This window comes from Bradyrhizobium symbiodeficiens, from assembly GCF_002266465.3.
Classification (GTDB): Bacteria; Pseudomonadota; Alphaproteobacteria; order Rhizobiales; family Xanthobacteraceae; genus Bradyrhizobium; species Bradyrhizobium symbiodeficiens.
This window is the reverse complement of the sequence record NZ_CP029427.2, coordinates 799,552-854,831: the sequence shown is the minus strand read 5'-3', so window position 1 is coordinate 854,831 and position 55,280 is coordinate 799,552. Positions and strand designations below refer to the sequence as shown.

General features: G+C 64.5%; 56 protein-coding genes (1 of these 56 running past the window's edge). 26 read left to right on the top strand and 30 right to left on the bottom strand.

The features are described from left to right. Positions 1-118 precede the first annotated feature (118 nt). Entirely contained in the window at positions 119-343 is a 225-nt protein-coding gene (locus CIT39_RS03940) for a hypothetical protein (protein ID WP_036020653.1), read from the top strand. Between the two features lie 225 nt (positions 344-568). Here CIT39_RS03940 and CIT39_RS03935 read toward each other — a convergent pair whose 3' ends face one another. Further along, entirely contained in the window at positions 569-991 is a 423-nt protein-coding gene (locus tag CIT39_RS03935) for a GFA family protein (protein WP_094973306.1), read from the bottom strand. Between the two features lie 215 nt (positions 992-1,206). After that, positions 1,207-1,995: a methanethiol S-methyltransferase gene (mddA, locus tag CIT39_RS03930; RefSeq protein WP_162308333.1), complete on the bottom strand. Its 789-nt coding sequence runs from the start codon at positions 1,993-1,995 to the stop codon at positions 1,207-1,209. A gap of 133 nt (positions 1,996-2,128) precedes the next feature. Between mddA and CIT39_RS03925 the strand changes: the two genes are divergently transcribed. After that, positions 2,129-3,676: a winged helix-turn-helix domain-containing tetratricopeptide repeat protein gene (locus CIT39_RS03925; protein ID WP_094973307.1), complete on the top strand. Its 1,548-nt coding sequence runs from the start codon at positions 2,129-2,131 to the stop codon at positions 3,674-3,676. A gap of 145 nt (positions 3,677-3,821) precedes the next feature. Here the strand turns inward: CIT39_RS03925 and CIT39_RS03920 are convergent, their stop codons facing one another. Then, a complete protein-coding gene (locus CIT39_RS03920; RefSeq protein WP_479686305.1) occupies positions 3,822-4,724 on the bottom strand; it encodes a TetR/AcrR family transcriptional regulator in 903 nt (300 codons plus the stop codon). Between CIT39_RS03920 and CIT39_RS03915 the strand changes: the two genes are divergently transcribed. After that, complete coding sequence (locus CIT39_RS03915; RefSeq protein ID WP_094973517.1) at positions 4,705-5,694, top strand: alpha/beta fold hydrolase; 990 nt, start codon at positions 4,705-4,707, stop codon at positions 5,692-5,694. The genes CIT39_RS03920 and CIT39_RS03915 overlap by 20 nt on opposite strands. Before the next feature lie 88 nt (positions 5,695-5,782). Here CIT39_RS03915 and irr read toward each other — a convergent pair whose 3' ends face one another. After that, on the bottom strand, positions 5,783-6,271 hold the full coding sequence (gene irr, locus CIT39_RS03910; RefSeq protein WP_094973308.1) for a Fur family transcriptional regulator Irr: 489 nt from the start codon (positions 6,269-6,271) through the stop codon (positions 5,783-5,785). Between the two features lie 186 nt (positions 6,272-6,457). Here irr and CIT39_RS03905 point away from each other — a divergent pair, with 186 nt between their 5' ends. From CIT39_RS03905 to CIT39_RS03885, 5 genes are all read left to right on the top strand, one after another. Further along, the gene (locus CIT39_RS03905) at positions 6,458-6,769 is read left to right on the top strand and encodes a hypothetical protein (RefSeq protein ID WP_094973309.1); all 312 of its coding nucleotides are present in this window, start codon (positions 6,458-6,460) and stop codon (positions 6,767-6,769) included. 296 nt (positions 6,770-7,065) lie between these two features. Then, on the top strand, positions 7,066-8,616 hold the full coding sequence (locus CIT39_RS03900; protein WP_094973310.1) for an ABC transporter substrate-binding protein: 1,551 nt from the start codon (positions 7,066-7,068) through the stop codon (positions 8,614-8,616). Positions 8,617-8,715: 99 nt separating this feature from the next. Beyond that, entirely contained in the window at positions 8,716-9,687 is a 972-nt protein-coding gene (locus CIT39_RS03895; RefSeq protein ID WP_094973311.1) for an ABC transporter permease, read from the top strand. After that, positions 9,684-10,523: an ABC transporter permease gene (locus CIT39_RS03890; RefSeq protein WP_094973312.1), complete on the top strand. Its 840-nt coding sequence runs from the start codon at positions 9,684-9,686 to the stop codon at positions 10,521-10,523. The genes CIT39_RS03895 and CIT39_RS03890 overlap by 4 nt, the downstream gene beginning before the upstream one ends. A 2-nt stretch (positions 10,524-10,525) precedes the next feature. Next, the gene (locus tag CIT39_RS03885; RefSeq protein WP_094973313.1) at positions 10,526-12,145 is read left to right on the top strand and encodes an ABC transporter ATP-binding protein; all 1,620 of its coding nucleotides are present in this window, start codon (positions 10,526-10,528) and stop codon (positions 12,143-12,145) included. 18 nt (positions 12,146-12,163) lie between these two features. On the opposite strand, the gene CIT39_RS03880 is transcribed toward CIT39_RS03885, so the two are convergent. The 3 genes from CIT39_RS03880 to CIT39_RS03870 all read right to left on the bottom strand — a co-directional run bounded on the left by CIT39_RS03880 (position 12,164) and on the right by CIT39_RS03870 (position 13,270). Continuing rightward, positions 12,164-12,430, bottom strand: a complete 267-nt coding sequence (locus tag CIT39_RS03880; RefSeq protein ID WP_094973314.1) for a hypothetical protein — start codon at positions 12,428-12,430, stop codon at positions 12,164-12,166. Positions 12,431-12,529: 99 nt separating this feature from the next. Further along, complete coding sequence (locus tag CIT39_RS03875) at positions 12,530-12,814, bottom strand: hypothetical protein (protein ID WP_094973518.1); 285 nt, start codon at positions 12,812-12,814, stop codon at positions 12,530-12,532. Between the two features lie 114 nt (positions 12,815-12,928). After that, positions 12,929-13,270, bottom strand: a complete 342-nt coding sequence (locus CIT39_RS03870; protein WP_094973315.1) for a hypothetical protein — start codon at positions 13,268-13,270, stop codon at positions 12,929-12,931. A 118-nt stretch (positions 13,271-13,388) separates the two neighbouring features. On the opposite strand from CIT39_RS03870, the gene CIT39_RS03865 reads away from it, so the two are divergent. The 4 genes from CIT39_RS03865 to CIT39_RS03850 all read left to right on the top strand — a co-directional run bounded on the left by CIT39_RS03865 (position 13,389) and on the right by CIT39_RS03850 (position 18,169). Beyond that, positions 13,389-13,709: a hypothetical protein gene (locus CIT39_RS03865; RefSeq protein ID WP_094973316.1), complete on the top strand. Its 321-nt coding sequence runs from the start codon at positions 13,389-13,391 to the stop codon at positions 13,707-13,709. Positions 13,710-13,935: 226 nt separating this feature from the next. Continuing rightward, on the top strand, positions 13,936-14,661 hold the full coding sequence (locus CIT39_RS03860) for an outer membrane protein (protein WP_094973519.1): 726 nt from the start codon (positions 13,936-13,938) through the stop codon (positions 14,659-14,661). A gap of 164 nt (positions 14,662-14,825) precedes the next feature. Next, complete coding sequence (locus tag CIT39_RS03855; RefSeq protein WP_094973317.1) at positions 14,826-16,976, top strand: methyl-accepting chemotaxis protein; 2,151 nt, start codon at positions 14,826-14,828, stop codon at positions 16,974-16,976. A 131-nt stretch (positions 16,977-17,107) separates the two neighbouring features. Further along, positions 17,108-18,169 (top strand): MBL fold metallo-hydrolase, encoded by a 1,062-nt coding sequence (locus CIT39_RS03850; protein ID WP_094973318.1) that lies wholly within the window; start codon positions 17,108-17,110, stop codon positions 18,167-18,169. 39 nt (positions 18,170-18,208) lie between these two features. Here CIT39_RS03850 and aroQ read toward each other — a convergent pair whose 3' ends face one another. Then, positions 18,209-18,640 (bottom strand): type II 3-dehydroquinate dehydratase, encoded by a 432-nt coding sequence (gene aroQ, locus CIT39_RS03845; protein WP_094973319.1) that lies wholly within the window; start codon positions 18,638-18,640, stop codon positions 18,209-18,211. A gap of 338 nt (positions 18,641-18,978) precedes the next feature. On the opposite strand from aroQ, the gene hemA reads away from it, so the two are divergent. Together hemA and CIT39_RS03835 are read left to right on the top strand one after the other, a co-directional pair. Then, positions 18,979-20,208 (top strand): 5-aminolevulinate synthase, encoded by a 1,230-nt coding sequence (gene hemA, locus CIT39_RS03840; protein WP_094973320.1) that lies wholly within the window; start codon positions 18,979-18,981, stop codon positions 20,206-20,208. 405 nt (positions 20,209-20,613) lie between these two features. Next, a complete protein-coding gene (locus CIT39_RS03835; RefSeq protein ID WP_094973520.1) occupies positions 20,614-24,123 on the top strand; it encodes a PAS domain-containing hybrid sensor histidine kinase/response regulator in 3,510 nt (1,169 codons plus the stop codon). A 6-nt stretch (positions 24,124-24,129) separates the two neighbouring features. Here CIT39_RS03835 and CIT39_RS03830 read toward each other — a convergent pair whose 3' ends face one another. The 4 genes from CIT39_RS03830 to CIT39_RS03815 form a co-directional block, all read right to left on the bottom strand. Continuing rightward, the gene (locus CIT39_RS03830; RefSeq protein WP_094973321.1) at positions 24,130-24,960 is read right to left on the bottom strand and encodes an SDR family NAD(P)-dependent oxidoreductase; all 831 of its coding nucleotides are present in this window, start codon (positions 24,958-24,960) and stop codon (positions 24,130-24,132) included. Between the two features lie 11 nt (positions 24,961-24,971). Then, entirely contained in the window at positions 24,972-25,529 is a 558-nt protein-coding gene (locus CIT39_RS03825) for a cytochrome P460 family protein (RefSeq protein WP_094973322.1), read from the bottom strand. Between the two features lie 71 nt (positions 25,530-25,600). Then, the gene (locus CIT39_RS03820; protein ID WP_094973323.1) at positions 25,601-26,629 is read right to left on the bottom strand and encodes an alpha/beta fold hydrolase; all 1,029 of its coding nucleotides are present in this window, start codon (positions 26,627-26,629) and stop codon (positions 25,601-25,603) included. Positions 26,630-26,661: 32 nt separating this feature from the next. Beyond that, on the bottom strand, positions 26,662-27,081 hold the full coding sequence (locus tag CIT39_RS03815; protein WP_094973324.1) for an organic hydroperoxide resistance protein: 420 nt from the start codon (positions 27,079-27,081) through the stop codon (positions 26,662-26,664). A 196-nt stretch (positions 27,082-27,277) separates the two neighbouring features. Here CIT39_RS03815 and CIT39_RS03810 point away from each other — a divergent pair, with 196 nt between their 5' ends. Continuing rightward, positions 27,278-30,127, top strand: a complete 2,850-nt coding sequence (locus CIT39_RS03810; RefSeq protein ID WP_094973325.1) for an ATP-binding protein — start codon at positions 27,278-27,280, stop codon at positions 30,125-30,127. Between the two features lie 78 nt (positions 30,128-30,205). Here the strand turns inward: CIT39_RS03810 and CIT39_RS03805 are convergent, their stop codons facing one another. Beyond that, positions 30,206-30,877: a response regulator gene (locus tag CIT39_RS03805; RefSeq protein ID WP_094973521.1), complete on the bottom strand. Its 672-nt coding sequence runs from the start codon at positions 30,875-30,877 to the stop codon at positions 30,206-30,208. Positions 30,878-31,219: 342 nt separating this feature from the next. On the opposite strand from CIT39_RS03805, the gene CIT39_RS03800 reads away from it, so the two are divergent. Further along, entirely contained in the window at positions 31,220-32,845 is a 1,626-nt protein-coding gene (locus CIT39_RS03800) for an MFS transporter (protein WP_181955135.1), read from the top strand. 122 nt (positions 32,846-32,967) lie between these two features. Here the strand turns inward: CIT39_RS03800 and CIT39_RS03795 are convergent, their stop codons facing one another. Together CIT39_RS03795 and CIT39_RS03790 are read right to left on the bottom strand one after the other, a co-directional pair. Further along, the gene (locus CIT39_RS03795; protein WP_094973327.1) at positions 32,968-33,441 is read right to left on the bottom strand and encodes a secondary thiamine-phosphate synthase enzyme YjbQ; all 474 of its coding nucleotides are present in this window, start codon (positions 33,439-33,441) and stop codon (positions 32,968-32,970) included. An 8-nt stretch (positions 33,442-33,449) separates the two neighbouring features. Next, positions 33,450-33,971 (bottom strand): hypothetical protein, encoded by a 522-nt coding sequence (locus tag CIT39_RS03790; protein ID WP_094973328.1) that lies wholly within the window; start codon positions 33,969-33,971, stop codon positions 33,450-33,452. Positions 33,972-34,331: 360 nt separating this feature from the next. Here CIT39_RS03790 and CIT39_RS03785 point away from each other — a divergent pair, with 360 nt between their 5' ends. The 5 genes from CIT39_RS03785 to CIT39_RS03765 all read left to right on the top strand — a co-directional run bounded on the left by CIT39_RS03785 (position 34,332) and on the right by CIT39_RS03765 (position 36,966). Beyond that, positions 34,332-34,706 carry an AtpZ/AtpI family protein gene (locus CIT39_RS03785; RefSeq protein ID WP_094973329.1) on the top strand — a complete coding sequence of 125 codons (375 nt, stop codon included), beginning with the start codon at positions 34,332-34,334 and terminating at the stop codon, positions 34,704-34,706. 111 nt (positions 34,707-34,817) lie between these two features. Beyond that, entirely contained in the window at positions 34,818-35,567 is a 750-nt protein-coding gene (locus CIT39_RS03780; RefSeq protein ID WP_094973330.1) for a F0F1 ATP synthase subunit A, read from the top strand. 53 nt (positions 35,568-35,620) lie between these two features. Further along, the gene (locus CIT39_RS03775) at positions 35,621-35,851 is read left to right on the top strand and encodes a F0F1 ATP synthase subunit C (RefSeq protein WP_007599451.1); all 231 of its coding nucleotides are present in this window, start codon (positions 35,621-35,623) and stop codon (positions 35,849-35,851) included. A gap of 60 nt (positions 35,852-35,911) precedes the next feature. Next, positions 35,912-36,475, top strand: coding sequence for a F0F1 ATP synthase subunit B (locus CIT39_RS03770; protein ID WP_094973331.1), 564 nt, complete (start codon positions 35,912-35,914; stop codon positions 36,473-36,475). 5 nt (positions 36,476-36,480) lie between these two features. Continuing rightward, entirely contained in the window at positions 36,481-36,966 is a 486-nt protein-coding gene (locus CIT39_RS03765) for a F0F1 ATP synthase subunit B family protein (protein ID WP_094973332.1), read from the top strand. A gap of 212 nt (positions 36,967-37,178) precedes the next feature. Here the strand turns inward: CIT39_RS03765 and CIT39_RS03760 are convergent, their stop codons facing one another. The 5 genes from CIT39_RS03760 to CIT39_RS03740 form a co-directional block, all read right to left on the bottom strand. Further along, positions 37,179-37,829 carry a hypothetical protein gene (locus CIT39_RS03760; RefSeq protein WP_094973333.1) on the bottom strand — a complete coding sequence of 217 codons (651 nt, stop codon included), beginning with the start codon at positions 37,827-37,829 and terminating at the stop codon, positions 37,179-37,181. A gap of 122 nt (positions 37,830-37,951) precedes the next feature. Beyond that, complete coding sequence (locus CIT39_RS03755; RefSeq protein WP_094973334.1) at positions 37,952-38,539, bottom strand: GNAT family N-acetyltransferase; 588 nt, start codon at positions 38,537-38,539, stop codon at positions 37,952-37,954. 39 nt (positions 38,540-38,578) lie between these two features. Beyond that, positions 38,579-39,868, bottom strand: a complete 1,290-nt coding sequence (locus CIT39_RS03750) for a M16 family metallopeptidase (RefSeq protein ID WP_094973335.1) — start codon at positions 39,866-39,868, stop codon at positions 38,579-38,581. Further along, a complete protein-coding gene (gene thrC / locus CIT39_RS03745) occupies positions 39,865-41,283 on the bottom strand; it encodes a threonine synthase (protein ID WP_162308332.1) in 1,419 nt (472 codons plus the stop codon). Before thrC ends, CIT39_RS03750 begins: the two co-directional genes overlap by 4 nt. Positions 41,284-41,868: 585 nt before the next feature. Then, the gene (locus tag CIT39_RS03740) at positions 41,869-42,513 is read right to left on the bottom strand and encodes a response regulator transcription factor (RefSeq protein WP_094890791.1); all 645 of its coding nucleotides are present in this window, start codon (positions 42,511-42,513) and stop codon (positions 41,869-41,871) included. A gap of 86 nt (positions 42,514-42,599) precedes the next feature. Here CIT39_RS03740 and CIT39_RS03735 point away from each other — a divergent pair, with 86 nt between their 5' ends. Next, a complete protein-coding gene (locus CIT39_RS03735; protein WP_094973337.1) occupies positions 42,600-43,982 on the top strand; it encodes a histidine kinase in 1,383 nt (460 codons plus the stop codon). On the opposite strand, the gene CIT39_RS03730 is transcribed toward CIT39_RS03735, so the two are convergent. From CIT39_RS03730 to coxB, 9 genes are all read right to left on the bottom strand, one after another. Next, positions 43,979-44,344 carry a nuclear transport factor 2 family protein gene (locus tag CIT39_RS03730; RefSeq protein ID WP_094973338.1) on the bottom strand — a complete coding sequence of 122 codons (366 nt, stop codon included), beginning with the start codon at positions 44,342-44,344 and terminating at the stop codon, positions 43,979-43,981. The genes CIT39_RS03735 and CIT39_RS03730 overlap by 4 nt on opposite strands. Before the next feature lie 117 nt (positions 44,345-44,461). Further along, entirely contained in the window at positions 44,462-45,214 is a 753-nt protein-coding gene (locus tag CIT39_RS03725) for an SURF1 family protein (protein WP_094973339.1), read from the bottom strand. Then, positions 45,211-45,612 (bottom strand): DUF983 domain-containing protein, encoded by a 402-nt coding sequence (locus CIT39_RS03720; protein WP_094890795.1) that lies wholly within the window; start codon positions 45,610-45,612, stop codon positions 45,211-45,213. Before CIT39_RS03720 ends, CIT39_RS03725 begins: the two co-directional genes overlap by 4 nt. A gap of 99 nt (positions 45,613-45,711) precedes the next feature. Continuing rightward, the gene (locus CIT39_RS03715) at positions 45,712-46,608 is read right to left on the bottom strand and encodes a cytochrome c oxidase subunit 3 (protein WP_094890796.1); all 897 of its coding nucleotides are present in this window, start codon (positions 46,606-46,608) and stop codon (positions 45,712-45,714) included. A gap of 79 nt (positions 46,609-46,687) precedes the next feature. Continuing rightward, positions 46,688-47,341: a cytochrome c oxidase assembly protein gene (locus tag CIT39_RS03710; protein ID WP_094973340.1), complete on the bottom strand. Its 654-nt coding sequence runs from the start codon at positions 47,339-47,341 to the stop codon at positions 46,688-46,690. A gap of 6 nt (positions 47,342-47,347) precedes the next feature. Then, on the bottom strand, positions 47,348-47,524 hold the full coding sequence (locus tag CIT39_RS03705; RefSeq protein ID WP_035700697.1) for a hypothetical protein: 177 nt from the start codon (positions 47,522-47,524) through the stop codon (positions 47,348-47,350). Beyond that, entirely contained in the window at positions 47,521-48,465 is a 945-nt protein-coding gene (locus tag CIT39_RS03700; protein ID WP_094973341.1) for a heme o synthase, read from the bottom strand. The genes CIT39_RS03705 and CIT39_RS03700 overlap by 4 nt, the downstream gene beginning before the upstream one ends. 61 nt (positions 48,466-48,526) lie before the next feature. Further along, entirely contained in the window at positions 48,527-50,152 is a 1,626-nt protein-coding gene (gene ctaD / locus CIT39_RS03695) for a cytochrome c oxidase subunit I (protein ID WP_091959991.1), read from the bottom strand. 87 nt (positions 50,153-50,239) lie between these two features. Further along, positions 50,240-51,079: a cytochrome c oxidase subunit II gene (gene coxB, locus CIT39_RS03690; RefSeq protein ID WP_094973342.1), complete on the bottom strand. Its 840-nt coding sequence runs from the start codon at positions 51,077-51,079 to the stop codon at positions 50,240-50,242. Positions 51,080-51,526: 447 nt separating this feature from the next. Between coxB and CIT39_RS03685 the strand changes: the two genes are divergently transcribed. The 4 genes from CIT39_RS03685 (at position 51,527) to CIT39_RS03670 (ending at position 55,046) form a co-directional block, all read left to right on the top strand. After that, complete coding sequence (locus CIT39_RS03685) at positions 51,527-52,072, top strand: invasion associated locus B family protein (RefSeq protein ID WP_162308331.1); 546 nt, start codon at positions 51,527-51,529, stop codon at positions 52,070-52,072. Positions 52,073-52,188: 116 nt separating this feature from the next. Continuing rightward, the gene (gene tldD / locus CIT39_RS03680; protein WP_094973522.1) at positions 52,189-53,616 is read left to right on the top strand and encodes a metalloprotease TldD; all 1,428 of its coding nucleotides are present in this window, start codon (positions 52,189-52,191) and stop codon (positions 53,614-53,616) included. Continuing rightward, positions 53,613-54,392, top strand: coding sequence for a signal peptidase I (lepB, locus tag CIT39_RS03675; RefSeq protein WP_094973344.1), 780 nt, complete (start codon positions 53,613-53,615; stop codon positions 54,390-54,392). Before tldD ends, lepB begins: the two co-directional genes overlap by 4 nt. Before the next feature lie 84 nt (positions 54,393-54,476). Further along, the gene (locus CIT39_RS03670; protein WP_094973345.1) at positions 54,477-55,046 is read left to right on the top strand and encodes a nucleotidyltransferase family protein; all 570 of its coding nucleotides are present in this window, start codon (positions 54,477-54,479) and stop codon (positions 55,044-55,046) included. A gap of 72 nt (positions 55,047-55,118) precedes the next feature. Here the strand turns inward: CIT39_RS03670 and CIT39_RS03665 are convergent, their stop codons facing one another. Continuing rightward, positions 55,119-55,280 carry the 3' end of a PAN domain-containing protein gene (locus CIT39_RS03665; protein ID WP_094973346.1) on the bottom strand. Its footprint extends 417 nt past the window's final position, so the window shows 162 of its 579 coding nt (coding positions 418-579); its start codon lies beyond the right edge, outside the window; it ends in the stop codon at positions 55,119-55,121.

The following is a 55,280-nucleotide window of genomic DNA, read 5'->3' as shown; positions in this document are numbered from 1 at the left end:
CGGCCGTGAGGGCTTGCCGGTGCCATGAACATGGCATGGACCGGCGCGCAGGCTTTGCGGGATGGTCCGGCCCGATTGATCCCGGTCGGGACCAACGAGGATTCACAAGAGGTGCTTCATGAAGATTTCCGTTCTTGCCGCGCTGCTGCTCGCTGCAGCCGCCCTGCCCGCTGCCGCGCAATCCGGTCCATCGGTCCAGGAGCAAATGGCCTGCCGCGGCGATGCCAGCAAATTCTGCGCCGAACATATCGGCAAGCCGCCGCAGATGAACGCCTGCCTGCGCGAGAACAAGTCGAAGCTCTCAGACAGCTGCCGCAAGGTCGTCGAGTCGCGCGGCGGCTGATCCGCCGTCCTCTTCCTTAGGAAGGCAGAGAGGGCGGCGCTGAGCCGCCCTCTCGAGAGATTTGAGCGCACGCCTCGTTCTTCGAGACGGCGCTGACGCGCCTCCTCAGGATGAGGCTAAGCAGCATTGGTGCTCGCTACAACTGACGCACCACACGCGGTCCTCATCCTGAGGGTCCGCCAACGGCGGACGGCTCGAAGGATGGCGCAGGCGACGGCCTTGCCGCTACTCCTGCATCATCTCGCCGCTGCCGCCGAACTCGGCCGGGAAATCCTTCAGCTTGGGCAGGCCGTCGCGCATCGGCAGCACCGTCTCGGCATAGTTGACGTGAACGCCGGGCGCGAAGGCGAGCGTCGGGATGGTGGCGGTGAAGACGTCGACCAGGCCGAGCGGCGGATGGTTGGTCATGAGGTGGCCGCCGCACTGCTTGCAATATTTGCGCTGGCTGAGCGGCGTCTTTGCAAACGTCTCGACATTCTGCGCGCCTTCGGTGACGCGCACCGCCTCAGGCTTCCACAGGCTGAAGGCGTTGACCGGGCCGCCCGACCAGGAGCGGCAGGAGCGGCAATGGCAATAGCCCATCGCCTCCGGCGCGCCCGTGACCTCGATCGTGACCGCGCCACAGAAGCAGCTTCCGACATGTTTCATTGGGTCGTCTCCGTTTGATGAAGGGTGAAAAATCCTCTCCCCGCTCCTCGTCCACAATATGTCGGGACCGATGGGATGCGGGGAGAGGTGTCGGGGTGAAGGGGGACATCACCCCGGGGGACGTTGGGGGGACGGGCGTGTGAGATGCTCGGGTAGCCGACTTCAAGCGGCCGCGCGTCCTCCGTTCGGCGGACGCGCGCGATGGAGTGCAAAGGCTAGAGTGACCGGCGCCAGGGAATAAGCATCGAGACCCGTTGTTTGTACTGCCGGTACTCGTCGCCGAAGAGAGCGACGAGGTCGTGCTCCTCCAGCGCGATGCCGACGAAGATGTAGAGCGTGGTGACGACCGCGAACAGCAGATGGCCCGCGGTCATGGTCGGCGCCGCCCAGAACGCAACGATGAAACCGAGATAAATCGGATGGCGCACGAAATTGTAGAGCAGCGGCGTCTTGAAGCGCGGCGGCGTCATCTCCTTGCCGACCAGATGGTTGGTCACCTGATGCAATCCGAACAATTCGAAATGATTGATCATGTAGGTGCTGGCGAACACCAGGACCCAGCCCGCGAAGGACAGCGTGACCAGAGTCACGGCGAGATCCGGATTCTCGACGTTCCATATGACCGCAGGCAACGGGCGCCACTGCCAGAACAGGAGCAGCAATGACAGGCTCGCCAACAGCACATAGGTCGAGCGCTCGACCGGCTTGGGGACGAATTGCGTCCACCACGCCTTGAACCGCTTCCGCGCCATCACGCTGTGCTGAACGGCGAACAGCGTCATCAGGAGTAGATTGACGATGATCGCCTCGACCGTCGGCGTGTCGGTTCCGGTGTCGATGGTCTTCGGCACCATCACCCCCATGACGAAGCCGATGGCGTAGAGAATGGTGACGAAGAATACGAGATAGGCCGTAATTCCGTAAAGAAAGGCGACGAGCTTGAAAATGCGTGAGCCCGCAACCTCCGGGCCGGTGGAATGAATCTGGTGATCAAGTTGGGTCATGAAACGCTCCGTTGTGCCGAGACATCGACACTGTTTGGTCTTCGCAGCATGCCGGATCGGACATCCGCAGACTTTGGCAGACGGTTGATTTTCGCCTGAGACGACTTTGATTTTTGCTTGAGACGACGGAAGCGTGCGATTTCGCTTTGAAAACAACGTGCTCGACGGCGACCTGCGGGAACTCACCTGCGGCGGGGCAGCCGTGCCGTTGCAGCCGCAGGTGTTCGATCTCCTGCTTTATCTCGTCGCGCAACGCGCGCGTGTGGTCAGCAAGGATGACCTGATCAGCGAGATCTGGAGTGACCGGATCGTCTCGGATTCCGCGCTGAACAGCCGGATCAACGCCGCGCGCAAGGCGATCAGTGACGACGGCGCAACGCAGCGGCTGATCAAGACCATTCCGCGCAAGGGCTTCCGCTTCGTCGGCGAGGTCCGGGAAGAAGTGGCAGCATCGATCGTGCCGGCCGAAGCCAGGCCCGCGCCCTCGCGCGTGGCGGACCGCCCGGCCATCGCGGTGCTCGCCTTCGAGAACATGAGCGGCGATCCCGCGCAGGACTATTTCGGCGACGGCATCAGCGAAGACATCCTCACCGCGCTGTCGAAGCAGCGCTGGTTCATGGTGATCGCCCGCAACTCGTCCTTCACCTACAAGGGACGCGCGGTCAACATCAGGCAGATCGCCGAGGAGCTCGGCGTCCGCTACGTCGTCGAAGGCAGCGTGCGCAAGGCAGGCAGCCGGGTGCGCATCACCGCACAGCTGAACGATGCCAATTCGGGCAGCCATTTGTGGGCCGAGCGCTACGACCGCGAGCTGGTCGACGTCTTCGCCGTCCAGGACGAGATCACCAACGCGATTGCCGCTGCGATCGAACCGCGGATTCACGCAGCCGAGAGTTTTCGCGCCCACCGCAAGGGACCTGCGAGCCTGGACGCATGGGATCTGCTGATGCGGGCGTTGTCGCATTTCTGGCGGGTGACCCGGGGCGATCACGAGACCGCACGGATGCTGCTCGAACGCGCGATCGGGATCGATCCGAATTACGGCCAGGCGCTGTCGGTGCTGGCGGCAAACCACATGTTCGGCGTGCATCTCGGCTGGACCGAGCTCGCCGCGGTGGCGCCGGCGGCGGAAGCCGCGGCGCTGGCTGCAGTGCGCTGCGATCATGAGGATGCCTGGGCGCATGTCGCGCTGGGCAGCGTCTGCTTCTCGACACGCAGGCTTGCGAACGCGCTGGCCGCGTTCGAGCAGGCGCTCGCGCTCAATCAGAACTTCTCGCTGGCGCAGGGCTTTTACGCGCTGGCGCTATCCTATGCCGGACGTTCGAAGGATTCGTTCGAGGCCGCGCAACGGGCGATCCGGCTGTCACCGCGCGATCCGTCGCTGGCGATCTATCACGGCATCGCCGGCTATGCGCGCTTCACCGAACGCCGCTATGACGAGGCCATCGCACTCGCGCGCGAGGCGATCCGCCATCGCGGCGATCTCACCGGCGCCTACCGCGTGCTCGCGGTCTCCGCCGGCATGACCGGCGACGCAATGCTTGCGGAGACGGCGCTGAGCGAGCTCCGCCGCACCCAGCCCGACATCTCGCTGCACTGGATCGCGACGCAACTGCCGTGGGCCGATGACGGCGATCGCGAGCACTATCTCGAAGGCTTCCGGCGCGCGGGGCTGCGCTAGGCGATCGCCTTGCGGGGGTCTCGCCAGGCGCTGGCGCGTCGGGCGCAGGCCGGCGTCAACAGGCAGACCATGCTGCACGCCCGCATCGCGAGATAGCGTGACGACGGCCGGCCAATTGCAGCGGCAAGGAAGTCCGGAGTTGGAGCTATCGTCTGCGCCGCCGGGAGCTGAGCTCGAAAGCGGGTTTCCCCTCGGGGGCCGCCCACCCCTGGACGCTGACATCCGCCAGGGCCTCGAATATGGCCGCTGTGCGTTCCAGGCGGGCAATCGTTCGTGCGCCTTCGACGGCAGCGACCAAGGCGGCTGCGGTAGACGATGCGCGCGCGGACGTGAAACCGCAGCCCCTGAAGTGCTCCGCAACGATCTCGGTTGAATCAACAAATCCGCGCGCTACCCGTTTGGTCAGATCGGCGTCGAGTGCAGGAAGCTCATTCGCCAGATTTTGCATGAGACATCCGTACTGGAAATCAGAGGCGACCATTTCGGCCGCGAACGCGCCGAAAATCCGATGAACAAAACTCAGGGCATCACCCGTCGTGTTCGCCGAGATGTCGCGCAATACGGCAATCCTGGTCGCAACGTAATGATCGATTGCCTCTTCTGCGAGCTGTGCCTTGCCGCGCGGAAAATGAAAATAGAACGACCCTTTAGGCGAGCCGCTTTCTTCAATGATCTGGTTCAGTCCCGTCGCAGTGTAGCCCTGGATGCGAAACAGTCGCTCGGCAGTGGCAATCGCGCGATCACGGGCGTCAGTTTTACGAGGCATTTTGTGAGCATACCACGCCCAGCTTGACACCGCTATGGTGATCGCCATACTATGGCGATCACCATAGTTACTGTGCCCCGCCATATCCCCGTTATCAAATGACCATCCAGAAGTTGCACACAGGGATATCTCCCTCTCAAAGATTGCTGCGCAGGAGAACCTCGAATGGGCTTGAGCAACTTCGATTTCGGCGACTGTTCCGGCAAACGGGATCACTGAGATGGCCTTCAGAACCTGCTCGATGATGCTTTTAGGAGCTGCCATGTTCACTGCGATGTTCACTCGCGTTGTCTCCGGAGAGACTGCAAGCGATGCCATCTGGCACAATAAGATCCCGGCCGCTTCGAGCGAACCTGCCGTTGATATCGATCGGGATCCGAACCTTCTGCACAAGTATGCGGAAAATGCGGGAACGAAGATCCACTACGTCACGATGGGATCCGGTCAAAAACCGCTTATGGTGTTCGTGCACGGATTTCCCGACTTTTGGTATTCCTGGCGAAATCAGATCCAGGCCTTTTCAGCAAATTATCAGGTGGTCGCTCTCGATCTGCGCGGGTACGATTTGAGCGATCAGCCAGAAGGCGTCGAGAACTACAAGTTTCCGGTTCTCCTTGATGACATCCGTGCCGTGATCAATGCAGAGGGAAACGGTCGCAAGGCCATCCTGATCGGGCACGACTGGGGCGCCGCTTTGTCGTGGCTGTTCGCCGGGCAAAATCCGGATCTGATCGAAAGACTTGTCGTCCTCAGCGTTCCTCATCCTGCCGCCATCACGAGGGAATTGCTGCCCTGGAACCATCCTATCGCGCAGGCCAGGGCCAGCGCCTACGCCACACGGTTCTTCGCTCAAGGCAAAGGCGACCATTTGACTGCGCAAGATTTGGCATACTGGGTTGTAGATCCACAGGTTAAGGGTCGATACATCCAGGCTTTCGCGAAATCTTCCATCTCGTCCATGATGAGTTATTACAAAGCCAACTACGCGTTTTCTCAGCTTGCGCTCAATCTTTTCGATCCGGCCATGAAGAAACTCTACGGTGCCGTGATCAAATGCCCGGTCTTGCACGTGCACGGACTCGAGGAGAGCCACGCTTTGCTGAGCACTATTGAATTGGAAAAGTCGTGGATTGAAAATCCCGAAAATCTCACGGTCAAAATCATGCCTGGAGTTGGCCACTTCATTCAGCATGAAGTGCCGGACGACCTCAATCAGATGATTGCCTCCTGGTTGAAAGATTTGGGAAGCTGACCCAACTGCCGTGGGCCAATGACGGCGATCGCGAGCACTATCTCGAAGGCTTCCTGAGGGAGCGCGCTGGTCGACCGCCTTGCCGGGCCTACGGCGCCCGCTTGCGGCGCAGGTGGACGATGACGTCGAGCCGTGCGATCTCGTGGCCGGGAAGCGCCTCGGGAATCCTGGTGAAGGCGAGGCCTTCGGCGACGTCGACCAGCATATCCTCGCCTTCGAGATAGAAATGCGGATGCACCGACGTGTCAGTGTCGAAGAACGACTTGATGCCATCGGCTGCGATGCGGCGCAGCAGGCCAGCCTCCGTGAACTGGTTCAGCGTGTTGTAGACGGTCGCGAGCGACAGATAGGCGCTCGTCGCCATCGCTTCTTCGAACAGGCTCTCGGCGGTGACATGACGATGGCCGCGCAGGAACAGCAATCGGCCGAGCGCCATGCGCTGGCGCGTCGGGCGCAGGCCGGCGTCAACAAGCAATTTCAGACAATGCTGCACGCCCGCATCGGGCGGCAGCTCAAGGCCGGCGACGTCAGATCCGCTATCGTCAACCGCAGGGATATTCGTGGCCTGGATGTCCATCAACGGTCTCACGCGTCTCACAGCTCAAGGGCGCGGGACGCGCAGTGCCGCGTCGCCAGTTGCCATTCGATCGCAAAAGCGGCGGCCCGGCTTTGATCCGGATCAAATCCGAAAGCCGCCTCTGACTTATCGCAAGGCGATCCGCTTTATTCCCAACCAGAATGGGTTGAGATCAACGAGGTTCAGATGTCCCGCCCGGTTCCCGACAAGGCAGAGATCGCGCTCGAATACCCCGACAAGTTCTATGTCGGCACCTTCGAGCATTCGTCGCGGTTCGAGGCGCGGCTCGACGGCAGCGGCGTTGCGCTGGTGCTGCAACATCCGGGCGCTGCCGACGAACGCAAATCGGTGCACCTGCACCTCAATTTCGGCCTGCTCGCCGGCATCCTGCGTGAGCTCGCCGGCAGCGTTGCTGGCCTCCCCAAGGACGACATCGCACATCGCGAGCAGCTTGCGGAGGCGCTTGCCGAGCTGCAACGGGCGCTCGGCGCGAAATGATGACCTGACGCTTTTGGTCGCAGGCGCAGCCTTGTGCATCACCTCTACCAAATCCCGACATGACTGAGGTCGCCTGATCAGCGGGAGCGGCCGATCCGCCATGGCGGAGAGCATGTGGGATAACAGGACGCGCTGTACATTTTTTGTGCGAACACTGTCGCGACTTTCATCTTGCGGCGCCGAACGGGACTGTGTGAGCCTCGCTCCCGGATGGGGACTGGGATGGGCCGGCCGTAGCTTTGCGCGCCATGACGTGCGAAGCGCTAACGGCTGGTCACGCTTGAGAAAGATACGATATGCCAAAACGAGTGTTGCTTGGTCTTCTGCTGGCTTGCGGCCTTGCGGCCCCGTCACTGGCGCAGGAGCCGAAAACGGGCGGTGTGATCAATGCGGTGATCCAGCCCGAGCCGCCCGGCCTGATGCTTGCGATGGTCCAGAACGGTCCGACCCAAATGGTGTCGGGCAACATCTTCGAGGGCCTGCTGCGCTACAGCCCCAAGCTCGAGCCGCAGCCGGAGCTCGCCGAGAGCTGGAGCGTCAGCGAGGACGCCAAGACCTACACCTTCAAGCTCCGGAAGGGCGTCACCTGGCATGACGGCAAGCCCTTCACCGCCGCGGACGTCTTGTTCTCGATCGAGATGCTGAAGCAGACCCACGCCCGCGCCCGCACCAACCTGGCGCAGGTCGACAAGGTCGAGGCGCCCGACGATTACACGGTGGTGTTCACGCTGAAGCAGCCGTTCGGCCCGTTCCTCGGCATCTTCGAGGTCGGCTCGATGCCGATGGTGCCGAAGCATCTCTATGAAGGCACCGACTGGAAGACCAATCCCTACAACAACGCCCCCATCGGCACCGGCCCCTTCATGTTCAAGGAGTGGCAGAAGGGCTCGTTCATCCGGCTGGTCAAGAACCCGAACTATTACGAGAAGGGCAAGCCCTATCTCGACGAGATCTACTGGCAGATCATTCCCGACGCCGCGGCGCGCTCGGTGGCGTACGAGACCGGCAAAGTCGACGTGCTGCCCGGCGGCTCGGTCGAGAATTTCGACGTGCCGCGGCTGACCAAGCTGAAGGACACCTGCGTCACCGGCGCCGGCTGGGAGTTCTTCTCGCCGCTGGCCTGGCTGTGGCTGAACAACCGACAGGGCCCGCTCGCCGACAAGCGGGTGCGGCAGGCGGTCATGTATGCGATCGACCGCGACTTCGCCAAGGACGTGATCTGGAACGGGCTCGGCAAGGTTGCGACCGGCCCCTCGGCCTCGACCATCAAGTACTACACCGACGACGTGAAGAAATACCCTTACGATCCGGCCAAGGCCAAGGCGCTGCTGAAGGAAGCCGGCTACAAGGGCGAGAAGATCCGCCTGCTGCCGCTCGCCTATGGCGAGACCTGGCAGCGCTGGGGTGAAGCGGTGAAGCAGAACCTCATGGACGTCGGCATCAACATCGAGACCATCGCGACCGACGTCGCCGGCGGCAACCAGAAGATCGGCGACTGGGATTACGACATCGCCTTCACCTATCTCTATCAGTACGGCGATCCCGCGCTCGGCGTCGGCCGTAACTACATCTCCAGCAACATCGCCAAGGGCCAGGTGTTCAACAACGTCGAAGGCTACTCCAACCCGGAGATCGACAAGCTGTTCGCCGACGGCGCGGTCGCGACCCCGGACTCCAAGCGCAAGGAGATCTACGAGAAGGCGCAGAAGATCCTGGTCGAGGACGTGCCGGTGGCCTGGATGCTCGAGCTGCAATTCCCGACCATCATGCGCTGCAAGGTCAAGAACCTGATCACCACGGGGATCGGGGTCAATGACGGCTTCAAGGACGCATGGCTCGACAAGTGAGCCCTGCTCTTTCACCTCTCCCCGCTCGCGGGGGGAGGTGCTCTAAGAGCACCCTCGCCTCCGCGGCCGCAGGTCACCCCACCGGTATGACTCTCTAATATGCTCTCCTTCGTCGCTCAACGTGTCGTGAAGGGCGTGATCGTCCTGCTCGCGATCGTCGTCCTCAACTTCTTCCTGATCCGCCTTGCGCCGGGCGACCCGGCGGTCGTCATGGCCGGCGAGGCCGGCGCCAGCGACCAGGTCTTCGTCAAGCAGCTCCGGGAAAAGTTCGGTCTCGACAAGCCGCTGCCCGAGCAGCTCTTCATCTACGTCAAGGGTGTCGTCACCCTCGACCTGGGCTTCTCCTTCCGCCAGCAGGCGCCGGTCGCAAAGCTGATCGGCGAGCGGCTCCCGGCGACGTTGCTGTTGACGCTGACGGCATTCGCGATCTCGCTGATGCTGGGCGTTCTCTTTGGCACCTTCGCCGCGCGCTTCGCCGGAACCTTTCTCGACACCGCCATCACCATCTTTGCACTGATCTTCTACGCCATGCCCCTCTTCTGGGTGGCGTTGATGGGCATCCTGCTATTTTCGGTCACCATGGATTGGCTGCCGAGCTTCGGCTACGAGACAGTCGGCGCCAATCTGACCGGCCTTGCCCACGCGGTCGACGTCGCAAAACACCTGATCATGCCGGCGATGACGCTCGGCCTGTTCTTCATGGCGACCTATACCCGCATGACGCGCGCCTCGATGCTGGAGGTGAAGCGGCTCGACTTCGTCAAGACAGCGCGCGCCAAGGGCCTATCCGACGCCGTGATCCAGCGCCGCCATGTGCTGCGCAACGCGCTGCTGCCCGTCGTGACGCTGGCCGGCGTGCATTCGGGAACGCTGATCGGCGGCGCCGTTATCACCGAGACCGTGTTCGCCTGGCCCGGCATCGGGCGGCTGATGTACGACGCGCTGTTGCAGCGCGACTACAATCTGCTGCTCGGCGTCTTCGTGATCTGCTCGGCCATGGTCCTGATCTTCAACCTCATCACCGACCTCGTCTATCGCCTGGTCGATCCGCGCATCGAATTCGCCTCATGAAACAGTTCTGGAAATCGATGCTGCGTAGCCCGAGCGGCGTCATCGGGCTCATCATCCTGCTGCTCGCGATCTCGGTCGCATTGTTCGGACCGATGCTGTTCCCGAACTCGCCCTGGCGTATGGTGCAGCGGCCGTTCCTGCCGCCGTTCACGCTCTCGACCGTGCCGCTCGGCACCGACGCGCTCGGCCGCGACGTGTTCGCCGGCATGATTTTTGGCGCACGCGTGTCGCTGCTGGTTGGCCTCGTCTCCACGCTGGTCGCGCTGATCGTCGGCGTTCCCATCGGTGCCATGGCCGGGTATTTCGGCGGCAGGGTCGACGACGCCCTGATGCGCTTCACCGAGTTCTTCCAGACCATCCCGAGCTTTGCGCTCGCGATCGTGCTGGTCGCGATCCTGCAGCCCTCGATCTATTCGATCGTGACCTCGATCGCGCTGGTGAGCTGGCCGCCGGTCGCCCGCCTCGTGCGCGGCGAGGTGCTGTCGCTGCGGACGCGCGAATATGTCCAGGCCGCCGTGGTCACCGGCCAGAGCAACACCTGGATCATCATGCGCGAGATCCTGCCCAACGCGCTGTCGCCGGTGATCGTGCTGGCCTCGCTGATGGTGGCGACCGCGATCCTGCTGGAATCCTCGCTGTCGTTCCTCGGCCTCGGCGATCCCAATCTGATTTCCTGGGGCTACATGGTCGGCGCCGGCCGCACCGTGATCCGCCAGGCCTGGTGGATCACGGTGTTTCCCGGCGTCGCCATCCTGATCTCGGTGCTCGGGCTGAACCTGATCGGCGAAGGCCTCAATGACGCGCTCAATCCGCGCCTGTCGCGGGAGGGACGCTGACGATGACCGCTCCGCCCGCCGTCTCCATCAAGAACCTGCGGATCGCGCTGCCTGAGGGCGCCGAGCGTCCATTTGCCGTCGACGGCGTCTCGCTCGATTTGCGGCCCGGCAAGATCGTCTGCGTCGTCGGCGAGTCCGGCTCCGGCAAGTCGATGTGCGCGCATGCGCTGATGGGCCTGCTGCCCGACACGGTGTCCATCGCCTCCGGCGAGATCCAGTTCGAGGGCCGCGACCTGCTCAAGCTCGACGACGACGGCTGGCGCGATCTGCGCGGCCGCCGTTTCGCGATGATCTTCCAGGAGCCGATGACCGCGCTCAATCCGTTGATGCGGATCGGCGACCAGATGGCGGAGATGTTCGAGGCCCATGGCCTGCTGACCCCGAGGGAGCGGCGCGCCAAGGCGCTGGCGCTGGCGCGGGAGGTCGGGCTGCCCGACCCCGAAAGAATCGTGCGCGCCTATCCGCACCAGCTCTCCGGCGGCCAGCGCCAGCGCGCCATGATCGCGATGGCGCTCGCGCTCGAGCCGGCCGTGCTGGTCGCGGACGAGCCGACCACCGCGCTCGACGTCACCACGCAGGCGCAGATCCTCAAGCTGATCCGCAATCTCCAGCAGAGCCGCAACATGGCGGTGATGTTCATCACCCACGATTTCGGCGTGGTCGCCGACATCGCCGACCAGGTCGTGGTGCTCCGCCACGGCAAGGTTGTGGAGGAAGGCCCGGCCGCAACGGTGTTCAACGCGCCACAGCACGACTACACCAAGGCGCTGCTCGCTGCCGTGCCGTCGATGGACCCGCCGGCGCGCGCGCCGCTCGACGACAGGGCCAGGGCGGTCGAGGTGATCGGGCTCGACAAGACCTATGTCACCTCGGGCGGCTGGTTTCGCGAGGATCGCCGCGTCGATGCCGCGCGCGCGGTCAATTTCAACATCCTCAAGGGCGAGACGCTCGGCCTGGTCGGCGAATCCGGCTCGGGCAAATCGTCGGTGGCGCGGCTGGTGATGCGGCTGATCGAGGCCGACCGCGGCACGGTGTGGATCGGCGACACCGAACTCACCTCGCTCTCGGGCAAGGCGCTGCGCGCCGAGCGCCATCGCATCCAGATGATCTTTCAGGATCCGTTCGCCTCGCTCAATCCGCGCCGCAAGGTCGGTCACATCATCGCCGACGGTCCGATCGCGGCCGGCACCGACCCGAAGGTCGCCTTCGACCGCGCCCGCGATCTGCTCAAGATGGTCGGCCTCGATGCCGGCGCGCTCGAGCGCTATCCGCACGAGTTCTCCGGCGGCCAGCGTCAGCGCATCGGCATTGCGCGCGCGCTCGCGCTCGAGCCCGAGATCATCGTCGCGGACGAAGCCGTCTCCGCCCTCGACGTCTCCGTGCAGGCGCAGGTCTTGCGGTTGCTCGAAGATCTCAAGGCGCGACTCGGCCTCTCGATGCTGTTCATCACTCACGACCTTCGCGTCGCCGCCCAGATCTGCGACCGTATCGCGGTGATGCAGCGCGGCGCCGTCGTCGAGCTGAAGCCGACCGCACAGCTGTTCGCATCGCCCGAGCATGCCTATACGCGCGAACTGCTGGCGGCGGTGCCGGGACGGAAAGAGCGCGCGCTGGCCGACTGAAAACCGAGCGGCCGGATCCTACTTGGCGGGAGGATTGGTGTTTCGCCAGGTTGGGACCGAGTTGGTCACGCCGACCGAGGGCCGGTTGTAACTTCCCACCGACGGTGCCGTCGACGTCCCGACGGTCTGTCCCGAGCTTCCGTAAGGCGCGCCCTGCGTTGCCGGCACTCCCGGACTTCCGGTCGTGTTGCTCTGGGTACCCGTGGTTTGCGCACCGGCGGCGAATGGCAATGCCACGGCTCCGGCTGCGGCGAGTATGGCAAGGAAGCGTTTCGTTCTCGTCATGTTTGATCCTTTCGGATGCGCTGCGATCTCTCGTCCGACAACGCCTCGCGGACGAAAATGTGCCCCGGCGGGCCCGGGAGGCGATCCCGGATCACACCTTTATCTCGTCGTGTTGCTCCAGGTGGGCACCGAGTTGGTCACGCCGACCGACGGCCAATTATACGATCCGACCGACGGCGCCGTGACCGTTCCGACCGTCTGTCCTGACGAGCCGTAAGACGCCCTCGGTTGCACCGCGGGCGCTCCGGCACCTCTATAGGTCGGAGCCACCACGCCCGTGCTGTAATGTCGGCTCGACCGTGCCTTCTTCGCTTCAGCCGCGAAGGGCGCTGCAAGCAGCCCGGTCGTGATGAGCGCGGCAATCGCGAATTTGATGCTCGTCATGGCTGATCCCTCGGTCGCTGGGGCCCTCTTGTGCCATGTGTTCATGGATCGGACGATGTCCATAGGCACGAGTTCATATCTCCGTGCGCGGGCGAATGCCGACATTGCCGTTCGTCACCTCCGCTTCGGACGGCAGGCATGACGGCCATGCCGGTCCTTCACGGTTGCGACCGAATGCATCAATTCCCTGAAAGCGGTGATCGCCTTGTCCTCATCGAGCGCGCCGCCGTGATTGGCCTCCAGATGCTCGATCACGGCCAAAAGCGCATCGGCGACCTGCCCGATCTGCTTGCCGTAGCTGCCGACATCCGACAGCACGTCCTTCTCGACATCAGGCGCCGAGGATTGCCCGACCGTGATGTTGACCAGGCCGAACTGGCCGCCGGTTGGGCTGAAGAACGATGGGTAGATGGACTGGACGACATCTCCCGACAGGGGCAGCTTGAACACGGGCATGCAATTTCCCTCGCTGACTTCGACCGGCGAAAAAACACTATCACGATCATGCCGGCCTTCGGATGGACCCGAATCAGCGCTAGGGCATAGCCTCATCGACTTCGCGTCTTGAGGCGACATGACCGGGCCCGAACTGAAGCAACTCCGCGCCGACCTCTCCGATGCCCTGGAGCGGAAGCTCACCGCGGCCGACATGGCAAAGCTCTGCGGATTACCGGAGAAGGGCGGCGGCGACACCATCCGACGCTGGGAGGTGAGCGGCCCGATGCCGGAGGCCACGAAACTGCTGCGCGTGCTTGCGATGGCGAGCGAGCGCTATCCCATCCTGGAGAAGTTCGACATCTTCGATCGCCATGACGTGCGCGAGGAGGATCGCCCTGCAAAGCGCGCGGCGTTCCGCGAGCAGATGCGGGATGAGGCGCGACGGCGTCTTGGTTAACGAAAGACGCGAGATCGTTGCCGGCAGGCTGCGAAGTTAAGCCTTCCTTCACCACTTCTTAAGCCGGCATTAAGCACGAAAATCATTTGCAGCCCAATAAGTTAGGTTGGATGCCGCTGTGCCACGCATGTGACAGCATTTTCGTCAAAAGAGAGCTATCTGCAAAACCAACGAAGGCCGCGGAAAGCGCGCCTGCCGGGGACCTATAGTGTCGGAGTTCAAGACGATGAAGAAGATTCTGTTTGCGACCGTTGCGCTGCTCGTGGTGGGCGCGGCTGCGCCGGCCGTCGGTGCCGATCTCGGCAACCGCAACTATTACAAGTCGCCCGCGCCGGCCTATGCCGCGCCGATCTACAACTGGACCGGCTTCTATGTCGGCGGTCATATCGGCGGCGCGTTCTCCAGCGACAACAATTTCAGCGGCCTCTCCACCGGCAACAACGGCAACGGCCGTTTCCTCGGCGGCGTGCAGGTCGGTGCGGACTGGCAGTTCCACCCGAACTTCCTGGTCGGCGTCGAAGGCCAGTATTCCTGGCTCTCCGGCAGCGTCGGCGCCGTGTTTCCGGGCGGCATCGCCTATACCAACGACCAGCGTGGCCTCGGCTCGATCACCGGCCGCGTCGGCTATACCTGGGGCCCCGGCCTCGTCTACGTGAAGGGCGGCTACGCCTATTCGGACAACAACGAGAAGGTGACCGTCGGCGGCGTGCCGGCCGCCTTCGTCATCACCGGCGATCACCGCAACGGTTACACCGTCGGCGCCGGTCTCGAATACATGTTCGCCCCGAACTGGTCGGCCAAGGCCGAGTACCAGTACTACAATTTCGGCGACGCGAGCTTCACCGGCGGCCCGCTCACGGGCACCGGCAGCTTCACCACCGACGACCACACCATCAAGGCGGGCCTCAACTACCGCTTCAACTGGGCAAGCCCGGCCGTCGCGCGTTACTGATCGGTTACCACGACCTTACCGTGACCGGGGGCCGGCGATTTCGCCGGCCCTTTCTTTTTCGCTCTGCGGAATTGGTGCAACCGTTTGCGGAGATTGCGAATTCTTAACCCGCGGTGCGGATACTGCCGGCCACAACCAGAAGCAAGAATGTTGGGGGAATTTCGATGGCGATCCGTCTGGGACTTGGCCGCTTGGGCCGTTTTCTGCCTCGCTTCAAGCTGCCGGCCTGGGGCGTGCGTGGCAGCCTGTTCGCGGCCTTTGCGGTGGTCGCGGGCATGGGCCTCGTGATCGCGGCTGGCGCCGGCCTGGCGCTGCAGAATCTCGGCGGACGGATGACCGAACTGAGCGGACGGGACATTCCGCGCCTTGCCGCCAGCCTGCAATTGTCGGCACTGAGTGCGAGCCTTGCGGCACAGGGACCGGCCCTGCTCGCGGCGCAAAACGAGGAAGCCCTGAACGAGCGTACCAAGAAGCTCAAGGAATTGCAGGAGCAGACCCAGCAGAAGTTGACCGAGATCATCCAGCTCGGCGGTGATAAGACCGTCGTCGCCGGCCTCAGCGAAACGATGAAGAGCATCAACGAAGCGGCCCAGAGCCTGGCCAAGGCCGCCCGCGAACGGCTGGACATTGCCGCCCTTCACGACAAGCAATATGACGCGCTCCGCAACGCGCAAGGCGCCTTCGTCGGCGCGGCCAGCCCGGCCATGCTGGACGCCCAGACCCGGGTCAATGCCATTCTCGGCTCGGCCGACCTGTCCGCCGCGGATGCCAACGACGCCGCGCAGACCGTCGGCCAGCTCGGCAACGTCGTCGCCAGCGGCAATCTCGCCGCCGCCGACATGAGCGCGGCGCTGTCGGCCAACACCAGCGACAAGCTCGACGACATCCAGAAGGAATTCAAGACGGCCCAGGGCCGCCTGCGCTCCAACCTCGATCTGCTGCCCGACAACCAGGGCAACAAGATGCTGCGCGAGACGGCGGAGAAACTGCTCGCGCTCGGCACCGGCAAGACCGGCGTGTTCAACCTGCGTGAGAAGGAGCTCGACTCGGTCGACTACGGCCAGACCATCCTGGACGAGACCCGCAAGCTCAATGTCGGCCTCGGCATCAGCGTGCAGCAGCTCGTCGACGGCGTGCAGAAGGAGACCAACGCCTCGACCTCTCAGGCGCAGCAGGAGACCTCGCTCGCGACGACCGTGATGCTGGCGCTGGGGGCCTTGATGCTGGTCGGCTCGGCGCTGTTCGTCTGGCTCTATGTGGGCCGCAACATCCTGCGCCGCATCCGTGAGCTTCAGCACGCCATGCAGCTGCTCTCGGCCGGCGACCTCGACACCGAGATCGTCCGCTCCCGGCAGAACGACGAGATCGGCGTGATGAAGGAAACGCTGACCGTGTTCCGCGACAGCATGATCGAAGCCCGGGCGCTCGCCGGCGAGCAGGAGAAGGACCGGATCGCCAAGGCGGAGCGGGCCGCGCGCATGGAAGCCAGGATCGCCGAATTCGAAAACACGGTGCGCTCGGCGCTCGAGAATCTGGCGCAGTCGGCCAATTCGATGCAGTCGACCGCGCAGAGCATGTCGACCACCGCCGACCAGTCCAACGCGCTGGTCAACGCGGTCGCCTCCGCCGCCGAGGAGACCTCGGTCAACGTGCAGACCGTATCGTCGGGCACCGAGCAGCTGTCGTCCTCGATCGAGGAAATCAGCAAGCAGGTCGTGACCTCTGCCGCGATCGCCAAGAAGGCGGTCGACGAGGCGGGGGCGACCGACGCCACGGTGCAGAGCCTCGCAGACAGCGCGAGCCGCATCAGCGTCGTGGTCGACCTGATCCAGACCATCGCCTCGCAGACCAACCTGCTCGCGCTCAACGCCACCATCGAGGCGGCGCGTGCGGGCGAAGCCGGCCGCGGCTTCGCGGTGGTCGCCTCCGAGGTGAAGAGCCTCGCCAGCCAGACCGCCAAGGCGACGGAAGAGATCCGCGCCCAGATCGCCAGCATGCAGAACATCACGACCTCGGCTGTCGGCGCCATCCAGGGCATCGGCCGGATCATCGGCGAGATCGACGACGTGACCACGACCATCGCGGCCGCGGTCGAGGAGCAGGGCGCGGCCACCCGCGAAATCGCCCGCAACATCCAGCACGCGGCCGGCGGCACCAGCGAAGTCTCCAGCAACATCGTCGGCGTCTCCACCGCATCCGCCGAAGCCGGTGCCGCGGCGAACGAAGTGCTGGGCGCCTCCGACGCACTCCGGCGCGAAGCCGACATGCTGCGCGGAGAGATCGACGCGTTCCTCAACAACATGCGGGCGGCGTAAGCCGTTCGTCGGTAGCCCGGATGGCAGCGTAATCCGGGCTACGGAAAACTGCCCGGAATGACCGCCATGCGGGCGGGCCGCCTAGCCTTTTTCGGCTGGCGCCCCGGTCGCACTGGGTTTAAGCCGATAGCATGAACGCGAAAACCGACACCGCGCAGTCCTCGGCCGAGGCCCTGCGCTATCCCTGGGAACAGCATCCCGGCCACGACGAGGTCGTCGAGGTCAGGCCCGGCGTGTTGTGGGCGCGGCTGAAGCTGCCGTTCCGCCTCAACCACGTGAACATCTACCTGGTCGCCGACGGCGACGGCTATGCGATGGTGGATACCGGCTTCGGCAACGAGGAGACGATCGAGGCCTGGACCAAGCTGTTCGACGGACCGCTGAAGGGCGTCCACATCACGCGCCTGATCGTCACCCACTCCCATCCCGACCATGTCGGCCTTGCAGGCTGGGTGGTCGAGCGGTTCAGCTGCCCGCTGGTGATGTCGCAGGTCGAGTATCTGCAATCGGTCTATCACCAGAACCGCGGCACCGCGGAGCGGCAGGAAGCGCAGCGGCTGTTCTTCCGCCGCCACGGCATGGACGAGTCGCTCACCGAAAAGCTGCTGGGCCGCGGCCAGGATTATCTCAAGCGCGTTTCGGTGCTGCCGCCCTCCTACCGCCGCATCTCGCACGGCGAGGACGTCGTGATCGGAACGCGCCGCTTCAAGGTGATCACGGGCGGCGGCCACGCGCTCGACCAGGTGATGCTGTATTGCGCCGACGACAAGCTGTTCCTCGCCGCCGACCAGGTGCTGAGCAAGATCTCGCCCAATGTCAGCGTCTGGGCGGTCGAGCCCGACCAGAACTCGCTCGGCGAATATTTGGCCTCGCTCGCCAGCCTCACCACGACGCTGCCCTATGACGTGCTGGTGCTGCCCGGCCACGGCGTGCCGTTCTACGGATTGAAGACCCGCATCAAGCAGCTCGCCGACCACCATGAAGAGCGCTGCCGCCTGATCGCGGAAGCCTGCCGCGAGGTGCCGCAGACCTCGCGCGCCCTGGTGCCCGTCGTGTTCAACAAGCACGTGCTCGACGAGCACCAGATGGGCTTTGCCGCCGGCGAACTGGTCGCCCACGTCAACTACATGATCGTCGAGGGCCGGCTGACGGCGGAGACGAAGGACGGCGTGCTGCAGTTCAAGACGACGTGATGTCTCCTCCTCTCGCGCAAGCGGGGCGAGGGAGCAGACTCACTTCATGTTCGCAATCGCGTGCAGCGCCGCGATGTAGCCGAACGGGCCCAGCCCACAAATCACCCCGGTCGCCACGAACGAGATCTTCGAGTGCCGATGATATTCGTCGCGGGCGTGGATGTTGGAGATGTGGACTTCCAGCACCGGACCTTCGAACGTCTTGATCGCGTCCATGATCGAGACCGAGGTGAAGGAGAGGCCCGCCGGATTGATGACGATCGCATCGGCGTCCTGCCGCGCCGACTGGATCAGGTCGACCAGCACGCCTTCATGGTTGGATTGGTGGAAGGCGAGCTGGAGCCCGAGCGGTGCGGCAGCCGCCTCGCAGCCCGCGTTGACCTCGGCGAGTGTCGTGGTGCCGTAGATGTGCGGCTCGCGGATGCCGAGCATGTTGAGATTGGGACCGTTGAGGATCATCACGCGCTTCATGGAAGGGTCCTTTCGAAGACCTGGTTGAGCATGCTCTCCGGGCAAATGGCGCATGCGCTGCGAAATTCGGATCGATCGGGCCGGCAGCAGCGTCAAGGAAAGCGCGTGCCGGGCCGCCAAGGAAGACCGAGCTGGCCAGAATCCGCCCCCCCGCGGATGCTGCAGAGCAACATCATATGTTGCGCAAACTTGATCGGGATCAAATTTCAAATCGCACGATAGGGCATTTTGCCCAAATGCTCCTCACGGCCAAATGTGGGATAGCGCATAGACATTGGAGCTGGAAAAGCTCTAAGAAGATGCGGCCCTCTTGGTCAGTTCCGTCTTAGGTTTCGCCGATGGATTACAACCAGTTCTTCGATTCCGCCCTCGATCGTCTCCACGCCGAGCGCCGCTACCGGGTGTTCGCCGACCTCGAGCGCACGGCCGGCCGATTCCCGCACGCGGTCTGGCACTCGCCCAGGGGCAAGAGCGACGTCGTGATCTGGTGCTCCAACGATTATCTCGGCATGGGCCAGCACCCGAAAGTGGTTGGCGCCATGGTCGAGACCGCGACGCGCGTCGGCACCGGTGCCGGCGGCACCCGCAACATCGCCGGCACGCATCATCCGCTGGTCCAGCTCGAAGCCGAACTCGCCGACCTCCACGGCAAGGAAGCCGCGCTGCTGTTCACCTCGGGCTATGTCTCGAACCAGACCGGCATCCCGACCATCGCAAAACTCCTTCCGAACTGCCTCATCCTCTCGGACGAGCTCAACCACAATTCGATGATCGAAGGCATCCGCCAGTCCGGCTGCGAGCGGGTCGTGTTCCGCCACAACGATGTTGCGCATCTGGAGGAGCTGTTGAAAGCGGCCGACCCGAAGCGGCCGAAGCTGATCGTCTGCGAAAGCCTCTATTCCATGGACGGTGACGTCGCTCCGCTCGCCAGGATCTGCGATCTCGCCGAGAAGTACGACGCGATGACCTATGTCGACGAGGTCCACGCGGTCGGCATGTACGGCCCGCGCGGTGGCGGCATCGCCGAGCGTGACGGCGTCATGCATCGCATCGACATCCTCGAAGGCACGCTGGCGAAAGCGTTCGGCTGCCTCGGCGGCTACATCGCCGCCAACGGCCAGATCATCGACGCCGTGCGTTCCTATGCGCCGGGCTTCATCTTCACCACCGCGCTGCCGCCGGCGATCTGTTCGGCCGCGACCGCCGCGATCAAGCATCTGAAGACCTCAAGCTGGGAGCGCGAGCGCCACCAGGACCGTGCCGCCCGCGTCAAGGCGATCCTCAACGCCGCCGGCCTGCCTGTGATGTCGAGCGACACCCACATCGTACCGCTGTTCATCGGCGATGCCGAGAAGTGTAAACAGGCGTCCGACCTGCTGCTCGAGCAGCACGGCATCTACATCCAGCCGATCAACTATCCGACGGTCGCCAAGGGCAGCGAGCGGCTGCGCATCACGCCCTCGCCCTATCACGACGACGGCCTGATCGATCAGCTCGCCGAAGCCCTGCTGCAAGTGTGGGACCGTCTCGGCCTGCCGCTGCGCGCAAAGTCGATGGCGGCGGAATAGGCTTTCGCCTCTCCGAACTCACTTCTAGCGTCCCACACCAGGGCTATGGCAGATGGCGCTTGGCACGACCTGAGCGCGCGCCTCGTCCTTCGAGACGACCGCTTCGCGGTCTCCTCAAGATGAGGCAAAGCAGCATAGGTGCTCGCGGAAACTCGCGCCGCGCACCCGGTCCTCATCCTGAGGGCCCGCCAACGGCGGGCGTCTCGAAGGATGGCCACCGGCGAAATGGCTCCCATAAGCGATAGCCCTGCGTCCCGCACAGGGACTCTCTCCGAACTTAACGACAACCCCGGATCCCGCCCCTTTCCCGGCATTTCGCTGTCGCCTCGCCCAGCCCAACGCGCTAGATTTGCAGCGAAAATGAACTCGGGCGCGGTCGGCGCCCAGGGAGAAGCGCACCTCGCCATGCTGCACGACTGGGGCGTGATCGCCGCCGCCTTCGGCTATATCGGCTTCCTGTTCCTGGTGGCGAGCCATGGCGACCGCCGCTCGCCGGCCGGGCGCGGCCGTGCCTCCGGGCTGATCTATCCGCTCTCGCTGGCGATCTACTGCACCTCCTGGACCTTCTTCGGCTCGGTCGGCTTCGCCACCCGCACCTCGACCGACTTCCTCGCCATCTATGTCGGCCCGATCCTGATGATCGGCCTCGGCGCCGGCGTGCTCCGCCGCGTGATCGAGCTGGCGAAAGCCAACAACATCACCTCGATCGCCGACTTCATAGGGGCCCGCTACGGCAAGAGCCAGGCGGTGGCGGCGACCGTGGCGCTGATCGCGATCATCGGCTCGGTGCCCTACATCGCGCTGCAGCTCAAGGCGGTCGCCTCGTCGCTCGAAACGATCCTGAGCGAAGACCAGGCCTTCTCCCACATCCCGATCGTCGGCGACGTCGCGCTGATGGTGACGCTGGCGATGGCGGCCTTCGCCGTGCTGTTCGGCACCCGGCAGACCGACGCCACCGAGCACCAGCACGGATTGATGCTGGCGGTGGCGACCGAATCCATCATCAAGCTGGTCGCTTTCCTCGCCGCCGGCATCTTCGTCACCTTCTGGATGTTCTCGCCGCACGAACTGATCGAGCGCGCCATGAAGACGCCGGAGGCGGTGCGCGCCATCAATTATTCGCCGTCGATCGGCAACTTCCTCACCATGACGTTACTGTCGCTCTGCGCGATCATGCTGCTGCCGCGCCAGTTCCACGTCAGTGTGGTCGAGAACTCCTCGGATGCCGAGGTCGGCCGCGCGCGCTGGCTGTTCCCACTCTACCTCGTCGCCATCAACCTGTTCGTGATCCCGATCGCGCTCGCCGGCCTCGTGACCTTCCCGTTCGGCGCCGCCGACCCCGACATGTACGTGCTGGCGCTGCCGATGGAGGGCGGTGCGGGGCTTCTCAGCGTCGCCATTTTCGTCGGCGGCCTCTCGGCGGCGACCGCGATGGTGATCGTCGAATGCGTCGCGCTCTCCATCATGGTCTCGAACGATCTCGTGGTGCCGCTGGTGCTGAAGCGGCGGCCGGAAGGGCGCACCGGCGGCGCCGATTTCAGCGACTTCCTGCTGCGCTCGCGGCGGCTCGCGATCTTCGCGATCATGGTGATGGCCTATTTCTACTACCGCGCGCTCGGCAATACCCAGCTCGCGGCGATCGGCCTGCTCTCCTTTGCTGCGATCGCCCAGCTTGCACCGAGCTTCTTCGGCGGACTGCTGTGGCGGCGCGCGACGGCGCGCGGCGCGATCGGCGGCATGCTGGTCGGCTTCGTCGTGTGGCTCTACACGCTGTTCATCCCGAGCTTCATGGACACCTCGACATCGGGCATCCTGCTGCTGCAGCACGGCCCGTTCGGGATCGAGGCGCTGCGGCCGCAGGCGCTGTTCGGCGCCGATCTGCCGCCGCTGATGCACGGCGTGATCTGGTCGCTGTCGCTCAACATCCTGACCTATGTACTGCTGTCGCTGGCACGCAGGCCGTCGTCCATCGAGCTGTTGCAGGCAGATCTGTTCGTGCCCAATACGCTCGCACCGATCTCGCCGAGTTTCCGCCGCTGGCGCACCACCGTCACCGTGCAGGACATCCAGACCACGGTGGCGCAATATCTCGGGCCCGACCGCGCCCGGCATTCCTTCGAGGCATTCTCCGCGCGGCGCAACGTTCGTCTGGAGGCGGGAGCGCCCGCGGATTTCGAGCTGTTGCAGCATGCCGAGCATTTGATCGCTTCCTCGATCGGCGCTGCCTCCTCGCGCCTCGTGATGTCGCTGTTGCTGCGCAAGCGCACGGTCTCGGCGAAGGCCGCGCTCAAACTGCTCGACGACTCGCACGCGGCCCTGCATTTCAACCGCGAGATCCTGCAGACCGCGCTCAACCACGTGCGCCAGGGCATCGCCGTGTTCGATGCCGACCTGCAGCTGATCTGCTCCAACCGGCAGTTCGGCGATCTCCTCAACGTGCCCCCGCACATCGTCCAGTTCGGCACGCCCTTGCGCGAGATACTGGAATTCATCGGCGTGAGCGATCCGGACGACCCGGTCGAGCGCGAGGCCATGCTGGAGCGGCGTCTCGCCGCCTACACCACCGACAGCGAGCCATATCTGGAACGCCTGCCGGAACGCCACATGGTGATCGAGGTGCTCACCAACCGCATGCCCGGTAGCGGCTTCGTCATCACCTTTACCGATGTCACGCCGACCTTCGAGGCGGCGGAAGCGCTGGAGCGCGCCAACGCGACGCTGGAAAAGCGGGTGCGCGACCGCACCGAGGAACTGACGCGGCTGAACTCCGAGCTGGCATTGGCCAAGAGCGCGGCGGAAGACGCCAGCATCTCCAAGACACGCTTCCTTGCGGCGGCCAGCCACGACATTCTCCAGCCGCTGAACGCGGCGCGGCTCTATGTCACGAGTCTGGTCGAGCGCCAGCACAGCGGCGAGGAGACGCGGCTGGTCGAGAACATCGACGAATCGCTGCAGGCGATCGAGGAAATCCTCGGCGCGCTGCTCGACATCTCGCGGCTGGATGCCGGCGCGATGGCGACCTCGATCTCGAGCTTCAAGATGGCCGATCTGATGCGCTCGCTGGAAATCGAGTTCGCGCCGAGCGCACGCGCCAAGAATCTGGAGCTCGCCTTCGTGCCCTGCTCGCTGCCGGTCGAGTCCGATCGGCTGCTACTGCGGCGCCTGCTTCAGAACTTGATCTCGAACGCGATCAAATATACCCCGCGCGGCCGTGTGCTGGTCGGCTGCCGCCGCCAGGGTCCCTCGCTTAAGATCTGCGTCTACGACACTGGCGTCGGCATCCCCTTGGTCAAGCGCGGCGAGATCTTCAAGGAATTCCACCGCCTCGAGCAGGGCGCGCGGATCGCGCGCGGGCTGGGACTCGGCCTGTCGATCGTCGAACGGCTGGCGCGCGTGCTCAAGCACGGCATCGCCATCGACGGCAATAAAAGCGGCGGCTCGGTGTTCTCCGTGACGGTGCCGACGGCGAAAGCGATCACCCACACCGCGGCCGTGACCAGCGCGACGCCGCTGGTGCGCACGCCGATCTCGGGCGCCCTGATCGTCTGTATCGAGAACGACGCGGCGATCCTCGACGGCATGCGCACGCTGCTGAAGGCCTGGGACGCCGAGGTGATCGCGGTCGCCGATCCCCAAGGCGCGATCGCCGCCATCGAAACGGCGGGACGGCGCGTCACCGGCCTCCTGGTCGACTATCATCTCGACCGCGGCAACGGCATCGCCGCTATCCGCGAGATCCGCCGCCGTTTCGGCGACGCCATCCCTGCGATCCTGATCACGGCCGACCGCAGCCCCGCCGTGCAGGTGGCTGCCCGCGAGGAGAAGGTCGCGGTACTCAACAAGCCGGTCAAGCCAGCCTCGCTCCGCGCACTGCTCGGTCAGTGGCGTACGCAGCAGATGGTGGCGGCGGAGTGAACGCCTTCAGTAGTCCGTCGACACGCTGAGTGCGCGCCAGCTCTCGAGCTCTTCGAGGCGTTGCCGGTCAGTCGCGGAGATGGCGTTGACGGCATCGCTGCCCAGCGCGATGCGCAAGGGTGGTCGATCCATCTCGACGAGTTTCAGGAGAACTGCTGCCGCCTTCGCTGGATCGCCGGGCTGACGGCCGTCGTAGTCTCGCTGCATCCTGACGGCGGCTCCGACGACGACATCATACTCTGCACGCCCCTCTCCGGTCGCGTGCGCGGTCTGCGCGAAGCCGGTCCTGAAGCCGCCGGGCTCGACAATCGTCACGTGCACGCCAATCAGCGCCATCTCGCGCGCCAGCGACTCCGAGAAGCCTTCGACGCCCCATTTCGCCGCGGAATAGGCGGCACGGGCGGGAGCACCAATCCGTCCGCCGACGGACGAGACCTGCACGATATGGCCGCGGCGCTGACGACGCAGTACGGGGATCGCCGCCTTGGTGACGATGATGGTGCCGATCAGATTGACCTCGATCTGCTGCCGAAAGGACGCCAGTCCGGTGTCCTCGACCGATCCGAGCTCGCCGTAACCGGCGTTGTTCACGACCACATCGATGTCGCCATATGCCTCCACGGCGAGACCGATCGCGGCCTGCGCAGCGGCATCATCGGTCACGTCGAGTTTTGCCAGCCGCAATCGCTCCCCGAAACGTTCACGCAAGGGTTCGAGCGGAACTGTGTCGCGCGCGGAAGCGACAACACGATTCCCCGCCGCGAGCGCGGCTTCCGTGAGCGCGCGGCCGAGTCCGCGCGAGCTGCCGCTGATGAACCAGGTCTTCGACGCTGTCATTTCGGGGCGCTTCACGGCGCCAGCCGCGTGAAGACGTAGTCCCGGTTCTTGACCCGCGCTTCATGGCAGGCGAAGCAGGTGCGGTGCTGGGCCTCGTCGACCGGCTTGCCGTTGACGAAACGGCCGAAACCCCAGCCGCCGGTCGCGGCATATTTTTTGGAATCCTTGACCATCACCTGCACCGTGGTCGCGGCGCCGGGAACCGTTGCGGATGCGAATTCCGGCGATTGCTTCCGCTTCCAGGCGCGCTTGACCAGGATGGTACCGTCGGGGATCGGAAGCTTTCCGGCCTGATAGGCGTCAATTGCGGCCTGGTTGCCGACGACAGCGCGAAGCTCGTCGAGCGGCGCGGCCTCTTCGGCCGGCGCGATCAACTCCCACTGCTTGTAGCCCGGCGGAATCGTCACACCGAAGATCGGCGACGCGTCGGCGCGCTCTGCCGCCTCCTCCGCAAGCGCGATCGTGACGAGATACGGCACGCATGTCAGGACAACCACAATCAGAATCGCAGCGAGCACGATCACCGTCGGGAAAGACGATCTCTTCTTTTCAGTTTCCGTCGACGTCATGATCTTTCACCAGGCTGGGATTAACGAATGTCCTCGGTCCGGCGTGGGCGGACCAAGGCACTGACGATCACTCAAGTGCCGTCGGCGTCGATGACAGCCTTGGCAAAGGCCTGCGGCGCCTCCTGCGGCAAATTGTGGCCGACGCCTCCCGTGATCAGCCGGAATTCGTACCGGCCGGAAAATTTCTTGGCATAGGCGCTGGGGTCGGGGTGCGGCGCACCATTGGCGTCGCCTTCCATCGTGACGGCCGGGACGTCGATGACTGGAGCTGCCGCGAGCCTCTTTTCAAGCTCCTCGTATTTCGCTTCACTCTTGGCAAGGCCGAGCCGCCAGCGGTAATTGTGGATCGTGATCGCGACATGATCCTTGTTATCGAGTGCGGCTGCGCTGCGGTCGAAGGTGGCGTCGTCGAACTTCCACTGCGGCGAAGCCAGCTTCCAGATCAGCTTTGCGAAATCATACGTGTATTTCTCGTATCCGGCGCGGCCGCGCTCGGTCGCGAAATAGAACTGGTACCACCATTGCAGTTCGGCCGATGGCGGCAGGGGCGCATTGCCCGCGGCCTGGCTGGAGATCAAATAGCCGCTGACCGAGACCAGCGCGCGGCAACGCTCCGGCCACAGCGCCGCGACGATATCGGCGGTGCGCGCGCCCCAGTCGAAACCGGCGATGACAGCCTTCTTGATGTCGAGCTTGTCCATCAGCGCGATGATGTCCGCCGCCATGGCAGCGGGCTCGCCATTGCGTAGCGTCTCGCTGGAGAGGAAATGCGTCGAGCCGTAACCGCGCAGATAAGGAATGATGACGCGATAGCCGGCCTTGGCGAGGATCGGCGCGACATCGACGAAGGCGTGAATGTCGTAGGGCCAGCCATGCAGCAGGATCGCGACGGGACCGTTTGACGGGCCGGCCTCGGCATAGCCCACGTTGAGAACGCCGGCGTCGATCTGCTTGATCGTGCCGAACGAGGCATTCGATGACGATGACCTTGGCGCTTCCGTCTCGGCGCGGGCGAAGTCGATGATGCCGAGCCCGACAGCGAGGGTCCCCGCGGCGACGCCGAAGAATTTGCGGCGATGCTGGTCGATGATCTGCTTCATGGTCGTGTACCTCGTTGGGCGCTGGTGGCGCGTCAGATCAGCGCGACCGTGACGTCGATATTGCCGCGCACGGCGATGGAGTAAGGACAGTTCTGGTGGGCATCATCGATGATCCCGCGCGCGACCTCGGGATCGAGCCCGGGCAGGCTGACATTGAGGCGCGCCCGGAGAGCGAAGATGCCCTCATCGAGGAGAAGATCGATTTCCGCATCGATCGCGCTTTTTCTCGGAAGCACGATTTTCCGCTTGCGCGCGGCAATCTCCATCGCGCCCTCGAAACAGGCCGACCAGCCGGCGGCGAACAATTGCTCGGGATTGGTGCCGATGCCTGTGCCGCCCGGCGGCGACAGCTTGACGTCGAGGCGACCATCGGAGCTACGCGATATGCCGTCGTGTCGTCCGCCACTGGTGTGGGTCCTGGCCGTGTAGAGTGTTTTCGCCGCTTGTGTCATGAACGTCTCCTAGCCGTCGAAGCAATGACTAGCAGCGATCGTCCGAGCATACCCGTTTGGACTTGTGAGAAATTGTAAGGTCGCCACGCGCGCGCCTCACAAGGCCTGCATGCGCTGTCTGATGCCGATGCAGGGCGGACTTGCCCGATCGTCGCCATCTGGTTATCCGGTCGGTTCGAAGGGACTAGATTTCACCATGACCGAGCCGGCCAGTATCGCGACGGGAACTTTATCGTTCGGGCCGTTCACCGTAATGCCACAAGAGCGGCTCGTTACGCGCAACGGCGTTGCGCTGCCGCTCGGCGCAAAAGCCTTCGACACGCTGATCGCGCTGATGTCGCGGCCTAACGCAGTCGTCAGCAAATGGGATCTGATGGCGCTGGTGTGGCCCGGCATCACCGTTGATGAAGCCAATTTGCGCTTTCACGTCGCAGCGCTTCGCAAGGCGCTCGGCGACGGCAAGGATGGCGCCCGCTACATCACGACACTCTCCGGCCGCGGCTATTGCTTCGTTGCGCCGATTTCACAAACGGGCACCGCGGCCGCGCAGCGCCCCGCGCCGCGGCTGGAATTGCCGCCTGTGAAACTGCCGAACCGGTTGCAGCGGATGATCGGGCGCGATGATGCGATCGCCGCCGTCTCCGACAAGCTCATCGCCACGCGCTTTGTCACGATTGCCGGCCCCGGCGGCGTCGGCAAGACCGCGGTCGCCGTGGCGATCGCTCACGACCTGCTCGAAACATTCTCCGACGTCGCGCACTTCATCGATCTCGCCGCGCTCAGCGATCCCGATCTCGTGATCACCTCGATTCTGCTGATGCTGGGTCTCCCGGCCCAAACTGACGATCCTCTGCCTGCTCTGCTCGCGCATTTGCGCGACAAGCGGATGCTGCTGGTCCTCGACAATTGCGAACATGTCATCACGGCCGCGGCGCCGCTGGCCTCCGACATCTTCCACGCCGCGCCTGAGGTCCATATCCTCGCCACCAGCCGCGAAGCCCTGCGCGTCGAGGGTGAACAGGTCCATCGGTTGGCGCCGCTCGCGGTGCCGCCTGACGGTTTTGGACTGACAGTTGCCGCAGCGCAGACCTATCCTGCGCTGCAACTGTTCCTCGAACGTGCCACGGCCAGCGGCGCACAGATCGCGCTCGACGACGCCACTGCCACGATCATCGGGGGGATCTGCCGCAAGCTCGACGGCATGGCGCTGGCGATCGAGCTCGCCGCCGGTCGGGTCGAAGCCTACGGCCTGGCGCAAACGGCTGTCTTGCTCGATGAGCGCCTCAATCTGCTCTGGCAAGGCCAGCGAACGGCGCCACCCCGGCAGAAGACATTGCAGGCCACGCTCGACTGGAGCTACCGACTGCTGTCGGATCTCGAGCGCCTCGTGCTGCGCCGGCTTGCGGTCTTCGCCGGGCATTTCACCCTCGACGCCGCGCTCGAGATCGTGCCGGACGAGCACGTCGACCGCTCCCGCCTGTTCGACGCCGTCGACAGCCTCGTTGCCAAATCAATGGTCGCGCCGCGGCCCATCGGCGCCATGATGCGCTACCGCCTGCTCGATACGACGCGCGCCTATCTGCTCGAGATCGAACCGGGCGATGCGTCTCTCTCCGCCCGCCACGCGACGTACTACCGGCGATGGCTGGAACAGGCCGGTATGACGTGGGCCACAGTACCGAGCGCGGACGAACGGGCGATACACTTCTCCGCGCTTCACAATGTGCGCGCCGCGCTCGACTGGTGCTTCGGCGCGGACGGTAATCCCGACATCGGCATCGCGCTCGCCGCCGCCGCGACGCCGATCTTCCTGGCGATGTCCTTGTTGATTGAATGCCGGCGCTGGTCGGAGCGGGCGCTGCTGGCGATTGCCCCCTCCTCGCGCGGCAGCGCGGAGGAAATGCACATCCAGGCCGCCTTGGGACTGACCTTGATGTTCACCCGCGGCGGCAGCGAGGCGGCGCGTGACGCCTTGAGCAGGAGCCTTGCGATCGCCGAAGCGCGTGGAGACGAAATCAACCAGCTCCAGCTGCTCGGCCGGATGCATATCTTTCACGAGCGGCTGGGAGAGTTCGACGCCGCGCTCGGCTACGCGCAGCAGAGTCTCGCGGTCGCAAGGTCGCTGGGCGACCCGGCGTCGATCGCCCTCGCCCATTCCCTCCTCGGCGTCTCGTTGCATCTGGCCGGCGAACATCGCGAGGCGCAGAAGATGCTGGAGGGCGCCTGGCAGGGACCCGGCACGGAACGAATCAGCACCGTTCACGGCTTCGATCATCGCAACCGGGCCGGCATCACGCTGGCCCGCGAGCTCTGGTTGCAGGGCCGGCCCGCAGATGCGCGGCAACTGGCGCAGCAGACGGTCACCGAGGCGGCGCAGATGGATCACCCGATCACGCTCTGCATTGCGCTGATCTGGGCGGTCTCGATCGACCTCTGGAGCGGAGACCTCGACGGCGCGGACCAGAATATCGACCGCTTCATCGCGCATGCCAATTCGCGCTCGATGGGGCCCTATCTCGCCGTCGGCCGAGGCGTCAAAGGCGAGCTGGCGATCCGGCGCGGCGACGCCGCCGATGGCGTCGAGACGATCAGGACTTCCCTGCGCGAGCTCCGCGATGCCGGCTACGAGCTGCTCACCACGGCGTTCAACATCGCGCTAGTTCAGGGCTTGCTGGCGCTCGGGCAGATCGAACAGAGCGCTGAACTGATCGACGATGCGATCCGCCTCGTCGCGCGAAGCGGCGACCATCTCTACACGCCCGAGCTGCTGCGCCTCAAAGGCAAGGTCCTGTTGTCGTTGCCGGAGCCCGATGTCGCGCAAGCAGAAGCCCGCTTCATGCAGTCGCTGGATTTGAGCCGTCGCAAAGGCGCAAAGGCCTGGGAGCTGCGGGCTGCGATCGACCTCGCCGGGCTCATTGCCGAACGTGGCCGGCGTGACGAAGCAAAACGGTTGCTTCAATCGGTTCTGAAGGGCTTTGCTGAAGGTTCCGAAACGAAGGACATCAGGATCGGCAACGAACTGCTACGGATGTTATCACCTCCCTGATCCTGAGCTACAAGGCATGGGACGCAACGCGTCCAATGGGAGCCTCGAAGGAAGAGGGATTTGATAGCGCAGTAGCGCTCACCCCGTCGGCGTGCCCTGCTTCCACTGCCCGCCCGCGATCTTCGCCGCCGCGATCACCGCCTGGGTGCGGCTCTCGACGCCGAGCTTTTGCAGGATCGCCGAGACATGCGCCTTGATGGTGGCCTCGGAGACACCGAGCTCATAGGCGATCTGCTTGTTGAGGAGGCCTTCCGACAGCATCATCAGCACCCGGACCTGCTGCGGCGTCAGCGTCACCAGGCGGTCGCGCAGGCGCGTCATGTCGGGATCGGCCGCAGCCGACAGATCGGTATCGGCTGGAACCCAGACATCGCCCTCCATCACCTTGAGGATGGCATCGCGCAGGGTCTCGACGCCGAAACGCTTGGGAATGAAGCCGGAGGCGCCGAAATCGAGCGAGCGGCGGATCGTGGCGCCGTCGTCGGAGGCAGAGACGATCACCACCGGAATCGCCGGATATTGCGCGCGCAGATAGATCAGGCCGGAAAAGCCCGAGATGCCGGGCATCGAGAGGTCGAGCAGGATCAGGTCGATATCCGAAGTCTGTTCCAGGAGCTTGGTCAGATCCTCGAACGACCCGGCTTCGTCGATCCTGGCCGTGGTCAGGACGCCCGCCACCGCCTGCCGCAGTGCGTCGCGGAACAGCGGATGGTCATCGGCGATGACGAGATGGGTCGAGGGAGCGTTCATCGTTCTCTTGCTGTCGTTCACGCCGGGCGGCGAGTCAACGCCGCGGCCCGCCAATTCTTCCCCGAGCAGCCGTGGCATGCAAGGGCACATTATCCCTTTGCCGCAAAGGGGTTAATCCGCAAGCCTCGCGGCTGCCCGCCAGCGCCCGATACCGCCGCGTCAGCTGCGCGTCAGTGCGCAAGGCCGAAAGTCGTATTGGGGCGGGTTTCACGCCGATGTTACTTTGCAATCAAGACCCAGGTTGATCCGGCATGCCCGGACACCTGGGACGCGAGGAAACGACTTTCGGGGAGCGATTCAAACATGTCGACAATTGCAGTGTCTGAAACACGCGCGGGAGGGATGACGAAGGACGAACGGTTCGTCATTCTCGCCTCCTCGCTCGGTACCGTCTTCGAGTGGTACGACTTCTATCTCTATGGTTCGCTGGCCGGGATCATCGGCGCGCAGTTCTTCTCGGCCTACCCGCCGGCGACCCGCGACATCTTCGCGCTGCTGGCATTCGCCGCGGGCTTCCTGGTCCGTCCGTTCGGCGCCATCGTGTTCGGCCGTGTCGGCGACATCGTCGGCCGCAAATACACATTCCTCGTCACAATCCTGATCATGGGTCTGTCGACCTTCATCGTCGGCCTGCTGCCCAACGCGGCGACCATCGGCATCGCGGCCCCGATCATCCTGATCGCGCTGCGTCTCGCCCAGGGCCTGGCGCTTGGCGGTGAGTATGGCGGTGCTGCGACCTATGTCGCGGAGCATGCTCCGAACGGCAAGCGCGGCTACTACACCTCCTTCATCCAGACCACGGCAACGTTGGGCCTGTTCCTGTCGCTGCTGGTGATCCTGTTCACCCGTTCCGCGCTCGGCGAGCCGGAATTCGCCGCCTGGGGCTGGCGCATTCCGTTCCTGGTCTCGGTGCTGCTGCTCGGCGTCTCGGTCTGGATCCGGCTGCGACTGAATGAATCGCCGATCTTCCAGAAGATGAAGGATGAGGGCAAGAGCTCGAAGGCCCCGCTGACGGAAGCCTTCGGCAACTGGCAGAACGGCAAGCTCGTGCTGCTCGCGTTGCTCGGCGGCGTGATGGGCCAGGGCGTGGTCTGGTACACGGGCCAGTTCTACGCGCTGTTCTTCCTGCAATCGATCCTGAAGGTGGACGGCTACACCGCCAACCTCTTGATCGCCTGGTCGCTGCTGCTCGGCACCGGCTTCTTCATCGTGTTCGGCATGCTGTCCGACAAGATCGGCCGCAAGCCGATCATCCTCGGTGGCTGCCTGATCGCGGCGCTGACCTTCTTCCCGATCTTCAAGATGATCACCACCAATGCCAACCCGGCGCTGGAAAAGGCGATCGAATCGGTCAAGGTCGACGTGGTGGCGGATCCCGCAGGTTGCGGCGACCTGTTCAACCCGGTCGGCACCCGCGTCTTCACCGCGCCTTGCGACACCGCACGTGCCTACCTCGCCCAGTCTTCGGTCAAGTACTCGACCTCTCCCGGCGCGGCTGGCTCGGGCGTGAAGGTGATGGTCAACGGCAAGGACGTTGCCTACGCCAACGCCAAGGACGGCAACCCGGCGGTCCTCGCCGCCGTGCAGGCGGCCGGCTATCCGAAGCCGGGCGACGCGGGCATCGTGAAGATGTCGCATCCGTTCGACATCTTCCGCCCGCAGGTGGCTGCGGTTATCGGGCTGCTGTTCGTCCTGGTGCTGTTCGTCACCATGGTGTACGGCCCGATCGCCGCGATGCTGGTCGAACTGTTCCCGACCCGCATCCGCTACACCTCGATGTCGCTGCCCTACCACATCGGCAACGGCTGGTTCGGCGGCCTGCTGCCGGCGACCGCCTTCGCCATCGTGGCCTCGACCGGCGATATCTATGCCGGTCTCTGGTATCCGGTCATCTTCGCATCCATCACGGTCGTGATCGGCTTGTTCTTCCTGCCCGAGACCAAGGACGTCGACATCAAGTCCAACTGATCGGAAGCACCGATCGCAACCAATACGAACCGGCCGCGGTCTCCGCGGCCGGTTTTTTCATGGGCTTCCTGGTTTGACGCGTTTTTTGCTGCGGACCGGCGCCCACTTCGCTCGAAAACGCCCTACTGATTGCCGCCGACGAATTGCAGCACCACCTCGCGCCGGTGCGGGCGTCTGCGATGCTCGATCAGATAGATCGCCTGCCAGGTGCCGAGCGCAAGCCTGCCGTTCAGGACCGGGACATGAAGCGAAGTTCCGGTCAGCATCGTCTTGACGTGCGCGGGCATATCGTCCGGTCCTTCGGTGTCGTGGGTCCACCCGGCATTCTCCGGCGCGAGGCGGGACAGCGCCGTGGCGAGGTCGACGAGCACGGATGGATCGGCGTTCTCCTGGATCGTCAGCGACGCCGAGGTATGGCGGATGAACAGCGTCAGCGCGCCGTCACGCGCGAGGACGTCGGCGATGAACTTCGCAGCTTCGCTGGTGAGATCGGTGAAGCCGCGGCCCGGCGTCTGCACGGTCAGCAGCGACGATGCAATGGTGGTGGCCTGCACTGACGATGGCGCCGAACGTGCCAGGCGTTTCTCAGTTGTCATTCAAACTCTCAAATCCTCCCCGACACGTCCTTCTGCACCCGGTTGGCCATGTCGATCAGCCGCCGCCAGGCCTTTTCCAGAAATGACATCACGCGGTCGACGTCCTGGTCGCTCGGCAGCGGGATCTCGATCTTGCGCTCGCCCTCGGCGCCCCTGGGCTCCGCCCTCTTCAGCGAGTCGGATTTCGGCAGCGCGTCGTCGATCTTGCCCGACACCGTCGGCCCGGCTGCGAGCTGTCCCTTCAGCCGCTCGACCTCGGCCTGGAGCCTGCCGATCTCGGCGTCGAGCGCGGTCCGCTCGTCGGGGACCGCGTAGCAGGCCCAGCCGGCGCCGTTCCTGGTGCAGGTCGATACCGTGCCCGTGCGCGTGTCGAGCCGCAGCACGCCCTCGGGGATGGGCGTCATGCTGTAGCGGCCGTTCTCGCTGTCGGGAGCGGACTGGGCGGCATCGAGGTCGCCGCCGATCGCCATCGCAGCGGCGAGCGCCGCCACCGCAAGCCATGATGTTGTGGATGAATTCACTGGTCTCATCGCACCCTCCGCCACGACGTGAATGTGGCACTCTGACAAAATTCTACACCCCGGTGAGGCGATCCGCCGCCCAAAACACGCAACCGTATCAACGATCGCGGCGGCATCTTCGATCCCGGCAGCGTGGCGAAAGGGCGGCACCATTCGCCGATCCTGAGGCGAGCTGCTGCGGTGCGGCGTCACGCCGTGTGCAGCGCTGCCGCGCACGCCAATATCGTCAATTAAATCAGCTACATAACCGAAAGCGACGCAATCGTGACTCGGCTTGACTTGATTATGGGCCATCAGTATGGTCCGCGCGGCTTTTGAGGGTGACGGGCGCAATTTCCATTCAGCCGCGGCGTTTCGGGTCTTCGTTGCATGACACAGGGCACGGGACACGGCGGGAATGGAGATCGCGATAGATCGTCCGAGGAAGCTGCGCTTTCCGAACGGCTCGGAAATCTTGATCAGCGGTTGTCCGAACTTCGGGACCGCCGGATCAAGACCGAGCAACCCGCAGGTGACGGTGAAGACAGGGCGGCCAGAGCTTCGGCGATGGCGCTTGGCTTCCGGTTATCCTCCGAGTTGGTCGCCGGGGTCGTCGTCGGAGCGGGGATTGGCTGGGGGTTCGACCGCTTGCTGTCGACGTCGCCTTTCGGGTTTATCGTGTTCCTGTTGCTGGGCTTCGTCGCCGGCGTGGTGAATGTGGTGAGAACGGCGGGCGCGGGTCAGAACAGGCGCGGTGATTCCTAAAGCGATCCGCCAGGAGAGGAATGATCGTACCGGCATCGCCGGTACGGGCCGGCCCGGCCGGCAGACCGAGACCCGCCGGCATTGCCCGGCAGACCAAGAGATGCCGCGCTGATGAAAATCGATCCGATCCACCAGTTCAACATCGAGCCTCTCTTCACCCTGGGCCATATCGGCAATCACACGATCGCCTTCACGAATTCGTCGCTCTACATGCTGGTGACGATCGCGATCATCTCGCTCTTGATGCTCGCCAGCGGAACGCAGCTGGTTCCGGGGCGCCTTCAGTCGGTCGCCGAGATCTCCTACGAGTTCGTGGCTTCGACCATCCGCTCGACCGCCGGCGCGGAAGGCATGAAGTTCTTCCCGCTGATCTTCTCGCTGTTCATGTTCATCTGCGTTTCGAACCTGGTCGGCATCATCCCCTACACCTTTACGGTGTCGAGCCATCTGATCGTGACGGCAGCGCTCGCGCTTCTGGTCTTCTTCACGGTCTTGATCTACGGCGTCGCCAAGAACGGCCTGAAATTCTTCTCGATCTTCGTGCCCCACGGTGTCCCCGGCTACATCCTGCCGCTGGTGATGTTCATCGAGGTCCTGTCGTTCTTCCTGCGGCCGGTCTCCCACAGCGTCCGTCTGTTCGCCAACATGCTGGCCGGCCACATCGCGCTGAAGGTGTTCGCGGGCTTCGTCGCCATGCTCGGCTTCTCGCTCGGGGCGCTGGGCTGGGTCGGCGGCGTGCTGCCGCTGGCTCTCACGGTCGCGCTGTACGCGCTCGAGATCCTGGTCGCGTTCCTGCAAGCCTATGTGTTTGCGATCCTGACCTGCATCTACCTCAACGACGCCATTCATCCGGGACACTGAGCGGTCCGGGGAATTTCCACCCACAACCCAATCTTTCTTCCAAGGAGTCTAAAATGGATCCGGCAGCAGCAAAACTTATCGGCGCGGGCATCGCATGCATCGGCATGGGCGGCGCGGGCGTCGGCGTCGGCGTGATCTTCGGCAACTACCTCGCCGCGGCCGTTCGCAACCCCTCGGCCGCTCAGGGCCAGTTCGGCAATCTGATCTTCGGCTTCGCCGTGACCGAAGCGCTCGGCATTTTCTCGCTGCTGATCGCGCTGCTGCTGCTGTTCGTTCCGCTCTGAGGACGAAGTTTCGCGCCGCTTCAACCGAAGCGGCGCGCATGACGGCAACAGGAGTAATCCATGGCTGAAAGTCATGGCGGGGCGAAAAGTCCGGCGGCGGGCGCCCACACCGGGGCCGAAGGCGGTCACGGTGGTGGTTTTCCGCCGTTCGAGAGCAGCACCTACGCTTCACAGCTGGTGTGGCTCGCGATCTTCTTCGTCGCGCTTTATGTGATCGTGTCCAAGCTTGCTCTGCCGAAGGTCGGCGGTGCGATCGAGGCGCGCCAGAACAAGATCGAGGGTGACCTCGCCGAAGCGCAGAAGCTGAAGGACCAGTCCGACGCGGCGCTGAAGGCCTATGAAACCGAGCTCGCTTCGGCGCGCACACGGGCACAGGCGATCGGCAACGAATCCCGCGACAAGGCGAATGCGCAGGCGGAAGCCGAGCGCAAGACGCTGGAAGAACAATTGGCGGCCAAGCTCGCCGGGGCGGAGAAGACCATTGCCTCGACCCGCGCCACCGCCATGAGCAATGTCCGCGGCATCGCGGCCGATGCGGCAGGTCAGATCGTGCAGCAACTTACTGGCGTCGTTCCCGACGCTGCGTCGGTCAATGCCGCGGTCGATGCGTCCCTGAAAGGTTAGTCGAGATGTTCTTCGATCCTGAAACCTGGGTCGCCATTGCCTTCGTGATCCTGATGGTCCTGTTCGGCTATCTCGGGGTCTTCAAGAAAGCGATGACTGCGCTCGACCATCGCGCCGAGCGCATCAAGGCCGAGCTCGACGACGCGACGCGCCTCAAGCAGGAAGCGGCCAAGGTGCTCGCCGACTACAAGGCCCGCACCGCTTCGGCCGAACGCGAGGCCGCCGAGATCATCGCGAACGCCAGAGGCGAAGCCGAGCGCATCGCGACTGAGGCCAAGGCGAAGATGGAAGACTTCGTCGTCCGCCGCACCAAGACCGCGGAGAGCAAGATCGCGCTCGCCGAGGCCCAGGCGGTCGCCGACGTCCGCGCCGCAGCCGCGGAAGCCGCCGTCCAGGCCGCCTCCACGATCCTGTCGCAGTCGGTCAAGGGTTCGGTCGCCGACGATCTGCTCGCCAAGGGCATCACCGAGGTCCGGCAAAAGCTGAACTGAGGGTTTGGCCTTCACCAATCAAAAAGCCGGCGCGATGAGCGCCGGCTTTTTTGTTAGTCAGGTAACAGTATCCACAATCGCGGTGTCATCACCCGCGGAGGCGGGTGATCCAGTACGCCGAGGCTTCTCGGTTCAAGCGCTGAGGCCTCTGGAATACTGGATTGCCCGCCTTCGCGGGCAATGACAGCCGAGATTGCTGCAAGACTTCTTCCCTACTTCTTCTTCCGTCCCTTCGGTTCGGGCGAGAGTGCCTGCGGGTCGAAGCCAACGTAGAAGACATAAGAATCGGCGACCGCGGCCGACGGCACCGGATAGCTCACATCCTCGACGATGAAGGAGAAGGGCACGCTGCCGCCATCCGTCATCTCGACCGTGGTCCGGTAAGCCTTGGAGGCGATCACTTTCTCGCCGACACCGCCCTGCACCACCGCGACACGCAAGGGGACCTCGACGGTGGCGGGTGCACCGGCGGGGCCTGCGATCACGCGGCCCTGGATTCCGATCCGGGCCGTGATACCGGCGCTGCTGCGGGCACATTCGCGCGCCATCTTGGTGATCGAGGCCTGGAAGCGGATCTCGTTGCCGACGGCCGGCTTGCCGGTAACCCCAACCGCGTAGGTCGATGCGCCAGCGCGCACCGTCACCTGCGGGCAGTCGACGTCGTCGTCCGCCGGCTGACCCGGCGCGGGGGCGGGCTTGGGCGGGGCCGGCTCGTCCGACTTGCCGCCGAACAGGTTCTTGAAGCGGTCGGTCAAGGACTGGGCGGCCACCGGCGACGCCGCCGCGAACGACATCGCCAAGACAAGCACGATCGCCGGCATCCGCCGCAGCACATTCTCCGATGACCGAAGCTGCTTCACCATCAAAGCCCGTACTCCATGACAAAATCCCGGCCGATCACCGGCCGGGACATGCGGGTTATATCGCCAAAATCGGCGAACCCAAGGCAGCAAAAAGGGGGATTTGGCCACATGAATCGAGCGGCTCAGCCGCGGAAGTCCTCATGCAGCAGGCCGAACAACAAATGGTCCTGCCAGACCCCGTTGATACAGAGATAGCGGCGCGCCAGGCCCTCGCGGGAGAAGCCGCACTTCTCCAGCACCCGGATCGACGGCGCATTGGTCGGGATGCAGGCGGCCTCCACCCGGTGCAGATTGAGCTCGCCGAACAGCGTCGGCAGCAGCACCCGCAGCGCAGCCGTCATGTAGCCGCGATGGGCATGGGGTTGCCCAACCCAATAGCCGATGGTGCCGGCCTGCACGATGCCGCGCCGGACATTGGCCAGCGTGATGCCGCCGACCATGGCGCCATCGAGCTCTCGGAAGACCAGGAACGGATAGGAACGGTCCGCGGCGATGTCCTCGGAATAGCGGCGCAGGCGGCGGCGAAAGCCGGAGCGGGTCAGGTCGTCCGAGGGCCAGATCGGCTCCCAGGGCGTCAGGTAATCGCGGCTGGTTTCGCGCAAATGCGCCCATTGCAGGAAGTCCGACATCTGCGGCGCGCGCAGCAACAGCCCGTTGCCGCGCGGCGCGAGGGCGGCGGGTCCACTGGACGGCAGGCGAAAGAGGGCCATGGTGATGCTTCCCGGGGCAGCTCGGCCCGCGCGCGGCTCCTAATGCAGACGCGCCTTGGCACGTGCCCGCGTCAATCCTTCCGCAAAAGACACCGCCGTGTCCAGACCCCTGCCACTGCCTAATGCGACAACCGCAGGCCGGCTCCGCGACAGCAGCGCACGCGCGGCATCCCGGGTCGATTCGACGCTGACGGCATCGATCCGGCCCACCAGCTCCTCGACCGTCTGCGGCCGGCCATAGGCCAGGACGTGGCGCGCCAGCTGCTCGGCGCGGGACGAGCAGCTCTCCAGCGCCATCAAGAGGCCGGCCTTCATCTGCGCCTTGGCCCGTGCGATCTCGGCCTCGGTCAGCGTCTCCACCGAATCATTCATGATGTCGACCACCACCTCCATCATCTCCGGCGCATCGGCCGGGTCGGTGCCGGTGTAGAGGCCGAAGAAGCCGGTGTCGGTATAGGGCGCGTGGAACGAATAGATGGAGTAGCAGAGGCCGCGCTTCTCGCGGACCTCCTGGAACAGGCGCGACGACATTCCGCCGCCGAGGATGTTGGTGAAGACCTGGAGCGAGAACAGCGACAGATCGCTCTGCGGCACGCCTTCCAGCGCCAGCGTCAGATGCGCCTGCTCCAGCTCGCGATGCACCACCTTGGTACCGCCCTTGCCGAACATGGCCGCCTGCGGCTTGGGACCCGGCGTCCCCTCAAAACCTGCAAAGCGCTTCTCGACCTCGGCGACCACCTGCTTGTGATCGACCGCGCCGGCCGCGGCCACCACCATGTCGGGCCCGCGATAATGCGTCGAGAGGTAGTCGCGCAGCGAATCGCGATTGAAGGCGCGCAGCGTCTTGGCGGTGCCGAGCAGCGAGCGGCCCATCGGCTGGTCGGGATAGCAGAGCTCGTTGAGATGCTCGAACACGACGTCGTCGGGCGTGTCCTGCGCAGCACCGATCTCCTGCACGATGACGTTCTTCTCGCGTTCGAGCTCATCGGGCTCGAAGGCGGGATTGGCGAGGATGTCGGCGAGCACGTCGAGGGCCAGCGGCACGTCGGCCCTCAGCACCCGTGCGTAATAGGACGTTGTCTCGGTCGAGGTGCCGGCATTGAGGTCGCCGCCGACCGCCTCGATCTCCTCGACGATCTCGCGCGAGGAGCGCTTGGTCGTGCCCTTGAACGCCATGTGCTCGAGCAGATGCGAGATGCCGTGCTCGTTGGGTTTTTCGTCGCGTCCGCCGACGCCGGCCCAGACGCCGAGCGCCGCGGTCTCGAGATGGGGCATCTTGTCGGTGACGACGGTCAGGCCGGACGCAAGCTTGGAAATCTCGACGCTCATCCGGCAACTCCTTGCTTTGCGGCGCGGCTGACCGACAGCACGAACCGCTCGACCTCGGCCTGATCGTTCTTCATCACCTTCATGTGTTCGGATTTGGTCATCAATCCGTCGAGCCAGGCCGGCAGTTGCGGCCGCTGGCCGCAGGCCGCTTCGACGGCATCGGGGAATTTGGCCGGATGGGCGGTGGAGAGCACGATGCTCGGCACCCGCGTATCGGTGGTGTCGCGGTCGGCCACGGCGAGCGCCACCGCCGTATGGGGATCGACCAGCTCGCCCGCCTCGCGCCAGGCGGCGCGGATCGCAGCCGCGGTCTCGGTCTCGTCGGCGCGACCTGCGTCGAACTCCTCGCGGATCGCGGCCAGCGTCGCATCGGGCAGCACGAAACGTCCGGACTGCTTCAGCTGCTCCATCAGGCGGCGCACACCCGCAGCATCGCGTTTGCCGGCTTCGAACAGCAGCCGCTCGAAATTCGACGAGATCTGGATGTCCATCGAGGGCGATGCCGTCGCGTGCACCTCGCGCACCTCATAGATCCCCGTCTTCAGCGTGCGCGCCAGGATGTCGTTGAAATTGGCGGCGATGCGCAAGGTCCGCACCGGCAACCCCATCCGCTTGGCGACGTAGCCGGCGAAGATGTCACCGAAATTGCCGGTCGGCACGACGAAATCCACCGCGCGCGCCGGCGCACCGACGGCGACGGCAGCGGTGAAATAATAGACCACTTGGGCGACGATGCGCGCCCAGTTGATGGAATTGACGCCGGAGAGCGAGGTCGCATCGCGGAAGCGATGGTTGTTGAACATCCCCTTCACGAGGGCCTGGCAGTCGTCGAAATTGCCTTCGATGGCGAGTGCGTGGACATTGGCCGCGCCCGTCGTCGTCATCATCCGCTGCTGCACCTGGGAGATACGGCCGTGCGGAAACAGCACGATGAGGTCGACATTCTCCAGTCCCGCAAACGCATCGACCGCGGCACCGCCGGTGTCGCCTGAGGTCGCGACCACGATGGTGGTACGTTGGCCACGCTTGGCAAGCACATGGTCCATCAGCCGCGAGATCAGCTGCATCGCCACGTCCTTGAAGGCGAGCGTCGGACCGTGGAACAGCTCCAGCACGAACTGGTGCGGCGACATCTGGCGCAGCGGCACCACCGCCGGATGGCGAAAGGTTGCATAGGCCTCGTTCGCCATGCGGCCGAGTTCGGCATCCGAAATCTCGCCGCCGACGAAGGGACGGATCACCTCGACCGCGACCTCCCAATAGGGGCGGCCGAAGAAGCCGGCGATGGCTTCGGTGGAGAGTTGCGGCCAGATGGTCGGCACGTACAGGCCGCCGTCGCGGGCAAGCCCTGTCAGCATCACGTCGCAGAAGCCGAGTTCGGGGGCCTCGCCCCGGGTCGAGATATAACGAGTCAAACTGCCCTCCAAAGGCCGACCGGGCCTGAGCCCACTCGTTAAGCCTTTGATTTTACGAAATTACTTGTCAACAGCCAGAGGCTTTGGGCCACCATAAAGTGTTTTGCGGCATCAGGAAACCGCTTCCCGCGTCGACCCGGCACACACGAAAAAGGGCTGCGGCGATGCCGCAGCCCTCCTCTTGGAAGGTCTGTCGTTGATGTGTGCAGACCGGTTTGCCTCGTCCGGGTCGCCGCCCCGTCAAAAACTGCTCCCGCAATCTTGCGTCGCCCGTCACGGAACCGTCAAGGGCGAAAACCACGAGCGGGCGAGAATGTTCCAGGTTTTCCCGATCAGATCGGGTTAGAACAAGCGTAGAGAGAAGAGGAAAACGTGAAAACTTTGCCGCGATTTCCCGAATCCTCGACATGCCGCGGAACGCATCTCGGCGCTCCCCGTTGGGCCGGCGGACGGGTGTCGGCTATGTCCATGCATTGCCCGGCTGTGAGCCGACATCAATCCGCGCCGAACCGGCTGCATCCTGGAGCAGCCGGTTCGGTGCGCGGGCCCCAGCCTCGGGGCACGCGCAGGCGAGCAAATGCAGCTTCAGTTCATCCCGATTTCGACCGCGATCCTGATCAGGTCGGAATGGTTCTTCGCCCCCAGCTTCTGCTTGAGCAGGGACGTGGTGTTGGCGACGGTCTTGTAGGAGATGCCGAGTGCCTCGGCGACTTCGACGATCTTGTCGCCGCGTCCGAGCAGACGGAGAATTTCGAGCTCCCGCGGCGTCATTTGCGAGGCCGGGTTGGCCTTGATGGCCGCACCGGAGAACGTCACGGCTTCCGCGAGCTGAGGGGAGATGAAATTGTCGCCCGCCACCACCTTGCGCACCGCTTTCAGCAGGATCCGGGGATCGTCGCCCTTGGAGACGTAGCCCTGCGCCCCGAGCTCGACCGCCCGCACCACGAAGGCCGGATCGTCGTTCATGCTGAACATGATGATCTTGGCGTCGGGATCGTCCTTGCGGATGCGTCGCATCAGCTCGAAGCCGGAGACGTCGGGCAGGCTGATGTCGATCACGGTGACGTCGGGCCGCTTGCTGACATAGGCGCGATGGCCGGATTTGGCGTCGGTCGCCTCATCGATGCGGATCGAATGGTCCGAAGCGAACAGGGTGCGGCAACCGGACAGCACCACGGGATGGTCGTCGACAATCAGGACCCGGGTCCCCGGTTTGGCAGTATCTTGCATCGCGCACTCTCTTGTCCTTCGACTCATAGACCGACGGGAACAAATGGAAAGAGCAAATCCGGCCGATGCGCGTTAGAATTGACCTAATGTGGCAACGACTCTCGTTCAGGACGCAACTGTTTCTTCCGCTCGGCCTGAGCTTTCTGGCGGCGCTGGTTCTGGGCGGCATATTGCTGCAAATATTTGCAGCCGGTCAGCTGTCCGAGGAAAACGAGCCGGCGCGGCGTTCGACCCGAACGATCGCCACCGCGCTCAACAACACGCTGCGCAACTCGGACAATCCGCAGAAGACGCTGGATGCTTTTGTCCAAATGCTGGACACCTCCTCTGACATCCAATTCCGTCGTGTCGAAGAAGGTCCTTCGCCTCTCCCAAAGGATGATCAACGCAACCTTAAGGTAGCTCCGCAATGGTTCATCAACCTGATAGCCATGCCGGACATGAATGCCGCCTCGCCCGTGGTCATTGATGGCAAGCACGTCGGCGACATCACGTTCCTGCCGGACCTGTCAGCCGACCTGTTCGAGAAGTGGATCGGCTTCCTCGCGCTCACCAGCCTCGTTGCCGTGCTGACAGTGCTCACCGCGATCATCGCCTACGTCTTCGCGGGATCGGCACTGCGTCCCCTGCAGCATCTCGGCGAAGGCCTCACGCGGATGCGGCGCGGCGACTACGCAAAGCCGATCCCGGTCGGAGGGCCGCCGGAGATTCGGCAGAGTTGCGAGGAAGCAAATGCGCTGGCTGCAACGCTTGCGCAATTGAGCGAGGACAATCGCGATCTGATGCACCGCCTGGTGTCGCTCCAGGACGACGAGCGGCGCGATCTCGCCCGCGAATTGCACGACGAACTCGGACCGCTGCTGTTCAGCATCCGCGCCGGCGCGATTGCGCTGATCGACGCCGCACCGCAGGCGGGAAATCTCGGCAATTCGGCCGAGGAGGTGCTGCAATCGGTCGAGGCGCTCCAGCAGACCAACCGCCGGATCCTCGACCGGCTGCGGCCGCTCTACATCGAGGAACTCGGCCTTTCGACCAGCGTGCAAACGCTGCTCCAGAACTTTCGCAAGCAGGCACCGCATATCGTCCTGACGGACACGATCGGTTCCGACCTCAATGGGGTCGACGGGCCGCTCGCGCAGACCGTCTATCGCGTGATCCAGGAGGCGCTGACCAACGTGCTGCGTCATGCCAAGGCCGGCAGCGCCGACGTCCAGGCGACCATCACCGGTGAAGCGCTCGTCGTCGATATCTCCGACGACGGCGGCGGCTTCCCCGAAGGCAACGTTTTCGGCCGCGGCCTAACCGGCATGCATGAGCGCGTGCGCGCGCTCAGCGGATCGCTGTCACTGCTGCGCGTGGACGGGCGAACCTATGTGCGCTGCAGGCTGCCGGTCCAGCCGGCACGCGAGGCGCGGGTCTCGCCGAGCGTGATCTTGTCGGAGAACCGCCCCGCGCAAATCGAGCGCTAGCAAGCGCGGCCAATTTGCGCAGTCTGTCGCGCCGGCTCGCACAGCATGCTTCGGATCTTGCCTTCCGGGCAAAATCGAAACGAGGCGCGAATACGAAGCGCGCCGGCAACCGAATATTCGAGATCAACCCCGTCCGAGGCGGGATGAATCTCCTCGAGCCTGAAGCCCGCCGACGAGAAAGCGCTAATTCGCGGGCTCCAATAGCCTTCGATCTGGCTCCTGCCGCGGTGGCGCCGCGATCCGCTGCAGATGCATTCAAGCTCGGCGTCGTTCGCATAGAGGTCGAGCAATGTCGTGAGGTCGCCTTTCCGGCAGGCGTCCACCCAATCGACGACAATTCCCATCTGGTCGAAATCGCTCACGCCGCAATCCTGTCTGCCGCGGAAAAATCGATCGCGGCTTAGGACCACATTCGTGAATGTGTGCTGAATGGTAAACCCCGGGCGATCCCGGGTTCCCTCGGGGAACTACGGACGAGCTCAGCTCTGCCGCCGGCCTTTTGCCCACACCGCGAAGGCGATCAGCACGGCGCCTGCGAGCATGAACCAGGTGACGGCGTATTGCAGGTGATCGTCCTTCAGATGCACGTCGAGCGGCCCCGGACGCGGAATGCCGTTCTCGGGCGCGGGCTGCTCGAGATCGACGTAGAACGGTGCGACCGTGCCCCAGCCGAGCGCGCTTGCGATCGCCGGATGATCGCGCACGAACCAGAGCCGCTTGTCGCGGTTCTCCGCCGGCGTCAGCCAGCCGGGCGGCTCGGGAAAGCGCAAATATCCGGTGAGCGCGACCGGCTGCCCAGTGACGAGCTTCTTCACCGCGCGATCCTCGACGGCGCGGTCCTGCATCGTGTTCTCGACGAAGCCCGCATCGATCACGACCGTCTCGCCGCCGGGAAGCCGCGCCGGCAGGAACGCCCAGGTGCCGGGACCGGAGGCGTCCTTGCGCACCGCGGAGCCCGAGGAATAGACCATCGCATCCGGCAGGGCCGCGTAGGTCGCGGTGAAGCTGACGCGGCGGAATTCATCGCGCGCGGGATTGAGTGCGGCCCATTGCGAAGGCGGCGGCAGCGCGATGGGCGCCTCTGCAAGGCGCTCGGTGAGCGCTGCGACCAGCGCGTGCTTGGCGGTCCGGCGCTGCAATTGCCAGAGGCCGAGCGCGACGAAGACGGCCGCGAGGGACAGCGTGAACAGCGCGAAGCCGGCCACGCGGGGCTTGCGCGCAGGCGAGTTCATTTCGCGCGGTCGACCAACCGGCCCGGCGCCGCCTTGTGGTGGAATTGCAGCGCGATCAGCAGCGACTTCATCGCACGCAGCGGCAACAGCGTGGTGACCAGGATCAGCGGCAACCACAGCGCCGCATGCAGCCAGTAAGGCGGCTGGTATTTGACCTCGACGATGAGTGCGGCCGCCACCACGATCCCGCCGGCCAGCATGATGATGAAGATCGCCGGCCCATCGCCGGTATCGATGAAGGCGTAGTCGAGACCGCAGCGGTCGCAGGCGGGCGCGAGCGTCAGGAAGCCTGCATAAAGCTTGCCTTGGCCGCAGCGCGGGCATCTGCAGGCAAGCCCGCGCAGCGCGCTTTGCAGGACGGTGGTTTCAGGCTCGGGCTTGGCGGCGGTGTCGTTCATGATGCCAGACTCTATCATAGTTTTCGCCGAAGCCTTCCGGCGGCCCGAAAAGCGAAAGGGCGGCCCGGCGGCCGCCCTTTCTGATCCAAGCGTCGCGGCTCAGTGCGCGCCGTGGGCCATGGTCTCGGCGCCGTGTCCCCAGACATAGATGCAGAGGAACAGGAACAGCCAGACCACGTCGACGAAGTGCCAGTACCAGGCGGCGAACTCGAAGCCGAGATGCTGCGTCGGCGTGAAATGGCCGGCATAGGCGCGGAACAGGCACACCAGCAGGAAGATGGTGCCGACCAGCACGTGGAAACCGTGGAAGCCGGTCGCCATGAAGAAGGTCGCGCCATAGACGTTGCCGCCGAACGAGAACGCCGCATGGCTGTACTCATAGGCCTGCACGCAGGTGAAGAGCGCCCCCAGCACGACGGTGAGGATCAGGCCGTATTTCAGGCCCTGGCGGTCGTTCTCCAGCAGCGCATGGTGAGCCCAGGTCACCGTGGTGCCTGAGGTGAGCAGGATCAGCGTGTTCAGCAGCGGCAGATGCCAGGGATCGAAGGTCTCGATGCCATGCGGCGGCCAGGTGCCGGGGACGGCGCAGGCACCGGCCGCAGTACCGAGGCCGCAACCGAACACCGCATCGCGGGTGGCGTGGACCGCGTCCGCCGGGAACAGCGCCGCGTTGAAATAGGCCCAGAACCAGGCGACGAAGAACATCACCTCGGAGGCGATGAACAGGATCATGCCGTAGCGGTGGTGCAGCTGCACGACGCGGGTGTGGTCGCCCTTGTACTGGGCTTCCTTGATCACGTCGCCCCACCAGCTCGCCATGGTGTAGAGCACGCCCACCGTGCCGACGCCGAACACGATCGGCGCAGCCGAGAACATGTGATGCATCCAGGTGATCGCACCCACCGCCATGATGAAGGCCGAGACCGAACCGACGGCCGGCCAGGGCGACGGATCGACCAGGTGATAGTCGTGATGCTTGGTGTGCGCCGTTGCCATTTGCGGTCTCTCTCCTCAATCCCGTGCCTGTCGGGCACTTATCCCCTTGTTTCCAACCTTCCGGGCGTCAGCCCGGCGGTCAGAGATTTCCCTTGCGCCTGTCGCCTTCGCCCGATGCCAGCGGCTTCACCACGGGATCCTTCACCGGATAGAACGTGTAGGACAGCGTGATGGTGTTCAGGCCGTCGTTTTCGTGATCGTCGGCGATCGACGGATCGACGTAGAACACCACCGGCATCTCGCGCTTCTCGCCGGGCGCCATGGTCTGCTCGGTGAAGCAGAAGCAGTTGATCTTCTGGAAATAGGAGCCGACCGTCAGCGGCGCGACATTGTAGGCGGCCTGCGCGGACGTGGTGCGCGCGGCCTGGTTGGTCACGGTGTAGAAGACGGTCACGACCTGGCCGATATTGACCTCGATCTCGCTCTGCTCCGGCTCGAACTTCCAGGGCAGGCCGGGCGCGACGTTGGAATCGAAGCGCACCGAGATTTTCCGCGCGATCGGGCCGGTGGCCGGCGCGGAAGTCGCCACTTGCGTGGTGCCGTTGAAACCGGTGGCGCGGCAGAACCAATTGTAGAACGGCACCGCCGCGTAGGAGGCGCCGACCATCAGCGCGACCACACCGCCGCAGATCGAAGCAACGACCACGTCGCGGCCGAGCCCGCGGCGCCTAGCCGGCCCACGATTGGCCGGCTTGACGCCGACATCCTGCGATATGGTGGGCTCGTGATCCATTGTTTCCTACATCGGCCGCACGAGAACGGCCGGCCCCTTGACCATGGTGACGGCGAAGAACAGCACCACCAGCACGCCGAGCGCGAGCGCGATCGCGATCGAGCGCTGACGACGGCTCTTCTTCTGCGCCTCGGTGAGGACGATTCCATCTGGCTCGGGTTTGTCGGCCATCGCGGTGATCATACGCCCCAGACCATAGGAGCCAGCGCGCGGAATACGACCTCGAGCAAGAGGGTCGCAAACAGCACGAACAGATAGAGGATCGAGAAGGCGAACAGCTTGCGGGTGGCGCGCAGCGACGCAGCTCGCTCGCGGCGCATATAGACGTTGATCGCGAGCACCAGCATGCCGGCGCCGAGGATCAGCGAGACGATGCCGTAGACGGCGTCGAAATAGCCGAGCGCCCAGGGCGCGGCGGCGACCGCGATCAGCACGATGGTGTAGAGCAGGATCTGGAGACGGGTCGCGTCGGGGCCGGCGACATTGGGCAGCATCGGAATGCCGGCGCGCGCGTAATCGTCGGAGCGGAACAGCGCCAGCGCCCAGAAGTGCGGCGGGGTCCAGAAGAAGATGATGGCGAACAGCAGCAGCGGCTCGACGTCGACCGTGCCCGTGACCGCGGCCCACGCCACCACCGGCGGCAGCGCGCCGGCGGCGCCGCCGATCACGATGTTCTGCGCGGTCCAGCGCTTCAGGCCCATCGTGTAGATCACGACGTAGAAGAAGATGGTGAAAGCGAGCAGCGCGCCCGCGATCCAGTTGACGAGGATGCCGAGCGTCATCACCGAGAAGAAGGACAGCGTCAGGCCGAACGCCATGGCTTCAGGGCGGGTGATGCGGCCGCGCGGAATCGGCCGGTTCGCGGTGCGCGACATCTTGGCGTCGATATCGCCTTCCAGCGCCATGTTGAGCGCGCCGGAGGCGCCGGCGCCGACGGCGATGCAGAGCAGCGAGGTGATCGCCAGCACCCAGTGGAAACGCCCGGGCGCCATCGCCATTCCGACCAGCGCGGTGAAGATCACCAGCGACATCACCCGCGGCTTCAGGAGCGCGATGTAATCGCCAACCTCCGCTTCGGAGATGCGGGGATTGATGTCGATGGCGTTATGGTCGAGGACGGACACTTAATTCAACTCGCTTCGTTATAAAGCCGCGGCGCCCGTCACGGGCGCCGCGGGAGATCGATCACTGCACGCGGGGCAGCACTTCGAACTGGTGGAAGGGCGGCGGCGAGGGCAAGGTCCACTCCAGCGTGGTCGCACCCGCACCCCACGGATTGTCGCCGGCCGGTACCTTCTTCATGAAGGCATCGAGCACGCAGTAGAGGAAGATCAGCACGCCGAAGCCGGAGATGTAGGACCCGACCGACGAGACCAGGTTCCAGCCCGCGAACGCGTCGGGATAGTCGACGTAGCGGCGGGGCATGCCCGACAGGCCGAGGAAGTGCTGCGGGAAGAACACCAGATTGACGCCGATGAAGGTGACCCAGAAGTGCGCCTTCGCGAGCGTCTCGTTGTACATGTAGCCCGACATCTTCGGGAACCAGTAGTACCAGCCGGCGAAGATTCCGAACACCGCACCGAGCGACAGCACGTAGTGGAAGTGCGCGACGACGTAATAGGTCTCCTGCAGCACGCGGTCGACGCCGGCGTTCGCCAGCACGACGCCGGTGACGCCGCCGACGGTGAACAGGAAGATGAAGCCCACCGCCCAGATCATCGGTGCCCGGAATTCGATCGAGCCGCCCCACATCGTGGCGATCCAGGAGAAGATCTTCACGCCGGTCGGAACCGCGATGACCATGGTTGCCGCGACGAAATAGGCCTGCGTCGCCGAGGACATGCCGACCGTGTACATGTGGTGCGCCCACACCACGAAGCCGATGCCGCCGATCGCGACCATGGCGTAGGCCATGCCGAGATAGCCGAACACGGGCTTGCGCGAGAAGGTCGAGATGATCTGGCTGACCATGCCGAAAGCCGGCAGGATCAGGATGTACACTTCGGGGTGGCCGAAGAACCAGAACAGATGCTGGAACAGCACGGGGTCGCCGCCGCCTTCGGGGTTGAAGAACGTCGTGTGGAAGTTGCGGTCGGTCAACAGCATGGTGATCGCACCGGCGAGCACCGGCAGCGACAACAGCAGCAGGAACACCGTCACCAGGATCGACCAAACGAACAGCGGCATCTTGTGCAGGGTCATGCCCGGCGCGCGCATGTTGAAGATCGTGGTGATGAAGTTGATGGCGCCGAGGATCGACGAGGCGCCCGCCAGATGGAGCGAGAGGATCGCGAAGTCGACGGCCGGGCCCGGATGGCCGGAGCTCGACAGCGGCACGTACATGGTCCAGCCGGCGCCGACGCCGTTGGCGCCCGGCTCGCCCTCGACGAAGGTCGACATCAGCAGCAGCGCGAAGGAGGCCGGCAGCAGCCAGAACGAGATGTTGTTCATGCGCGGGAACGCCATGTCGGGCGCGCCGATCATCAGCGGCACGAACCAGTTGCCGAAGCCGCCGATCATCGCGGGCATGACCATGAAGAAGATCATGATCAGGCCGTGCGAGGTCACGAACACGTTATAGGTGTGCGTCTCGTGGAAGATCTGCACGCCCGGATACATCAGCTCGGCACGGATCGCGATCGACATCGCGGCGCCGATGACGCCGGCGATGACCGCGAAGATCAGGTACATCGTGCCGATGTCCTTGTGGTTGGTCGAATAGACGTAGCGCCGCCATCCGGTCGGATGGGCATGCTCGTCATGTCCGTGGTCCTGGGCGTGATCGCCGTGTGCCGCTGCGCTCGTTGCCATTTTCAAATCCTGCCTTGCGTCCCAATCGGACCCCTGGAGGTCCCGCCCTTATGTCGCTTTCAGTCCCTGAAAGCCGTCACCCGACGCTTACTGCGTCGGGCCGGCCGCGGAGGCGTAGGTGCTGGTGCCGCCGCTCGCAAACTTCTTCTTCGCCGTCTCGACCCAGGAGGCGAATTCCTGGTCCTCCACGACGCGAATCGCGATCGGCATGAAGGCGTGGTCCTTGCCGCACAGCTCCGAGCACTGGCCGTAGAACATGCCGGTCTTGGTGGCCTTGAACCAGGTCTCGTTCAGCCGCCCCGGGATGGCGTCGATCTTGACGCCGAAAGCCGGCAGCGCAAAGGCGTGGATGACGTCCGCGCCGGTGACCTGGACGCGAATCACCTTGTTGACCGGCACCACCATCTCGTTGTCGACGCCGAGCAGCCGGGGCTGCTTGTCCTGCGCCATCAGCGAATCGAACTCGAACTTGCCGTTGTCGGGATAGGCATAGGACCAGTACCACTGCTTGCCGGTTGCCTTGATGGTGATATCCGCCTTCGGCACGTCGAGCTCGAGGAACAGAAGCCGGAACGACGGCACCGAGATGCCGACCAGGATCAGCACGGGAACGAGCGTCCAGGCCACCTCGATCAGCGTGTTGTGGGTGGTCCGCGACGGCACCGGATTGGCCCGGGCGTTGAACTTGACGACCACGACCACGAGCAGCGCCAGGACGAACAGCGTGATCAGCGTGATCAGCACGAACAGGAAATTGTGGAACCAGACGATGTTGTCCATCACCGGGGAGCCGGACTCCTGAAGCGTCCATTCCCAGGGTTTCGGCTGCCCGAGCTCGGCAAACGCCGCACCGCCCGTCGCCAGCGTCAGACCCGCCACGGCCAATCCTAGCAAGTGCCGGCCCACCGGGCCCATCGACATCCTCATGCCGTTCGCGCTCCCCTTACGAAATCACCCCGAGTGCGCTCCCCTGCTTGCGGGAAACGCTTATTCGATCCGCCCGCCTGACAACCGCCGCGCAAGAATACCTCTAAGAGGAATTGGGGCCAGATCGTGAGAACGCCGAAATCAAGCCTCTCAAACCATAATTTTTGATCTATCGCAATGCAGTCTTGAGCCCGCACTGCCAGCGATCACCCGCAAGATAATTCCTAGTAAGATCAAACAAAAATACCGTTTCCCCGGATGCTGCCGCTTGACAGCGGAATTGCCCGCGGTAGGCACAGGCAGATGGCCGCGCAGGAACCTGATTCGTGCGGGCGGCGGCGGCACGAGGCGGCGCAGAATTTGCTTGGGAATTGCCTTCAAGACGCCGTCATTCCCGTATCAGTCCGCCACATGCGAGCGACCCAGGCGAGCAGAGGGACCGACCCGATGGGGTTTTCGAAATCGATGGCAAGGCTGGCTCGAAGGCCGGGGACCCGCCTCCCGGCGCTATTCGGCCTGCTGGCTGCGATCATCCTTCTGGCATTTCCCGGCCTCGCCCATGCGCAGGGCGCAGTGCGCTCCGTCCATGGCGACTGGCAGATCCGCTGCGACACCCCGCCGGGCGCCCAGACCGAGCAATGCGCCCTGATCCAGAGCGTGGTAGCCGAAGACCGCTCCAACGCCGGCCTCACCGTCATCGTACTCAAGACTGCCGACCAGAAGAGCCGCCTGATGCGCGTGGTGGCACCCCTGGGGGTCCTCCTGCCCTCCGGCCTCGGCCTCAAGCTCGACAACCAGGACGTCGGCCGCGCCGGCTTCGTCCGCTGCCTGCCCAATGGCTGCGTCGCCGAGGTCGTCATGGACGACAAGCTGCTCGGTCAGCTCCGCACCGCCAAGACCGCGACCTTCATCATCTTCGAGACCCCGGAAGAAGGCATCGGCTTCCCACTCAGCCTGAACGGGCTCGGCGAGGGTTATGACAAGCTGCCGTAGGACGGTTGGGCGTCGGCGAGCGATCTTATTGTTTCCGTAATGTGAGGCTTGGCGCCCTCGCGGAACCGGTCCGAAACCATTATCTTGCCCTACATCTTCCGCTAATGGACGGACGCATGACCAACCCAGCCACGACCTCCCTGCTCGACCGCGCCAATCTCGACCGCGACCAGGTTCGCCACGAGGTCGCGCGCGGGCTTTCCGGTGCCGACGACGGTGAGCTGTTCCTGGAGTACAGCCAGACCGAAGCGCTGATGTTCGACAATGGGCGGCTGAAGCAGGCGACCTACGACACCTCGCAAGGCTTTGGCTTACGCGCGGTCAAGGATGATGCCGTGGGCTACGCCCATTCCTCCGACGTCTCGCTGCCGGCGCTGATTCGCGCCGCCGACGCGGTCGCGGCGGTGCGCGGCGGTTATTCCGGCAGCTTTGCCGCTCCGCCTCCGCACACCAACGTGCGGCTCTATGGCGATGACAACCCCCTCGATGCCCCGGGCTTCGAGACCAAAGTAAAATTGCTCGCCGAGATCGACGCTTACCTGCGCGACAAGGATCCGCGGGTGCGGCAGGTCAGCGTCAGCCTCGGCGCGACCTGGCAGGTCGTCGAGATCCTGCGGCCCGACGGCGAGAGCTATCGCGACATCCGTCCGCTCGTGCGCGTCAACGTCTCCGTGGTCGCCGGCCAGGGCGACCGCCAGGAGAGCGGCAGCAAGGGCTATGGCGGACGCGCCGGCTATGCCGAATTCATCGAGAGCAAGAACTGGCGCGATGCCGCCGACGGCGCATTGCGCGAGGCGCTGGTCAATCTGGAATCGATCCCCGCCCCCGCCGGCGAAATGGACGTCGTGCTCGGGGCCGGCTGGCCCGGCGTGATGCTGCATGAGGCGGTCGGCCACGGCCTCGAAGGCGACTTCAACCGCAAGAAGACGTCGGCATTTGCCGGCCTGATGGGCCAGCAGGTCGCGGCCAAGGGCGTCACCGTGGTCGACGACGGCACCATGGCCTCGCGCCGCGGCTCGCTGTCGATCGACGACGAGGGCACGCCGACCAATCGCACCGTGCTGATCGAGGACGGCATCCTGGTCGGCTACATGCAGGACCGGCAGAACGCGCGGCTGATGAACATGAAGCCGACCGGCAACGGTCGCCGCCAGGGCTATGCCCATGTCCCGATGCCGCGCATGACCAACACCTACATGCTCGCGGGCGACCGCGATCCGGCCGAGATCCTGGCGTCGGTGAAGAACGGCGTCTTCGCTGCGAATTTCGGCGGCGGCCAGGTCGACATCACCTCCGGCAAGTACGTGTTCCAGTGCACCGAGGCCTACAAGATCGAGAACGGCAAGCTGGGCGCGCCGCTGAAGGGCGCCATGCTGATCGGCAACGGGCCGACCGATTTGCATCGCATCCGCATGATCGGCAACGACCTTGCGCTCGATACCGGCATCGGCACCTGCGGCAAGAACGGCCAGGGCGTGCCGGTCGGCGTCGGCCAGCCGTCGCTGCTGATGGAGCGCATCACCGTGGGTGGAACCGGCGCATGAGCATGGAAGAAAAGGTCACCGTCACCCCCAAGCGCAAGAGCAGCGGCTGGGCCGGGCAGATCGCACAGCTCGCCGGCATCGTCGCCGCCGTCTTCATCGCCAAGGGCGCGCTTGCCGAGCCGTTCTACGTGCCGTCGGGCTCGATGGAGCCAACGCTGCTGATCGGCGATGCGCTGCTCGCCTCGAAATTTCCCTACGGCTACGGCACCGCGTCGTTGCCGATCCAGATCAGCCTGCCCGAGAGCGGCCGCGTTTTCGCGGAGACGCCGAAGCAGGGCGACGTCGTCGTGTTCCGCTGGCCCGGCGATCGCTCGCAGGCCTGGGTCAAGCGCGTCGTCGGTCTGCCCGGCGATCGGATCCAGATGCGGCAGGGCCAGCTCTTCATCAACGACCGCCCCGCCGAGCTCAAGCCGGACGGCGTCGGCGCTGCCGAGGACGACAATGGCGGCAGCGAGCCCGCCTATCGCTATGTCGAGACGCTGCCGAACGGCGTCTCGCATCTGATCTTCAAGATGCGCGACAACGGCCCGCTCGACAACACGCCGGAAGTGACGGTGCCGGCCGGCCATCTCTTCGTGCTCGGCGACAACCGCGACAATTCTGCCGACAGCCGGGTGTCGCTGCGGTCCGGCGGCGTCGGCCTGTTGCCGATCGACAATCTGATCGGCCGTGCCGATGCGGTGCTCGGCTCCTGGGATCTCGGCATGCGCGGCCAGCCGGTGTACACTTGGCTCTCCGGCTTCCGGCTCGGCCGGTTCTTCACCGCCGTGCATTGAGCGCGTAGATCCTGCGGTGGGCAAAGCGGAAGTGCGCCCACCTCTCCTGTCGCAATCTGGAGAGCCCTGACCTGCGACTCCCCGATGATCCGCGACGAATTTCTCGCATTGGCGCTCCGCAATCCGGTCAACGTCGCGATCACCGACGCGCTCGTGCAGCTCGCGCTGCCGGATGCGTGGCTGGTTGCAGGTTGTCTGGTGCAAACGGCGTGGAATGAGCTCACAGGCCGCCCGATCGATCACGGCATTGCCGACTACGACGTGTTCTATTTCGATCCCGATACCTCCTGGGAAGCCGAGGACGCGGTGATCCGCACGCTGCATGCGCGGCTCGGACATCTCGGCGCCAAGATCGAGATCCGCAACCAGGCGCGCGTCCATCTATGGTACCCTGCCAAGCATGGCCTGCCCTATCCGCCGTTGACGCGTTCGACTGACGGTATCGACCGCTTCCTCACGCAGAACACGCAATTCGGAGTGAGGCGCGCAGGCGGAGATTTCGACGTCTATGCGCCCCACGGGTTCGACGACGTCGCGGGGTTGATCGTGCGGCCCAATCGAGCGCTGAACTTTTCCATCGCCAATTACGAAGCGAAGGCGGCGCGATGGAGGGCGCTGTGGCCTGAGCTCACGGTGATCGCGGCGGACGCATAAGCCTCACGTGTCCCGGCTCTGCAGCGCAGCGCTAAGGAGCACCGCGCTGCGTCCGGGGCACGAGTACCAACATTACCGCACCACGCCCGACGTGAATCCCGCCTTCCGTCGCGGCGGCTTGATTTCCTTTTTCAGGAAACAGCGGGCCTCGCGTCCGGTGTAGCCGGGGCGGGCGTAGGTGAAGGCGCGGCATTTGTTGTCGGCGGTGCAAGCGGCCTTGCAGGCCTCTTCGCC

What these genes read in the sequence shown, in the direction of transcription:
- CIT39_RS03940 (WP_036020653.1), top strand. Translation starts at nt 119, where the DNA reads ATGAAGATTTCCGTTCTTGCCGCGCTGCTGCTCGCTGCAGCCGCCCTG.
- CIT39_RS03935 (WP_094973306.1), bottom strand. Translation starts at nt 991, where the DNA reads ATGAAACATGTCGGAAGCTGCTTCTGTGGCGCGGTCACGATCGAGGTC.
- mddA (WP_162308333.1), bottom strand. Translation starts at nt 1,995, where the DNA reads ATGACCCAACTTGATCACCAGATTCATTCCACCGGCCCGGAGGTTGCG.
- CIT39_RS03915 (WP_094973517.1), top strand. Translation starts at nt 4,705, where the DNA reads ATGTTCACTGCGATGTTCACTCGCGTTGTCTCCGGAGAGACTGCAAGC.
- irr (WP_094973308.1), bottom strand. Translation starts at nt 6,271, where the DNA reads ATGGACATCCAGGCCACGAATATCCCTGCGGTTGACGATAGCGGATCT.
- CIT39_RS03905 (WP_094973309.1), top strand. Translation starts at nt 6,458, where the DNA reads ATGTCCCGCCCGGTTCCCGACAAGGCAGAGATCGCGCTCGAATACCCC.
- CIT39_RS03900 (WP_094973310.1), top strand. Translation starts at nt 7,066, where the DNA reads ATGCCAAAACGAGTGTTGCTTGGTCTTCTGCTGGCTTGCGGCCTTGCG.
- CIT39_RS03895 (WP_094973311.1), top strand. Translation starts at nt 8,716, where the DNA reads ATGCTCTCCTTCGTCGCTCAACGTGTCGTGAAGGGCGTGATCGTCCTG.
- CIT39_RS03890 (WP_094973312.1), top strand. Translation starts at nt 9,684, where the DNA reads ATGAAACAGTTCTGGAAATCGATGCTGCGTAGCCCGAGCGGCGTCATC.
- CIT39_RS03885 (WP_094973313.1), top strand. Translation starts at nt 10,526, where the DNA reads ATGACCGCTCCGCCCGCCGTCTCCATCAAGAACCTGCGGATCGCGCTG.
- CIT39_RS03880 (WP_094973314.1), bottom strand. Translation starts at nt 12,430, where the DNA reads ATGACGAGAACGAAACGCTTCCTTGCCATACTCGCCGCAGCCGGAGCC.
- CIT39_RS03875 (WP_094973518.1), bottom strand. Translation starts at nt 12,814, where the DNA reads ATGACGAGCATCAAATTCGCGATTGCCGCGCTCATCACGACCGGGCTG.
- CIT39_RS03870 (WP_094973315.1), bottom strand. Translation starts at nt 13,270, where the DNA reads ATGCCCGTGTTCAAGCTGCCCCTGTCGGGAGATGTCGTCCAGTCCATC.
- CIT39_RS03865 (WP_094973316.1), top strand. Translation starts at nt 13,389, where the DNA reads ATGACCGGGCCCGAACTGAAGCAACTCCGCGCCGACCTCTCCGATGCC.
- CIT39_RS03860 (WP_094973519.1), top strand. Translation starts at nt 13,936, where the DNA reads ATGAAGAAGATTCTGTTTGCGACCGTTGCGCTGCTCGTGGTGGGCGCG.
- CIT39_RS03855 (WP_094973317.1), top strand. Translation starts at nt 14,826, where the DNA reads ATGGCGATCCGTCTGGGACTTGGCCGCTTGGGCCGTTTTCTGCCTCGC.
- CIT39_RS03850 (WP_094973318.1), top strand. Translation starts at nt 17,108, where the DNA reads ATGAACGCGAAAACCGACACCGCGCAGTCCTCGGCCGAGGCCCTGCGC.
- aroQ (WP_094973319.1), bottom strand. Translation starts at nt 18,640, where the DNA reads ATGAAGCGCGTGATGATCCTCAACGGTCCCAATCTCAACATGCTCGGC.
- hemA (WP_094973320.1), top strand. Translation starts at nt 18,979, where the DNA reads ATGGATTACAACCAGTTCTTCGATTCCGCCCTCGATCGTCTCCACGCC.
- CIT39_RS03835 (WP_094973520.1), top strand. Translation starts at nt 20,614, where the DNA reads ATGCTGCACGACTGGGGCGTGATCGCCGCCGCCTTCGGCTATATCGGC.
- CIT39_RS03830 (WP_094973321.1), bottom strand. Translation starts at nt 24,960, where the DNA reads ATGACAGCGTCGAAGACCTGGTTCATCAGCGGCAGCTCGCGCGGACTC.
- CIT39_RS03825 (WP_094973322.1), bottom strand. Translation starts at nt 25,529, where the DNA reads ATGACGTCGACGGAAACTGAAAAGAAGAGATCGTCTTTCCCGACGGTG.
- CIT39_RS03820 (WP_094973323.1), bottom strand. Translation starts at nt 26,629, where the DNA reads ATGAAGCAGATCATCGACCAGCATCGCCGCAAATTCTTCGGCGTCGCC.
- CIT39_RS03815 (WP_094973324.1), bottom strand. Translation starts at nt 27,081, where the DNA reads ATGACACAAGCGGCGAAAACACTCTACACGGCCAGGACCCACACCAGT.
- CIT39_RS03810 (WP_094973325.1), top strand. Translation starts at nt 27,278, where the DNA reads ATGACCGAGCCGGCCAGTATCGCGACGGGAACTTTATCGTTCGGGCCG.
- CIT39_RS03805 (WP_094973521.1), bottom strand. Translation starts at nt 30,877, where the DNA reads ATGAACGCTCCCTCGACCCATCTCGTCATCGCCGATGACCATCCGCTG.
- CIT39_RS03800 (WP_181955135.1), top strand. Translation starts at nt 31,220, where the DNA reads ATGACGAAGGACGAACGGTTCGTCATTCTCGCCTCCTCGCTCGGTACC.
- CIT39_RS03795 (WP_094973327.1), bottom strand. Translation starts at nt 33,441, where the DNA reads ATGACAACTGAGAAACGCCTGGCACGTTCGGCGCCATCGTCAGTGCAG.
- CIT39_RS03790 (WP_094973328.1), bottom strand. Translation starts at nt 33,971, where the DNA reads ATGAGACCAGTGAATTCATCCACAACATCATGGCTTGCGGTGGCGGCG.
- CIT39_RS03785 (WP_094973329.1), top strand. Translation starts at nt 34,332, where the DNA reads ATGACACAGGGCACGGGACACGGCGGGAATGGAGATCGCGATAGATCG.
- CIT39_RS03780 (WP_094973330.1), top strand. Translation starts at nt 34,818, where the DNA reads ATGAAAATCGATCCGATCCACCAGTTCAACATCGAGCCTCTCTTCACC.
- CIT39_RS03775 (WP_007599451.1), top strand. Translation starts at nt 35,621, where the DNA reads ATGGATCCGGCAGCAGCAAAACTTATCGGCGCGGGCATCGCATGCATC.
- CIT39_RS03770 (WP_094973331.1), top strand. Translation starts at nt 35,912, where the DNA reads ATGGCTGAAAGTCATGGCGGGGCGAAAAGTCCGGCGGCGGGCGCCCAC.
- CIT39_RS03765 (WP_094973332.1), top strand. Translation starts at nt 36,481, where the DNA reads ATGTTCTTCGATCCTGAAACCTGGGTCGCCATTGCCTTCGTGATCCTG.
- CIT39_RS03760 (WP_094973333.1), bottom strand. Translation starts at nt 37,829, where the DNA reads ATGGTGAAGCAGCTTCGGTCATCGGAGAATGTGCTGCGGCGGATGCCG.
- CIT39_RS03755 (WP_094973334.1), bottom strand. Translation starts at nt 38,539, where the DNA reads ATGGCCCTCTTTCGCCTGCCGTCCAGTGGACCCGCCGCCCTCGCGCCG.
- CIT39_RS03750 (WP_094973335.1), bottom strand. Translation starts at nt 39,868, where the DNA reads ATGAGCGTCGAGATTTCCAAGCTTGCGTCCGGCCTGACCGTCGTCACC.
- CIT39_RS03740 (WP_094890791.1), bottom strand. Translation starts at nt 42,513, where the DNA reads ATGCAAGATACTGCCAAACCGGGGACCCGGGTCCTGATTGTCGACGAC.
- CIT39_RS03735 (WP_094973337.1), top strand. Translation starts at nt 42,600, where the DNA reads ATGTGGCAACGACTCTCGTTCAGGACGCAACTGTTTCTTCCGCTCGGC.
- CIT39_RS03725 (WP_094973339.1), bottom strand. Translation starts at nt 45,214, where the DNA reads ATGAACTCGCCTGCGCGCAAGCCCCGCGTGGCCGGCTTCGCGCTGTTC.
- CIT39_RS03720 (WP_094890795.1), bottom strand. Translation starts at nt 45,612, where the DNA reads ATGAACGACACCGCCGCCAAGCCCGAGCCTGAAACCACCGTCCTGCAA.
- CIT39_RS03715 (WP_094890796.1), bottom strand. Translation starts at nt 46,608, where the DNA reads ATGGCAACGGCGCACACCAAGCATCACGACTATCACCTGGTCGATCCG.
- CIT39_RS03710 (WP_094973340.1), bottom strand. Translation starts at nt 47,341, where the DNA reads ATGGATCACGAGCCCACCATATCGCAGGATGTCGGCGTCAAGCCGGCC.
- CIT39_RS03705 (WP_035700697.1), bottom strand. Translation starts at nt 47,524, where the DNA reads ATGATCACCGCGATGGCCGACAAACCCGAGCCAGATGGAATCGTCCTC.
- ctaD (WP_091959991.1), bottom strand. Translation starts at nt 50,152, where the DNA reads ATGGCAACGAGCGCAGCGGCACACGGCGATCACGCCCAGGACCACGGA.
- coxB (WP_094973342.1), bottom strand. Translation starts at nt 51,079, where the DNA reads ATGAGGATGTCGATGGGCCCGGTGGGCCGGCACTTGCTAGGATTGGCC.
- CIT39_RS03685 (WP_162308331.1), top strand. Translation starts at nt 51,527, where the DNA reads ATGGGGTTTTCGAAATCGATGGCAAGGCTGGCTCGAAGGCCGGGGACC.
- tldD (WP_094973522.1), top strand. Translation starts at nt 52,189, where the DNA reads ATGACCAACCCAGCCACGACCTCCCTGCTCGACCGCGCCAATCTCGAC.
- lepB (WP_094973344.1), top strand. Translation starts at nt 53,613, where the DNA reads ATGAGCATGGAAGAAAAGGTCACCGTCACCCCCAAGCGCAAGAGCAGC.
- CIT39_RS03670 (WP_094973345.1), top strand. Translation starts at nt 54,477, where the DNA reads ATGATCCGCGACGAATTTCTCGCATTGGCGCTCCGCAATCCGGTCAAC.